At 70.4% G+C, this 57,671-nt stretch carries 46 protein-coding genes, 1 tRNA gene and 2 pseudogenes (2 of these 49 only partly in view); 26 read left to right on the forward strand and 23 right to left on the reverse strand.

Going from position 1 to position 57,671, the window contains the following annotated elements:
* On the reverse strand, positions 1–571 hold the 5' portion of the coding sequence (locus tag O7614_RS22600; RefSeq protein WP_278140482.1) for an SDR family oxidoreductase. The gene continues 194 nt to the left of window position 1, outside the view; 571 of the gene's 765 nt are visible here — the first part of the coding sequence; the start codon lies at positions 569–571; its stop codon lies off the left edge, out of view.
* Positions 572–618: 47 nt separating this feature from the next.
* Positions 619–1,578 (reverse strand): NADP-dependent oxidoreductase, encoded by a 960-nt coding sequence (locus O7614_RS22605; protein WP_278140483.1) that lies wholly within the window; start codon positions 1,576–1,578, stop codon positions 619–621.
* 195 nt (positions 1,579–1,773) lie between these two features.
* Between O7614_RS22605 and O7614_RS22610 the strand changes: the two genes are divergently transcribed.
* Positions 1,774–2,178, forward strand: coding sequence for a helix-turn-helix domain-containing protein (locus O7614_RS22610; protein ID WP_278140484.1), 405 nt, complete (start codon positions 1,774–1,776; stop codon positions 2,176–2,178).
* A gap of 479 nt (positions 2,179–2,657) precedes the next feature.
* On the opposite strand, the gene O7614_RS22615 is transcribed toward O7614_RS22610, so the two are convergent.
* Entirely contained in the window at positions 2,658–4,073 is a 1,416-nt protein-coding gene (locus O7614_RS22615; protein WP_278140485.1) for an FAD-binding oxidoreductase, read from the reverse strand.
* A gap of 463 nt (positions 4,074–4,536) precedes the next feature.
* Here O7614_RS22615 and O7614_RS22620 point away from each other — a divergent pair, with 463 nt between their 5' ends.
* The 4 genes from O7614_RS22620 to O7614_RS22635 all read left to right on the forward strand — a co-directional run bounded on the left by O7614_RS22620 (position 4,537) and on the right by O7614_RS22635 (position 8,079).
* The gene (locus tag O7614_RS22620; protein WP_278140486.1) at positions 4,537–5,547 is read left to right on the forward strand and encodes an aldo/keto reductase; all 1,011 of its coding nucleotides are present in this window, start codon (positions 4,537–4,539) and stop codon (positions 5,545–5,547) included.
* A gap of 98 nt (positions 5,548–5,645) precedes the next feature.
* Positions 5,646–6,560: a helix-turn-helix transcriptional regulator gene (locus O7614_RS22625; protein WP_278140487.1), complete on the forward strand. Its 915-nt coding sequence runs from the start codon at positions 5,646–5,648 to the stop codon at positions 6,558–6,560.
* A gap of 49 nt (positions 6,561–6,609) precedes the next feature.
* Positions 6,610–7,659 carry an ATP-binding protein gene (locus O7614_RS22630; RefSeq protein ID WP_278140488.1) on the forward strand — a complete coding sequence of 350 codons (1,050 nt, stop codon included), beginning with the start codon at positions 6,610–6,612 and terminating at the stop codon, positions 7,657–7,659.
* A gap of 63 nt (positions 7,660–7,722) precedes the next feature.
* Complete coding sequence (locus O7614_RS22635; RefSeq protein WP_278140489.1) at positions 7,723–8,079, forward strand: response regulator; 357 nt, start codon at positions 7,723–7,725, stop codon at positions 8,077–8,079.
* On the opposite strand, the gene O7614_RS22640 is transcribed toward O7614_RS22635, so the two are convergent.
* On the reverse strand, positions 8,069–8,716 hold the full coding sequence (locus tag O7614_RS22640; RefSeq protein ID WP_278142336.1) for a response regulator transcription factor: 648 nt from the start codon (positions 8,714–8,716) through the stop codon (positions 8,069–8,071). The two genes, O7614_RS22635 and O7614_RS22640, sit on opposite strands and share 11 nt — an antisense overlap.
* Positions 8,717–9,076: 360 nt before the next feature.
* Here O7614_RS22640 and O7614_RS22645 point away from each other — a divergent pair, with 360 nt between their 5' ends.
* Positions 9,077–10,048, forward strand: coding sequence for an alpha/beta hydrolase (locus tag O7614_RS22645; protein ID WP_278140490.1), 972 nt, complete (start codon positions 9,077–9,079; stop codon positions 10,046–10,048).
* A 48-nt stretch (positions 10,049–10,096) separates the two neighbouring features.
* Positions 10,097–11,143: a DUF4331 family protein gene (locus O7614_RS22650; RefSeq protein WP_278140491.1), complete on the forward strand. Its 1,047-nt coding sequence runs from the start codon at positions 10,097–10,099 to the stop codon at positions 11,141–11,143.
* A 667-nt stretch (positions 11,144–11,810) separates the two neighbouring features.
* Here O7614_RS22650 and O7614_RS22655 read toward each other — a convergent pair.
* The gene (locus tag O7614_RS22655) at positions 11,811–12,356 is read right to left on the reverse strand and encodes a nuclear transport factor 2 family protein (protein WP_278140492.1); all 546 of its coding nucleotides are present in this window, start codon (positions 12,354–12,356) and stop codon (positions 11,811–11,813) included.
* A gap of 195 nt (positions 12,357–12,551) precedes the next feature.
* Positions 12,552–12,830: a hypothetical protein gene (locus tag O7614_RS22660; RefSeq protein ID WP_278140493.1), complete on the reverse strand. Its 279-nt coding sequence runs from the start codon at positions 12,828–12,830 to the stop codon at positions 12,552–12,554.
* 407 nt (positions 12,831–13,237) lie between these two features.
* On the opposite strand from O7614_RS22660, the gene O7614_RS22665 reads away from it, so the two are divergent.
* Positions 13,238–13,855, forward strand: coding sequence for a TetR/AcrR family transcriptional regulator (locus O7614_RS22665; RefSeq protein WP_278140494.1), 618 nt, complete (start codon positions 13,238–13,240; stop codon positions 13,853–13,855).
* 834 nt (positions 13,856–14,689) lie between these two features.
* Here O7614_RS22665 and O7614_RS22670 read toward each other — a convergent pair.
* From O7614_RS22670 to O7614_RS22680, 3 genes are all read right to left on the reverse strand, one after another.
* On the reverse strand, positions 14,690–15,823 hold the full coding sequence (locus O7614_RS22670; RefSeq protein ID WP_278140495.1) for a cupin domain-containing protein: 1,134 nt from the start codon (positions 15,821–15,823) through the stop codon (positions 14,690–14,692).
* Between the two features lie 672 nt (positions 15,824–16,495).
* Entirely contained in the window at positions 16,496–17,641 is a 1,146-nt protein-coding gene (locus tag O7614_RS22675) for a putative manganese transporter (RefSeq protein ID WP_278140496.1), read from the reverse strand.
* A gap of 67 nt (positions 17,642–17,708) precedes the next feature.
* Positions 17,709–18,575, reverse strand: a complete 867-nt coding sequence (locus O7614_RS22680; protein ID WP_278140497.1) for a manganese catalase family protein — start codon at positions 18,573–18,575, stop codon at positions 17,709–17,711.
* A gap of 180 nt (positions 18,576–18,755) precedes the next feature.
* Here O7614_RS22680 and O7614_RS22685 point away from each other — a divergent pair, with 180 nt between their 5' ends.
* Positions 18,756–19,400, forward strand: coding sequence for a response regulator transcription factor (locus O7614_RS22685; RefSeq protein WP_278140498.1), 645 nt, complete (start codon positions 18,756–18,758; stop codon positions 19,398–19,400).
* 37 nt (positions 19,401–19,437) lie between these two features.
* Here the strand turns inward: O7614_RS22685 and O7614_RS22690 are convergent, their stop codons facing one another.
* Positions 19,438–19,641, reverse strand: coding sequence for a hypothetical protein (locus O7614_RS22690; RefSeq protein WP_278140499.1), 204 nt, complete (start codon positions 19,639–19,641; stop codon positions 19,438–19,440).
* Between the two features lie 1,856 nt (positions 19,642–21,497).
* Between O7614_RS22690 and O7614_RS22695 the strand changes: the two genes are divergently transcribed.
* Together O7614_RS22695 and O7614_RS22700 are read left to right on the forward strand one after the other, a co-directional pair.
* Positions 21,498–22,520 (forward strand): DUF4331 family protein, encoded by a 1,023-nt coding sequence (locus O7614_RS22695; protein WP_278140500.1) that lies wholly within the window; start codon positions 21,498–21,500, stop codon positions 22,518–22,520.
* Between the two features lie 106 nt (positions 22,521–22,626).
* On the forward strand, positions 22,627–23,823 hold the full coding sequence (locus tag O7614_RS22700; RefSeq protein WP_278140501.1) for a low temperature requirement protein A: 1,197 nt from the start codon (positions 22,627–22,629) through the stop codon (positions 23,821–23,823).
* A 292-nt stretch (positions 23,824–24,115) separates the two neighbouring features.
* Here the strand turns inward: O7614_RS22700 and O7614_RS22705 are convergent, their stop codons facing one another.
* The gene (locus O7614_RS22705) at positions 24,116–25,027 is read right to left on the reverse strand and encodes a DMT family transporter (protein WP_278140502.1); all 912 of its coding nucleotides are present in this window, start codon (positions 25,025–25,027) and stop codon (positions 24,116–24,118) included.
* A gap of 424 nt (positions 25,028–25,451) precedes the next feature.
* Here O7614_RS22705 and O7614_RS22710 point away from each other — a divergent pair, with 424 nt between their 5' ends.
* The 4 genes and pseudogenes from O7614_RS22710 to O7614_RS22725 all read left to right on the forward strand — a co-directional run bounded on the left by O7614_RS22710 (position 25,452) and on the right by O7614_RS22725 (position 30,021).
* Entirely contained in the window at positions 25,452–26,840 is a 1,389-nt protein-coding gene (locus tag O7614_RS22710; protein WP_278140503.1) for an MFS transporter, read from the forward strand.
* A 76-nt stretch (positions 26,841–26,916) separates the two neighbouring features.
* Entirely contained in the window at positions 26,917–27,768 is an 852-nt protein-coding gene (locus O7614_RS22715; RefSeq protein WP_278140504.1) for a helix-turn-helix transcriptional regulator, read from the forward strand.
* Positions 27,769–28,203: 435 nt separating this feature from the next.
* The gene (locus O7614_RS22720; RefSeq protein WP_278140505.1) at positions 28,204–29,034 is read left to right on the forward strand and encodes an oxidoreductase; all 831 of its coding nucleotides are present in this window, start codon (positions 28,204–28,206) and stop codon (positions 29,032–29,034) included.
* 10 nt (positions 29,035–29,044) lie between these two features.
* Positions 29,045–30,021: pseudogene (locus O7614_RS22725) on the forward strand (aldo/keto reductase).
* 240 nt (positions 30,022–30,261) lie between these two features.
* On the opposite strand, the gene O7614_RS22730 reads toward O7614_RS22725, so the two are convergent.
* Together O7614_RS22730 and O7614_RS22735 are read right to left on the reverse strand one after the other, a co-directional pair.
* Positions 30,262–30,618 carry a hypothetical protein gene (locus O7614_RS22730; RefSeq protein ID WP_278140506.1) on the reverse strand — a complete coding sequence of 119 codons (357 nt, stop codon included), beginning with the start codon at positions 30,616–30,618 and terminating at the stop codon, positions 30,262–30,264.
* Positions 30,619–30,635: 17 nt separating this feature from the next.
* Positions 30,636–30,719 (reverse strand) — tRNA-Leu (locus O7614_RS22735).
* A 231-nt stretch (positions 30,720–30,950) separates the two neighbouring features.
* On the opposite strand from O7614_RS22735, the pseudogene O7614_RS22740 reads away from it, so the two are divergent.
* Positions 30,951–31,367, forward strand: a pseudogene (locus O7614_RS22740) (hypothetical protein); the annotation flags it as partial.
* Here the strand turns inward: O7614_RS22740 and O7614_RS22745 are convergent.
* Positions 31,361–31,630 carry a hypothetical protein gene (locus tag O7614_RS22745; RefSeq protein ID WP_278142457.1) on the reverse strand — a complete coding sequence of 90 codons (270 nt, stop codon included), beginning with the start codon at positions 31,628–31,630 and terminating at the stop codon, positions 31,361–31,363. The pseudogene O7614_RS22740 and the gene O7614_RS22745 sit on opposite strands and share 7 nt — an antisense overlap.
* A gap of 382 nt (positions 31,631–32,012) precedes the next feature.
* Here O7614_RS22745 and O7614_RS22750 point away from each other — a divergent pair, with 382 nt between their 5' ends.
* The 5 genes from O7614_RS22750 (at position 32,013) to O7614_RS22770 (ending at position 40,773) form a co-directional block, all read left to right on the forward strand.
* Complete coding sequence (locus O7614_RS22750) at positions 32,013–33,395, forward strand: hypothetical protein (protein WP_278142337.1); 1,383 nt, start codon at positions 32,013–32,015, stop codon at positions 33,393–33,395.
* Between the two features lie 171 nt (positions 33,396–33,566).
* Positions 33,567–36,188 carry a fibronectin type III domain-containing protein gene (locus tag O7614_RS22755; RefSeq protein ID WP_278140507.1) on the forward strand — a complete coding sequence of 874 codons (2,622 nt, stop codon included), beginning with the start codon at positions 33,567–33,569 and terminating at the stop codon, positions 36,186–36,188.
* 27 nt (positions 36,189–36,215) lie between these two features.
* Complete coding sequence (locus tag O7614_RS22760) at positions 36,216–37,211, forward strand: MoxR family ATPase (protein WP_278140508.1); 996 nt, start codon at positions 36,216–36,218, stop codon at positions 37,209–37,211.
* 14 nt (positions 37,212–37,225) lie between these two features.
* Positions 37,226–38,386, forward strand: a complete 1,161-nt coding sequence (locus tag O7614_RS22765) for a DUF58 domain-containing protein (protein WP_278140509.1) — start codon at positions 37,226–37,228, stop codon at positions 38,384–38,386.
* Positions 38,380–40,773, forward strand: coding sequence for a transglutaminase domain-containing protein (locus O7614_RS22770; RefSeq protein ID WP_278140510.1), 2,394 nt, complete (start codon positions 38,380–38,382; stop codon positions 40,771–40,773). The genes O7614_RS22765 and O7614_RS22770 overlap by 7 nt, the downstream gene beginning before the upstream one ends.
* A 50-nt stretch (positions 40,774–40,823) precedes the next feature.
* Here O7614_RS22770 and O7614_RS22775 read toward each other — a convergent pair whose 3' ends face one another.
* Both O7614_RS22775 and O7614_RS22780 read right to left on the reverse strand, forming a co-directional pair.
* On the reverse strand, positions 40,824–41,360 hold the full coding sequence (locus tag O7614_RS22775; protein ID WP_278140511.1) for a hypothetical protein: 537 nt from the start codon (positions 41,358–41,360) through the stop codon (positions 40,824–40,826).
* Positions 41,357–42,367, reverse strand: coding sequence for a hypothetical protein (locus tag O7614_RS22780; RefSeq protein WP_278140512.1), 1,011 nt, complete (start codon positions 42,365–42,367; stop codon positions 41,357–41,359). Before O7614_RS22780 ends, O7614_RS22775 begins: the two co-directional genes overlap by 4 nt.
* A 212-nt stretch (positions 42,368–42,579) precedes the next feature.
* Here O7614_RS22780 and O7614_RS22785 point away from each other — a divergent pair, with 212 nt between their 5' ends.
* Positions 42,580–43,383: a class I SAM-dependent methyltransferase gene (locus O7614_RS22785; protein WP_278140513.1), complete on the forward strand. Its 804-nt coding sequence runs from the start codon at positions 42,580–42,582 to the stop codon at positions 43,381–43,383.
* A gap of 6 nt (positions 43,384–43,389) precedes the next feature.
* Here the strand turns inward: O7614_RS22785 and O7614_RS22790 are convergent, their stop codons facing one another.
* Positions 43,390–44,181 (reverse strand): SDR family oxidoreductase, encoded by a 792-nt coding sequence (locus O7614_RS22790; protein WP_278140514.1) that lies wholly within the window; start codon positions 44,179–44,181, stop codon positions 43,390–43,392.
* A complete protein-coding gene (locus tag O7614_RS22795; protein WP_278142338.1) occupies positions 44,178–45,161 on the reverse strand; it encodes an LLM class F420-dependent oxidoreductase in 984 nt (327 codons plus the stop codon). The genes O7614_RS22790 and O7614_RS22795 overlap by 4 nt, the downstream gene beginning before the upstream one ends.
* A gap of 154 nt (positions 45,162–45,315) precedes the next feature.
* Between O7614_RS22795 and O7614_RS22800 the strand changes: the two genes are divergently transcribed.
* Both O7614_RS22800 and O7614_RS22805 read left to right on the forward strand, forming a co-directional pair.
* Positions 45,316–46,536: a low temperature requirement protein A gene (locus O7614_RS22800; protein WP_278140515.1), complete on the forward strand. Its 1,221-nt coding sequence runs from the start codon at positions 45,316–45,318 to the stop codon at positions 46,534–46,536.
* Positions 46,537–46,587: 51 nt separating this feature from the next.
* Positions 46,588–47,451, forward strand: coding sequence for a DUF1028 domain-containing protein (locus O7614_RS22805; protein ID WP_278140516.1), 864 nt, complete (start codon positions 46,588–46,590; stop codon positions 47,449–47,451).
* Between the two features lie 11 nt (positions 47,452–47,462).
* On the opposite strand, the gene O7614_RS22810 is transcribed toward O7614_RS22805, so the two are convergent.
* Positions 47,463–48,131: a maleylpyruvate isomerase N-terminal domain-containing protein gene (locus tag O7614_RS22810; protein ID WP_278140517.1), complete on the reverse strand. Its 669-nt coding sequence runs from the start codon at positions 48,129–48,131 to the stop codon at positions 47,463–47,465.
* Positions 48,132–48,137: 6 nt separating this feature from the next.
* On the reverse strand, positions 48,138–49,025 hold the full coding sequence (locus O7614_RS22815; RefSeq protein WP_278140518.1) for a phosphatase PAP2 family protein: 888 nt from the start codon (positions 49,023–49,025) through the stop codon (positions 48,138–48,140).
* 221 nt (positions 49,026–49,246) lie between these two features.
* Here O7614_RS22815 and O7614_RS22820 point away from each other — a divergent pair, with 221 nt between their 5' ends.
* Complete coding sequence (locus tag O7614_RS22820; protein WP_278142339.1) at positions 49,247–49,879, forward strand: DUF3159 domain-containing protein; 633 nt, start codon at positions 49,247–49,249, stop codon at positions 49,877–49,879.
* Positions 49,880–50,265: 386 nt separating this feature from the next.
* On the opposite strand, the gene O7614_RS22825 is transcribed toward O7614_RS22820, so the two are convergent.
* The gene (locus O7614_RS22825; protein ID WP_278140519.1) at positions 50,266–53,172 is read right to left on the reverse strand and encodes a glycoside hydrolase family 48 protein; all 2,907 of its coding nucleotides are present in this window, start codon (positions 53,170–53,172) and stop codon (positions 50,266–50,268) included.
* A gap of 833 nt (positions 53,173–54,005) precedes the next feature.
* Here O7614_RS22825 and O7614_RS22830 point away from each other — a divergent pair.
* Positions 54,006–55,349, forward strand: a complete 1,344-nt coding sequence (locus tag O7614_RS22830) for a GH1 family beta-glucosidase (protein WP_278140520.1) — start codon at positions 54,006–54,008, stop codon at positions 55,347–55,349.
* Between the two features lie 102 nt (positions 55,350–55,451).
* On the opposite strand, the gene O7614_RS22835 is transcribed toward O7614_RS22830, so the two are convergent.
* On the reverse strand, positions 55,452–55,865 hold the full coding sequence (locus O7614_RS22835) for a roadblock/LC7 domain-containing protein (RefSeq protein WP_221310111.1): 414 nt from the start codon (positions 55,863–55,865) through the stop codon (positions 55,452–55,454).
* A 5-nt stretch (positions 55,866–55,870) separates the two neighbouring features.
* Positions 55,871–57,671: the 3' portion of a nitrate- and nitrite sensing domain-containing protein gene (locus O7614_RS22840; RefSeq protein ID WP_278140521.1), read on the reverse strand. The gene runs 743 nt beyond the window's last position; only the last 1,801 of its 2,544 coding nucleotides appear in the window; its start codon lies off the right edge, out of view; its stop codon occupies positions 55,871–55,873.

Below are 57,671 nucleotides of genomic sequence, written 5' to 3' on the forward strand. Positions count from 1 at the left end.
CGACGCCACCGGTGACCAGCGCGTTGATCCGCACGCCGCTGGCCGCCACGTCCAAGGCCGCGGATCGGGTGAGCCCCACCACGCCGTGCTTAGCCGCACTGTAGGAGGCCATGCCGGCCGCGCCGGTCACACCGAGGTTGGACGCGTTGTTGACGATCGCGCCGCCGCCGGTCGCCTGCAGCGCGGGTAGCTGGTATTTGAGACCGAAAAAGACGCTGCTGAGGTTCAGCGCCAGATCGCCCCGCCAGGCGTCGCCGTCGATATCGGTCAGCGGACCGACCGCGGTAGCCGCCCCGACGTTGTTGAACGCGCCGTCGAGTCGCGCATACCGCTGGACCGTTTGCCGGACGAGTGCCGCCACCTCGGCCTCCACCGTCACGTCGGTGGGCACGAAGTGGGCGTCCCGGCCGGCGGAGCGCAGCTCGGCGGCGAACGCCTCGCCCACGTCCTTCCCGCGTGCGGCCAGCATTACCTTCGCGCCTTCGGCAGAGACCCGTTCGGCGACGGCCCGGCCCATGCCGGACGTGGCACCGGTGATCAGGATGACCTTGTCTGCGAAACGTGTGGACACGACTGCTCCTGTTGGATGGTGTTCAGGGATAAAGGGAGTCGGACGGGTCAGAAGGTGAGGACCAGTCGCCCGCGGACGCCGCCCGCCTCGAAACGCCGGTGGGCCTCGGCCGCCTCGGCGGCGGGCAGGGTCGCGGCCAGGCGCGGGGTGAGCACACCAGCCTCCGCAAAGCGCCGGATCGCGTCGAGCTTGCCGGTCCGTCCCGCGTAGTCGGGAACGAAGGGCGCGACCATCGTGATTCCGCGCAGGTCGTCGATCCGGTAGCCGCCGGGCTCGTCCGCGCTGCGGAACCGGGCGAAGCGTCCGCCGTCGCGTACGGCGGCAAGCAGGTCCGGCCCGAGCAACGCCACGTCGGCGATCGCGTCGACGCCGTGCGGACAGCGGGCCAGAATCGCCTCGGTCACCCCCGGTCCGCGGGCGACGATCTCCGCCGCCCCGAGCGAGCGGACCAGCGGCTCGTCGGCGGGCGCGGCGTCGGCGATCACGACCAGGCCGAGGTGGGTGGCCAACTGCACCAGATAGCCGCCGAGGATCCCGGCAGCCCCGGTCACGGCGAGCACCGAGCCCGGAGCGAGTGCCAGCTGGTCAAGCGCGAGCAACGCGGTGAGCCCGTTCATCGGCAGCGTGGTCGCAGCCGGGTGGTCGACACCCGCCGGCGCGGGCACCACCCAGCCCGCCGGCAGCACCCTGTACTCGGCGTAGCCGCCCGCCGCCGTCCCGATCGGCTGCACCATCGCCATCACCGGTGTACCGATGCCGAGCGGGGTCTCGGTGCCCGGGCCGATCTCGTCGACCACTCCCGCGATCTCCATACCGGGCACGTACGGCGTCGGCACCCCGGCGAGCGCTTGGGCGTGCACGCCGGCTCGGATCAGCGTGTCCGCCGGATTCACCGCGGCAGCGTGCACGCGTACCCGAACCTCACCGGGCCCGGCGTGCGGTTCCGGCAGGTCGATGACGCGCAGCACGCCCGGTCCGCCGAACTCGTAGAAACCAACCGTACGCACGGGCCCAACCCCTTCATGTGTGGTACCTCACATACACCTGGTACCGAATGAGTACCGGTATGCGAGTCTGCTCCCCGCGCCGGGAGTCGACAAGAAGGCACTTTGACCTGCCCAGGTATCACTGGGTGAACCACATCCCGCAGCGCGACCGCAGGGGCTCACCGACAACCTGGTATCGCTCGTATACTGGCCGCCATGGCATCGTCCGGCACCACCATCACCCCGACCAGCGCCCCCGACCACTCCCCTGCCGCCGACTGCGAGCAGCGTCGCGCCCTGATCCGCGACGTGCTCGAACGGATCGGCGACAAGTGGTCCGTGGTCGTCATCTGCCAACTGGGCCACGGCACCCGCCGCTTCAACGAGCTGCGTCGACAGAGCGACCCCATCACCCAGCGGATGCTCAGCGCCACACTGCGTGGACTGGAGCGGGACGGGTTGGTGACCCGGACCGTGCACGACAGCAAACCGCCGCGCGTCGACTACACGCTCACGCCCCGCGGCCTCAGCCTCCTTGACGTCGTCCGAGGCCTGGCGAGTTGGGCAGAGGGCAACGTCACCGACATCCTGGCCTCCCGGGCGTCCTTCGACGCCCAGTAGAGCGGCGCCCCTGCCCAGGCGGCCACGAACGTTCGACGATCGCGGCCGCCGCTGCCCGCGAAGACGATCCGGCAGAGCCGCCGGAGCCTGGGTGTCAGTGGCCCCGCTCTCCGTCGTTCAGGACGGCGACCAGAGTCCGGTCGGCTGCGGCACGGCCTCCTGCCCTGAACGCCTTCGCCATCACCTTCAGCGACCGCTTCCCAGCCGCTGAAACCTACTAACCAAGATTGCCGGAAACACCGTTACCGAGACAGGCCCGCTGCACGTGAGATGTGAGGAGGAGCCAACAAAGTGGCGTCGAGCAGGCCCTCGTCCCGGAGGCGCTCGCACTGCTTGTCGAGGAGACGGACGGCCGGTGCCGTCGCGACGTAGGTCGCGACGGCACCGCGAGTTCGTCACCGACTGCTTCGCTTGGTCGAGTGGCTCCACGCCGCCCACCGCCGGTCTTGCGAGGAATAGGCGAGGTTGGTCGCTTCTGCTCAGGTTGGGTTGATGTTGTGGTTGACCTGGAACGTGTTTGATGGGTCATATTGGCGCTTGATGGCGACGAGCCGTTCGTACCGGTCGCTGCCGTAGATGCTGCGCATCTGCTCTGGTGTGGTTCCCTCGACGGCGGTCAGGAAGTTCGTCATGGCCTCGTGGTGCGCCCACGGGGCGAGTGCCGCCACGACGTGCGCGAGTTGTTCGCTGTTCAGGGCTGCCTGGTCGGGACCGCCGACACCGAAACCGAGGACCGCCCACGGGACGTCACGTCCGGCCACCGCGTTGGGGGCCGCCGGCGGGCGGGCAAGCGCTCCGCCGAAGGACCGAATTTCCACCACGGTCAGCTGGGTACCCGAGTCCGGACCGACCAGTCGCAGCAGCGCGTCGGCGGCCTCTGCGGGGAGGTCGCGCAGCCCGATGGACCTGTCCACCCACGGCACCGGGGTCACCGGGTCCATGTGGACGGCGGCCACGGCGGCGTAGGGGAGCTCGGCGATGGTGTCGAGAACGGTCGGCGCGACGGCCCGCATCGGCGCGAGTAGCTGTTCGGCTTCGTTCGCCGCGCCCAACGAGGAGAAGCGGAGGTGGATGACGAACGTGCCCTGCAATGGCGGGGGAAGCTCCGGCATCGGCGGCAGCCGGAGGAACGACAACGATGTGTTGGCTTCCTCGGGCAGGGTGGGCGCCCAGCGACGCCACTCGTGCAGCACTGACGCTGCCGCCTCATCGGGGAAGAAGAGTCCACCGCCGTAGAAGCGGGCGACGGGGAACAGGCGGAACTCCAGCGCGGTGACCACCCCGAAGTTGCCCTTACCGCCGCGCAGGGCCCAGAACAGCTCGGGGTCGGTGTCCTGAGTGACTCGCCGCGATTGGCCGTCGGCGGTGACCACCTCGGCGGCCAGGACGTGGTCGGCGGCGAACCCGTGGGCGCGGCCGAGAACCGGGCTCTGCCCGCCGCCCAGGTGGTAGCCAATCACACCGACGGTGGACGACGATCCGCTCGCTGGCGCGAGCCCGACCTCTTGCGCTTTGTCGAGGACCTCCTGCCATCGCACGCCGCCCTCCACTCGTGCGGTGGCAGCATCGGCGTCGATCGTCACCCTCGACATTCGGGATAGGGTGATCAGAACAGCGCCGTCGGCGGGACGGGCCACCTGGTGCCCGGTGGTCAGTACCGCGACCGGCAGGCCCCGATTGGCGGCGAACTGCACTGCGGCCTGTACGTCGGCGACGCTGGCCGCCCCCACCACGAGCGCTGGGTGCACGGGTGCCAGCAAATTGAAGGCAGCGCACTCCGCTGCGTAGCCGGGATCGTTCGGCAAGAAGACTGTTCCGGTGACGTGGGCGGCCAACTCGGCGGCGTCCGTCTCCAGGGATGGAGCGGCTGCGGGGGGAATCTCGGCTGAAGTCATCGTCCGCTCTTCTTCGTACGGGCGCTGGACTCCTCCGAGCCTGACCGCCTGGCTGCTGGGAGACCATTGCGCCGACTCCAAGATCGAGCGTGGGGTTAACCCCACCTTTTGATCGAGACCCGCAGTCCAGCCACAAGCCGGTTGGTCGCCCTCCGCGCTGGGCGGACCAGTCGCCGTACGCAGGTCTGCGTGTCTGACGGGCGACGGTCATCGGGTACGCCCCAGAGTCCGCACCGAGGTGGCCGCGCAGCATCGTAGGGCTGGCTCCATTGAGCTGCCCGAGCTTCGGCACAAATATTGACGCCGTCAGCTCATTCGGCCGCGGTGCCAGAGGTGGCCCCTGGTAGGCGTGCGAGTGATTCTCCGGGCGTAGGGCGGGCATACCGTCCTCGCCTCGAGCGCAGGACCCGGACGACCGGGCGGACAGCCGGAATCACCGCAGAGAGTTCATAAGGAGAACGGCATGGCGACCATCAGACGACGCACATTGGGCACTACCGGTCCAGAGGTGTCGGTCCTCGGTCTCGGCGCGATGGGGATGTCCGACCTGTACGGGCCGGCGGACGAGGAAGAAAGCGTTGCCACCCTGCACGCCGCCGTCGACGCCGGGATCAATCTGATCGACACCGGCGACTTCTACGGCTCGGGGCACAACGAGATGCTGATCGGGCGGACCCTGCGCGAACGCCGACGCGACGAGGTGGTGCTCAGCGTCAAGTTCGGCTCCCGCCGGACGCCGGACGGCGGCTTCCAGCCGGTGCCGTACGATGTCTCGCCCGCCGCGGTCAAGGACCGGCTGGCCTACTCGCTGCGCCGACTCGGAACCGACTACATCGACATTTACCGCCCATCGCGGCTCAACCCGGAGATCCCGGTCGAGGACACCGTCGGGGCGCTGCTGGAGATGCAGCAGGCGGGGTTCATCCGCCACATTGGGCTGTCCGAGGTCGGCGCCGAAACGATCCGCCGGGCCGCCGCGGTGGCGCCGATCAGTGACCTGCAGATCGAGTATTCGCTGCTGTCGCGTGGGCCGGAGGCGTCGATCATCCCGACGCTACGTGAGCTGGGTATTGGCCTGACCGCGTATGGCGTGCTGTCCCGTGGCCTGCTCAGCGGGCATTGGAGTCCCGACCGGCAGCTGACCGGCAACGACTTCCGGGCAAACAGCCCCCGCTTTCAGGGCGACAACCTGGAGGCGAACCTGAGCCTCGTCGACGCCCTGCGCCGCGTCGCCGAGCGGCACGGCGCGACCACCAGCCAGGTGGCGATCGCCTGGGTCGCCGCGCAGGGCGAGGACATCGTTGCGCTGGTCGGCGCACGCCGCCGTGACCGCCTCAGCGAATCCCTGGCCGCAGTCGACCTCACCCTCGACCGTGAGACCCTCGACGAGATCGAGCAAGCCATCCCGGCCGGGTCAGCCGCCGGCGCGCGGTACGCGGCTCCGCAACTGGCCTCGCTCGACAGCGAGAAGTAGGGCGGATAGCGGTCGCCGGCGAGGTCTTTCCCCGCCGGCGACCGCCTACGCTTCCCTGCCGGGGAGTCCCGTGGGAGACAGTTCCCACACTTGGGTGGGTGCGGTACGGCCACCTTTTTTCGGCATGGCCGACCTATCGTTGGCGCGTGCAGAAAAGGAGCGAGCTAGGGCAGTTCCTGCGCGCACGCCGCGCCCAGGTGTCGCCGGGCGACGTAGATCTTCCCGCGGACGGATCGCGACGGGTGCCCGGGCTGCGCCGGGCCGAGGTCGCCGCTCTGGCGGGGCTGAGCGTCGACTACTACATCCGGTTGGAGCAGGGGCGCGAACGTAACCCGTCGGTCGGCGTGCTCAAGGCGCTCGGCCGGGCGCTGCGGCTCGAACCGGACGCCCGACGTTATTTGTTCGTCCTGGCCAGCGCGGCACCGAGATGCCGCGATCGGAACGGCCCGGCAGCGGTCAGCCCAAATTTGCTGGCGATGCTCCACGAGTGGACGAACCACCCGGTCCTTCTGATGGACCGGTGCAACACCATCATCGCCGCGAATCACCTCGGCGACGCGCTGGTCGCCGGGCACCGGCACAGCGACAACCTGACCCGACTGACTTTCCTCGACCCCAACGCCCGTGTCTACCTGCGGGACTGGGAACAGGTAGCTGCGGTGTGTGTGGCCGGCCTGCGGGCTGCGGCGAGCGACGATCCATACGACCCGAAGCTCACCGCACTGGTCGGGGAGTTGAGCGTGCAGAGCGACGAATTCCGCAAGCGCTGGGCGAAGGCCGAGGTGCGGGAGAAGACATCAGAGCTCATTCTGCTGCACCACGCGCTGGTCGGTGATCTCGACCTGACGTACGAGATCCTGCGTCCCACCGCCAATCCGGATCTGATGGTGAAGGTCTTCCGAGCCGAGCCAGGCTCAGCGACGGCGGAGCGGCTAGCCGTACTGGGCAGCCTGACGGCACAGGAGCAGGCTGAGCCAGCTCGGGTGAGCACACGCGCGGCCCGGCAGCCATGACGGGCCCGAGCGGTGAACTGATTGTCGCTGCGGCGGCGAGGGCCGCCCGGTGACGACCATCGCCGAGCTGCTGCCGAGTGTCCTCGATGCCGTGCCGCAGCCGGTCTGGGTGGCGGACACGCAGGGCCTCGTCATCTACACGAACCCGGCCGCCGCCGCCGCGCTCGGCTTCCAGGACGCCACAGAGATCGAGGGCCGCTCCAGCCACCTGCTCCTGCACCCGATCCGGCGCGACGGCTCGCCGTTTCCCGCGTCGGAGTGCCTCATGCTCGCCCCGGCGCACACCGGCGTTACCACCCACAGCGACGACGACTGGTTCCTGCGCCGAGACGGGTCATTCTTCCCGGTCTCGTGGTGGTCGGCCCCCATCAACCTGCCCGGCGGGCGAGGCGTGGTCTGCGCCTGGTCTGACGCCACCGAACGACGGGCGTTCGAACACGCCACCCGCGAACGCGACGCGGCGCAGATCCGCGCGTCCGAGTCCCGCGCGGCCCAACGCCGCATCATCGAAAGCATCGCCGCCGTGCATCGGCAGACGGCCCGTGACCTACATGACGGCGCGCAGCAACGGCTGGTGAACCTGCTGATCGGCCTACGCCTGGCCCGGGAGCAGATCGCCACGACCAGCCCGCAGGCGCTTCCACTCATCGACAATTCCGTCGCCGAAGCTCAAGCCGCCATCGACGAGCTGCGGCAGCTCGCGGCGGGCATACACCCGTCGATGCTGACCTCCCGAGGGCTTGCGCCGGCCATCGACGCCCTGGCCGCCCGCAGCCCGATCCCGACCATCGTGTCCGGGAAGCTTGATCGCCGCCTGCCCGCCACAGTCGAGTCGAACGTCTACTTCCTGATCTCCGAGGCGATGACGAACGCCGCGAAACACTCGTGCGCCTCCCGCATCGAGATCACCCTCACCCTGGACGAGGACCTCGTGGTCACGGTCGCCGACGACGGCATCGGGGGCATCGGCGACCAGAGGTCCGGAAGCGGACTGGTCGGCCTGGCCGACCGGGTGGCCGCGTTCGACGGTGAGATCACGATCACCTCGCCGCGCGGAGGCGGCACGGTCATCCGCGCTCGGCTACCGGTGCCAGCCTGAACAGCCGATTTCGTGGGGTTGACCCCATGGACCGGGGCCGCCGAGCCGCGCGATCCTGGAAACATGGCGGTAACGGTGGTCGTCGTCGATGACGACGCGGGCTTTCGGCGGGTGGTGACAATGTTGCTCACCACTCGCGGCCTGAGCGTCGTCGCGCAGGCGGTCGACGGCGCCTCCGGCATCGAAGCGGTACGCCGCCACGCCCCTGACGCGGTCCTGTTGGACCTGAACCTGCCCGACCAGGATGGGCTCACCGTGGCTCGGGCTCTACGGCTGACCGACCGACCGCCGACGGTGGTGCTGACATCGACCGACCCGTCGCCGTGGCCCGCTGAAGAATTGACCGAGGCGGCGATCCGGTCGTTCGTCGCCAAGGACCGGCTGTTCGACGCCGACTTCGACGCCCTCTTCAGCTCCTGAGAAAGGTCAGCACTGCCAGCACTCGGCGGTGCTGGGTCGAGTCGGCCTGCTGCAGGTCGAGCTTTTGAAAGATCCCGGTGACGTGCCGCTCGACGGCAGGGACCGTCACGAACAGTTTCCTGGCGATACCGGCGTTCGAATGACCTTCGGCCATCAGGGCCAGCACCTCTCGTTCCCGAGGCGTCAGGCCAGCGAGCGGATCGCCGGTGCGCTTGCGGCCGACCAGGCTGGCGATGACGTCGGGGTCCAGGGCCGAGCCACCGTCGACGACCCGTCGCACCGCGTCGCTCAACGAGTCCGGGCTGGCGATCTTCTCCTTGAGCAGGTAGCCCACACCGGACGGATCGTCACCCACGAGGTCGAGGGCGTAGCCGGCGTCGAGGAACTGGGACAACACGATCACGCCGACCGGCGGCTGGGCTGCCCGGATCCGCAACGCCGCCCGCAGACCGTCGTCGGCCAGGTTCGGCGGCATCTGGATGTCCGTGATCACCACGTCCGGCCGGTGCTCGGCCGCGATCCGGACCAGATCATCGGCGTTGGCCGCCGACGCCACGACCTCAATGCTCACTTGGGCCAGCATCGACACGATGCCTTCTCGGACCAAGGGCTGATCTTCGCCGACAACGGCGCGAATTGTGCTGTTCATCGACTCTCTATCTCAGCAATTCGGGTGCACCCCGAATGCCGGTTACCGGTCAACCGGTAACTCCGGGATCAGCGCAATTCTAACCAACCGAGGTGGCGCCGGTTCAGGCCGGCTCACCAGGGCGTTCGACCAGCGGACCCAGTCCCCGTGGGGTTAACCCCAACCGCGCCCTGGGGCGGACAGCGAAAAGCCGTCGGGCGGGCAGCGGCGAAAGGTTGGAGACCGCTCGACAGCCTTTCCCCGCCTCTCTCGGAAGACTTCTTACCAGCGGCGGAGATGCCAACGAGCCTCCCGCGAAGACAGGAAATAGCCAGGCCCCGGTGCGGGGCAGACGGCAAGGAGAAGGACATGAACCAGTCGGAGAACCAGCCCGTGGTGCTCGAACGGGCGGCGCAGGCGTTCGTCGAGGCGACCGCGAACCCGCCCTTCCTGTTCGACCTCGGCCCGGTCGAGGGACGCACGGCCGTCGACGAGGTGCAGAGCGGCGACATCGACAAGCCGAAGGTCGACATCGCGGACATCACCGTGCCCGGTGGCCCCAACGGCCCGGTGTCGGTGCGGATCCTGCGGCCGGTCGGCGCCAACGGCCCGCTGCCGGTGATCATCTACATTCACGGCGCCGGCTGGGTGTTCGGCAACGCCCACACCCACGACCGTCTCGTCCGGGAACTCGCCGTCGGCACGGGCGCCGCCGTTGTCTTTCCGAACTACAGCCTCTCTCCCGAGGCCCGCTACCCGGTCGCCATCGAGGAGAACTACGCGGTCGCGACCTGGATCGCCGCGCACGGCGGCGAGCACGGCCTGGACGCCGGCCGCATGGCGGTCGCCGGGGACAGCGTCGGCGGGAACATGGCAGCCGCGCTGACCCTGATGGCCAAGGACCGCGGCGGCGTCGATCTGGCGCAGCAGGTGCTCTTCTACCCCGTCACCGATGCCGCGTTCGACACCGGTTCCTACGAGCGGTTCGCCACCGGCTACTTCCTGCGCCGCGACGGCATGCAGTGGTTCTGGGACCAGTACACGACCGACCCCGCCGAGCGGGCGCAGATCACCGCGTCGCCGCTGCGCGCCACCGTCGAGCAGCTCCAGGGTCTGCCCCCGGCGTTGGTGATCACCGGCGAGGCCGACGTGCTGCGCGACGAGGGCGAGGCGTACGCGAACAAGCTGCGCCAGGCCGGCGTCCCGGTCACCGCGGTGCGCTACCAGGGCATCATCCACGACTTCGTGATGCTCAACGCCCTGCGCGAGACCCACGCCGCGCAGGCCGCGATCACCCAGGCCATCACCGTGCTGCGCACCGCGCTCGGCACCGACGCCTGACCCACCAACACCTTTCTTTCAACGCCTGTCTTTCAAGGAGTCCGAATCATGTCGCACCACCTCGATTCCCCCGCCGCCCGCCAGGACGTCCGACTGGACATCTCCGACCTGTACCTGTTTCGCGGCGAACGCGGCACGGTGTTCGTGATGAACGTGAACCACTCCATCGCCACCGCGGCCACCGGTCACGAGGTCCCCACCGGCTACCACCACGAGGCACAGTACGAATTCAAGATCGACACCAACGGTAACGCGGTCGAGGACCTCAGCTACCGGTTCACCTTCGGCGAACTCGACCAGGCCGGCAACCAGACCGTGCGGCTGGTCCGACTCACCGGGGCCGACGCAGCGAACCCGCACGCCCCGGGCACCCTGCTCGCCGAGGGCAGCACCGGCCGGGCCACCGAGACCACCGACGGCCTGCGGCTCTGGGTCGGCAAGGCCGGCGACCCGTTCTGGATCGAACCGGACGTCCTGCACGCCATCGGCCACGCCCTGACCGACGGCACCCGCGCCGACTTCGGCACGTGGACCCCGGCGCAGGCCACGAACCTGTTCGCCGGACACACCGTGTACACGATCGTCCTGGAGATCCCCGACGAGCAGCTGCTCGCCGCCACCGGCCCGGACAACCGGATCGACGCCTGGGCAGTCACCAACCTGGCCACCGACGCCGGCGGCTGGCGACAGATCAACCGAGCCGGACACCCCATGATTCACCCGCTGCTCACCCAGTACAACGAGCAGCTGGGCGACCAACTCAACGCGACCCTCCCGGCGGACGACACCGCCACCTACGGCAAGGCCGTCGCCGCGGCGGTGGCCCGGGTCGTCGCCGCCTACGGCACGGCGCAGGACCCCGAGGCGTACGGCGAGACTGTCGCCGCCCGGCTCTTCCCCGACGTGCTGCCATACACGATCGGCACCCCAGCGGTGTACGGCTTCACCGGGTTCAACGGCCGGTCGCTGATCGACAATGCTCCGGACGTGATGTTCTCCCTCGCTACCAACAGCGCCTTCACAATCGGCCTCACGAAGGACTCGGTAACCACGAAGCCGGCAAGCCACTTCCCGTACGTGCCCGAAGCCGCCTGACGCGGCACCGTCCCACCTTGTCAGGGACTGCGGCTCTCTTGCGCAGCGGTGACCGGCCCTCGCCCACACGCGCGGCCCGGTCACCGCTTCCCCGGCAAGGCGAGGGACACCGGTGGGCCGTCACCATGAATGCTCGAAGATCCGGTCCCGCAAGGACCGCTACGCACCCAAGCCGGAGGAAGACCATGACGACCACGCTGATCCGCACGCACGGGCGGCCAGCGACCAGAACCACCCGAAGGTCGTTAAGCAGGGCGGAGTGGGGCCGCCTCGGCGGGATGGCCGCTGTAGTGATCGGCCTGCACGCTCGGCTGGGGCACATTGGCATTGCTGGTCGCACCCCAGCACTACATCGTTGGTACCCAGACGCTCGGCCTCGGTGTGGGATTCACCGCCTACACCCTCGGTATGCGACACGCTTTCGACGCCGACCACATCTCTGCCATTGTCAACACGACGCGAAAGCTCATGGACGAGGGGCAGCGGCCACTGACCTCTTTGCGGTGCCGCAAAGATATCCGGGCCGCCGCTTCACCGCCTATGGCACCGGCCCCACGCGGACATCACTTACCAGAGATAAGGGACCCACTGCGCCTCACCCATTTCGAATACCGACCGACACCTACCCGAATCCTGTCGAGACCACTTCACTGGCTCAATACCGTTGTCAGTGTTGGCTCGTAGGCAGGAAGCGCTTGATGTCCTGACGCTGCTTGAGTGGGACGGACAACGCCTTGTTGGACACCGTTCCTCCGAGGTGTCGTTCGGCGATTCGCCACCCGTCGCTGGTGGATCGGAGGCGGTCAAGCACCGGTGAGTACGCCCAGATGCCGGGCAGGTTGTTGCTGCTCTCCACGGCGGCACCGGCGCGGATCTGCTGGGCCTGTTCCGGCCACGCGTGCCGGATTAGAAGGTTCTGATAGCGCACCATGACGCCGTCCACGTCCGGGTCGACGATGTGGTTGCTGGCGTGCCGGTTGACGCCCGGGATCAGGTATGGGTATCCGTCGGTGAGAAACGCGCGGATTTGCGTCGCTCCGCGGATCGCCCCGTGTGTGTGGTGAACCGTCGCGTCAGGGAGAAACGCGTTGATCATGGCTTCGAGGTCGTAGGCCTCGAAAAGCCAATTGAGCCGGTTGACGAAGTCGACGGCGCTGGTCCAGTCGCCAGGATCGACCGTGCCGCTGACACTTACCCGGGGAAACCCTGTCACAGCTTTACACCTTTGCGATCGGAGGTTTTTCGGGGCGGTCGCCCCCTTTTGTAACAGCATCGGCCGGCAACTCAGCAGCAAGTCAGGTGCCGTGTGTCGAGTGAAGTGCGTCGGGATCGTTCAACCCGGCCGCGCCGAGTCGCGGGCGGATACGCGGAACTGGTGCGGCGCCGCCGGCACGCAGTCTCGGTCGGCTCACCCGTCGAGTCGTTCGATGATGGTGGCGTTGGCGGTGCCCCCGGCCTTTACATGGTCTGCAGATTCGGCGCTGATGCCCTGCGGGATCAGCCCACCGGGATAGCGCGCGGCGACCGCGGGCCCACCGACGTCGACGCGGGCGCCGTCGGCCAAGGCCGCGCTGCCGATCGGCACTCTACTCATCGACTCCACTCCGCAGGCGATGACGATGTCGTACTCGCCGGCGACGAGGCCCTGGGCGGCGAAGCTCAGCGCCTGTGGCTGCTGCTGCCGCACTGCCGGTCCACTGTCGTGCCGGACACTGACTCGGGGAGTTCCGGGGCGAGGGCGGCCAGGCGGGTGGTGTCGGTGCTCCATTCACCAACCATCCCCACAACCCTACCGATCGCTCGTCGATCACGTCGTCGATCTCGACCGGGTCGAGACCGGGGAGCCGAGCGACCAAGATGCACAACGCGTGCGCGTGCAGGTCGACCGGGTGCGTCCCCGCCAACGCGCCTTCAGGCTTGCCCTTGGCCACCGGCGTCCGTACGGCCTCGACTATTACCGCGTCGCGCATCCTCACTCCTTGACTCCAATCGGACCGATCGGTCCGATCGTGCAGGACCGAGCCATGCCGGGTCAATGGCCACGGACCGATCGGTCCGTTACGCTCGACACAACGCGGTGATCAAGGAGGGACCATGGCCCGTACGGCGACTCAGGGCAGTCGGGAGCGCATCCTCGCTAGCGCGGGGGCGCTGTTCTATCAGCATGGAGTGCGGGCCGTCGGCATGAGCCAGGTGATCGTGGCGGCAGGGTGCGGGAAAAACCTTCTCTATACCCACTTCGCGAGCAAGAACGACCTGGTGGCAGAGTACCTGCGATCCTGCCGCACCGAGCGAGATCGCTTGTCGGCCGCCGCCATGGCAGCCGTCGCCGGTGGTGACTCCGCAACCCGGCTACTGGAATTCGTCGCGGAGATTGCGACCACGGTGGCCCGTCCGGAGTTCATCGGCTGCGCCTTCCGGCGATATCTCGCCGAGTTCCCGCACGACGTGAGCGAGCCAGCACGGGTGGCACGCAGCTATCTTCGGGACACTCGGGCAGAGCTGGATTGGCTGGTCGCCGCCCTATGCGCTACCGATACGGATCGGCTCGCCGACCGGATCTGGCTGGTCGTGGAGGGCCTGTACGCCAGCGCCGCCAACGGGGGCGAGGCCGCCCTCTCTGGGGCCATCGCCGTGGGGCTTGTCGAGGAGCTGGTGAATGACGCCGTGGCGACTGCCCAAGCGTCCAGCCAGGCAAGGTCGGCGACATGACGCAGGGTCAAGATCACGATTACACGGTGTGCTCGGTCGGTCGCAGGCTAGGCGGCGTGGTCCGGTGACCGGCGCGCCGACCCGGTCTCCGCGCCGAGCATCCATGCGGCGGAATAGCACGCTGGCGTGCTGTTCCGCGCCGACCAGGCCACGACCGCTCCGCCCGACAGCGACCTTTGGCGCAAGGCGGCAGGAGCGCCTCCAGCCGGCGGGCGCGCTTCGGGACGATCCGCAGGGTGAACGCCCCGGCCCGGTCCTGCGGTTCCAGGGGAAGCATTTGGAAGCGAACCTGCGCCTGGTCGACGCGCTCGGCCGGGTTACGCAGCGGCTCGGGGCGACCACGAGCCAGGTGGCGATCGCCTGGGTAGCGGTTACAAGGCGAGCAAATCGTCCCACTGGTCGGCGCGCGGCGGCGCGACCGGCTAGCCGAGTCGCTGGCCGCCGTCGACCTGGTGCTCGGCCACGCCGCGCTGGACGAGATCGAACGGGCAGTGCCAGCCGGGTCCGCCTCCGGCCAACGATACGCGGCGGCGATGATGGCCACCCTCGACGGCGAGAAGTGACCGCAGGAGTGGTGGGCGGAGGGGTTTCCGACCATCCGCCCACCACCCCGATCAGGCGGGGTCGGGTCTACGGCGGGCCGGGCGGGGTGCGACGAGGCAGGGCAGCGGTGCCGGCGTGGCCGAGCAGATGGGGCGTCGGTTTGGGCGGTGCCACCAGCGCCAGCAGCAGGCCTTGGCGGCGTATCAGGGTTTGCGGCAGGCGTACGACGGGGCGCGGTGGCCGGTGATCTCCTCTCGGTGAGGGTGCCGGTCACCGCGCTTCCCATGGGCGTCAGACGACGGTTTGCTTGGTGTTCGGCAGCTCGTTGACCAGTGACTGCGGCACATTGATTGTGTCCGCGATGATCTCGTGCGGGGTATTGGCCATCCATTGCATCACGGAGATGTCCTCGAACCGGGGATGGCGGAACATCTCCAGGTAGACCAGCGGCTCGTCGCCGGTGTTTTCGATGTAGTGACCGTATGCGAATGGTACGTAGCCGACGTCGCCGGCCTGGAAGTCGAACGTGCGGGCCGTGGCTGACGCCGCGAAGACCCCCATGCGTCCGGTGCCGGAGATGTAGTACTGCCACTCGTCGGTGTTCGGATGCCAGTGCAGCTCACGCAACCCGCCGGGCTCGACCTCCACCAGGGCGGCGGCGGTCGTGATCGAGGCGGCGAAGTTGGTCGAGTCGGTGATCCGGACCCTTCCGCCGTGGAAATGCTGCGGGGTCTGGGCGGTCATTCGGTGTTTGAAGCTGCGCGGAATGGTGCCGGTGGGGCTGATTATCCGGTCCTGTTGTAGGGGCGGTGGGACATCGCCCTGGAAGATGTACTTTTCCCGCTCGGGCAGGTTTTCCATCTGCTCCAAAGTCCAGCCGAAGTTCTTCGCCAGGACCTGTCGGGGCACGTGGGCGAAGAAGTCGCTGAGCAGGAAGGTGTTGTTCTCCGAGAAGGCGCCGTCGTCGAAGACCAGCAGGAACTGTGCACCGTCGGCCAGGGCCTGAATGTTGTGTGGCACGCCTTGCGGGAAGAACCACAGGTCGCCAGCCTTGACGTCCTCGATGAAGTTGCGCCCCTCGTGGTCGACCGCGCTTATCCGGCAACTGCCGCTGAGCATGTAGGCCCACTCCGACTGCTGATGCCAGTGGATCTCCCGGTACGCGCCCGGCTCCAGCCCGAACTGGACACCGGCCATCGTGGTGGCGACGGGTAGGTCGCGGACGGTGACCTCCCGTGTCCAGCCGCCCTTTTCCACCCGGGTGTGCGCCTGGGAGAACGAGAACTTGAGATTGGGCACCAGCCGACTGTCCGTTGTCGGTGGCACCACGAGATCCGGATTCTGTCGCTCGACTTCGATGTTGCGCCCGGCGAAGGGCGCGCTGCCCTGGCCGTCGCGCCGCGGCTCGGGATCGTTGTTCGTCATGGCTGCTGACTCCTTACTTCCGGTCGGACCAGACTCATGGTTGGGACGGATTCGTCCCGCATACATGGCCGGGGCGGCAACCCCAGCAGGGTGCGAACGGCGGGCCGTCCGTACTGCAGCGCGACTGCGCCGGGAATCGCGGCCGCGGTCGTGACCAGTGCCAGCCAGGTCCACACCGGAGCGCGGTTGGCTGCTCCGGCCCCGGCGAGCAGGCAGAACACGAGCAGTACGCTGCGTAGCCGGTGCAGACCGGGCAGGTCGGCCCGGCGGGGGCGGGCTCGCGGTAACGCGCCCGGCGTCACGACGACTTCCAGGTCGTTGGTGGACCCTGAACCTGCTGTTCAGAGCAGGCGAGCAGCGTGGGTGCGAACACCAGCGTGGGGGGCCCGCCGATTCGCGTTCCCGGCTCGGCATTCGTGGCGACCGAGCCGCCGGGCCACCAGCCGTCCGGGGCGGTGGCGGTGCCATGCTGAATGCCGTCATCAAGACCTTCAGGACGGCGGCCCGTCCCGGCGCTCCACCGCGGCCCAGCCGCAGGGCCGATGGGGTGGGGATCCGGCACCGTGTCGCGATCTGGTCCGCATACCCGGTGCGGAGCCGCTCGTCGGCTCCGGGCCCACTGGATCGTCGCGCGCATGGCACATCGCCTCCTCGAATCAACGGTTTCGGCGTTCAGCTGAGGAACAACAGCAGAGTTAGGCCGACGAGGATCGCCGGGACCGTGGTGATCAGGGTTGCCAGCGCGGCAGCGCGACGGCGCAGCGCGGCCAGCGGGATGAGAGCGTCTCCGTCCTGGCTGATCGCGTTCGCGACCAGGGTCGTCACGGGCAGGCCGCCGCTGACGTAGATGCCGGTGAAGACGATCTGAACCGCGCAGCCGGGAATGAGGCCGATCAACGCGCCGACGATGACTCCGGCTGCCCCGGCGAGTGCTAGTTGGGAGCCGTCGAATCCGGTGGTCGTGCTGAGAATCTGCCAGCCGAGGTAGGCCACGGCCACCCAGAAGGTGATGAACGAGGCTTCGTGCGCGCTGTGGCGCAAGGCGTCTCGTACGGTCCGGGGTTGAGCGGTCTCGAGCGTGTCATCGGCGAACCGGCCGCGTCCGGCGGCGAAGATCAGCACCGCGACGAACGTCCCGGCACAACCGAGTATGAGGTAGGGGTCGACGCCGCCGAGTGGGGCGCTGAGCAGGGACGGGTCGACAACGTGGAATACCACAGGTACGGAGACCAGGAACGCGGGTGTGGTCAACCCCCAGAAGGCGGTGGACATTCGACGCTGCCGCTCCACGACCGGGGCGGGCCGGGTCAGAAGGGCCAGCGCGGCGCGCTGTCCCGGCGCGGCCGTCACGGTCGGCCCGGCGGCCGGGATGTCAACCGGCCCGGGCTCGCTCTCGCGGCGGACCGCCGGGCGATGCAGGGCTCGGGCGGGGTCGATGCCGAGCAGGTCCACTGTGTATCCGGTGGCGAGCCCGACCGCGAAGAGCAGCGCGTGGATCTTGAGGGCGAAGTCCGGGTCGGCGGCGATCACCACCCAGGAGGAGTCTCCCATTGTAGAGGCGAGGGCGGCCACAACCGTACCGAAGGAGACCTTGCCCCGGGCGTAGAGCGGCATGAGGATGATCGCGCCGCCGCAGCCGGGGCTCACCCCAAGCAGCGCTCCGACCAGCGGTCCTAGCCGGGGGTGTCGGGTGAGCCCGTCGGTGACCCGGCTGCCGTACCGCCAGCGTAGCCAGCCGAAGAGGGCCACCAGCACCGCGACGTAGACGCCGACCTGCATGAACGCGTCCGCTAAGGGACGAACCAACAATTCAACCATGATCGACCCTTCCAGTCGTCGGTCGCGCCGGTCGCCCCGAAGTGACGAGGCAAAGAGAGGCGGCAGGTCAGCGGCGGTTGTCGCCCACGCTGAGGAACTGACCGACGGTCGGCGGCGGAGTGCCGTGCAGGCGCGGGTCCCCGGGCGGCAACACCGGTTCGTCGGCGTGCGCGGTCGGGCTCGCCTGGTAGCTGAACTCGCCCTGGCCATCCGGGCTCGGGCCGGACGCCCACCTGCCTTCGGCCGCGTCTTCGCCGGCCGAGAAGTTGATGTACTGGTAGGCGAACTGGTTCTCCTGCTCCGCGTCGGGGAACGCCTCGGGGACCGGCATCTCCTCGAGACCGTCCTGCTTGAGCTGTTCGATCGCGGCCAACCACATGTTCTGGTGCATGGTGTCCCGGGCTAGGAGGAACCGCAGCATCTGCTTCACGCCGGGGTCGTCGGTCATGTTGAACAGCCGGGCGACCTGTAGCCGGCCCTGCGCCTCGGCGGTCACGTTGAGGTGGAAGTCAGCGAGCAGGTTGCCACTGGCGGTGATGAAGGCCCCGTTCCACGGCACCCCGTTGCTGTCCACCGGCAGCGGGCCGCCGCCGGAGTGAATGAAATGCGCCGGGTTCGATCCGGCGTAGATTGCGGTCAGCATCGGGTTGTCCTCGGCCGCCGCTTCCTGCACGGACAGCGGGGCGCTGTCGAGCAGTCGGGCGATCATCGTGCAGATCATCTCGACGTGGCCCATCTCCTCGGTCCCCACGTCGAGCAGTAGGTCCTTGTACTTGCCCGGCAACCGGCAGCTCCAGCCCTGGAACAGGTACTGGTTGGCGACGGTCATCTCGCCCCATTTGCCGCCGAGCACTTCTTGAAGGCGGCGGGCAAAGGCGGCGTCAGGGCCGTCGGGCTTAGCTTCGAACTGTAGATCCTTGACGTGGCTGAACACGGTGGCCTCCTCGGATCGCGGGCACCGGGCTCATTCCCCATCTGCTGGCCCGCCGGGGCCAACCGGCGGCCCGCCGGGGCCAACTCTCGTCCGCCATGGAACAACCCGTTCGGACAAGCGGCTCACCGCCCGGCCCGTTCAGTCGTGCATGACTGGTCCTCCTTCGGGTATGGGCCCGGGGTGCCCGTCCCGGCCCCCGTCCGCATCGCGGTGATCGACGACCACCGACTATTCGTACGGGGTCTGGAACTGCTGCTCGCCGCCACCAGCGGCGGCCGTGCCTGTGTTGTGGGATCGACCGGTGACGCTGCCGCTGCCGCCTCTCTCGTCCGGCAATGTGTACCGGATCTGGCGCTGGTCGATCTGCACCTGCCGACTCCCGGTGGAGTCCGTGCCATCGCCGCGATCCGTCGAACCACTCCCGGCGTACGGATCGTCGCGATGTCCGGGCTCGGCGAAACCAACCTCGCTGTCGAGGCGCTGCGGGCGGGTGCGACCGGATACCTACCCAAGAGCGGCGAGCCGGAGGAGTTGCTACCGCCGCTGCTCTCAGTCCTTGACGGCTGGGCCGTTCTTCCCGCCGAGCTACTCACGGCGCTACTCGCACCCGCAGCCAACCGACTACCCGCCTCGCCCGTACTCGATGACCACGAACGCCTACTTCTACAACTCATCGCGAAGGGACACGGCACCGTGCAGATCGCCGACAACCTGCATGTTTCGGAGCGAACGGTCAAGCGGCTCACCGCATCACTGCTGCGGAAGCTGCGGGTCGCCAACCGGACCGAAGCCGCCGCACTCGCCGGCAACGCCGGCCTGCTCTAGTCTGCCGAGCCGGCGACCGTGGAAATGGTCCGCCTCGCTACCTCAACGCCGCAAACCTCGGCCAGATGCGCGCGTAGACCGGCTCCCCGTAGTCCGCGCTGAAGGCGATCGTCAGCATGCCGACGGTCATGGCGGCGGCGATCGCGAGTGGAGACGGCCCGCGCACCGCCGATGCCGCCAGCGACAGGACCACCGCGCCGATCGGCAACCGCCACAGCATCGCCCGGAACACCACCAGCATCGCCCGGAACACCGCCGGCGCGTACCCGGCGCGTCCGAGGAGGAAACACCACCGGCCCAGCGACCACGTGGGCCAGCTCCGTGTGGTTGGTCTCGCCGGGCGGGGTTTCCGGTGACTATGGCACCGGCGGCGGCGATCAGCGTGCGGTTCTCCCGCCGCAGTCGGGCCAGCTCCGTCCGCTCATCACTGGTCAACCCGTCCGACCGGTTCCCGACACCGAGTTCGGCCCGCTTAACCCACTGCCGCACCGCCGTCTCGGTCAGATCGAAATCCCTCGCCACCTGCCCAACCGTGCGGTCCCCGCGCTGACACACCTCGACAATCTCGGCCTCGAACTCGGGCAGGAACGCCCGCCGAGGCCTCGATCACTTCTTACCCACGTCCTCCCTAATGCTGGCCATCCTCCCGGAGAACCCAGGTCTCCTGATCTTGGATGTCCCTCAAACCGGGTTAGGTCCAGACCTTGTCGGGCGGGGCGGTGGCGGGCTTCGCACCTACCAGCGGGACCAGCGCTCATCAGCGCCAGGATGAGGTTCGGACGAGGCCTTTGACCCCTTCGAACCAGGGCGGCAGCCAGCTGCCCGGGCTGGCTCCACGGCAGGGATGACATGCTGACGATTCGCCCCAAAAGCGGTGTCGGCGCCCCTCTTCGGATATCGGCGGCGAGGCGTCGCCTGCCGGAATGATGCAAGTGAATCTGCGGGGCAAGCTTCCCACTAACGGTGAGACGAGGTGATTCGTCACGATGATGTGATCGGTTTGGAGGAAAGACGTCCGGTCGCGGCATGGGTCCGGCGTGTCGATCAGCGTGCCTCGGCCGAGCAGTGCGGGTTCGGCGGGTCGGGTGCCGGGTGGCTGTCCTCGGCCGGCCCCGGGTGGCGTCATTGGCTTGCCCGGCACGACGACGAGTCTGACGTTGCGCCGTATGCGGCCGTCGTCCCTGGCGCGGTAGGTCCGCGCGAGGACGGCGCTCTCGACTCGGCGATCATGGCGGTAAGTTCGTCTTCGGTGAGCCAGGCCGCGGCTTCGCGGTGGACCATGTCGTCGCGGTGGGGCCGGCGTGCTCGTGGGGCGAGGTAGCGGACGAAGTCGCCGATCAGTGATATCGGGCCAGGTGAAGAACTGGCGCGATCGGGTGCGCAGCCTTTCGAGCGTTGACCCTGCTGCTTTACACCGGTTGCTGGTGCTGATTTGCGGCTGAATTGCCTCCGTGTGCGGAGAGCCAGACGCTGATGGTTTGGCACCTGTTAGGCGTCCGCGTACCGGTGTCTGATTCAAGCGCGTTGCGCTCCTCGCCGCGCAGACACTCGGCCTGAATGAGGCGTCGCGCCGGGCGGAACCGCCATCGCGGCCCGCACGGACCGTGCGACACCGATGCTCCTCTTGCGCGCCGCGGGCGCCGCTCGCGCCGTAGCGGGTGCCCATTCCTCCGCTTGCTGTCACGCGGGTCCTTCCGTTCCACGCCGTGCTGGCGGGCCCGAACTCCGAGTCCCAGGTGGGTGCCACGACCGGACGGCACGGCGTCGGCTCGGGCCGAACGAATCCTCGTGCAGTTCGGCTCGCGTCGGAGCCAGGGCCGCGCGGATCGCGACGTGCCAGGGCCCTCGACGACGCGGCCCGGGCCGCCGGCCATGGGGGACTGGGATGCCACGCAAGGTGCCTGCCGTCTACCCCGGACCCCAGTTCCGGTCGACCTACCACAAGCTGAACCGTCACACGCGTGGAGGCGGTGTGCGGGCCTGAACCAGGCACAGGCGACCAACGTCCGGCCCGACCTCCCGTTCCTACCCGGTCGGTGCATTGCGGTTGGTATGTTCCTATACGTCCTGAAAGTACGAAAAGCTTGGAGATTATCCATGTCGCACCACCTCGATACCCCCCTGGCTGCCCAGGGCGGCCAGCTCTACATCGACGACCTCTACGTTTTTCAGGGCGAGCACGGCACGGTGTTCGTGATGGATGTCAACAGCTCGGTGACGAAGGCCGACATCAAGCGCGGCTTTCACCACGAGGGGCGCTACGAGTTCAAGATTCACTTCGGCGGTGCGGATATGGAGGAGCTGACCTTCCGGGTGACCTTCGGCGAGCCGGACGGCGACGGCAAGCAGTCACTGATGCTGCACGCACTGACCGGCGCAGACGCACGCGACGACGGTGCCACCGGCACGCTGCTCATCCAGGGACGGACCGGCGAGACGACCGACGGCGCCAACATGCGGATCTGGGCCGGGCGGATCACCGACCCGTTCTATGTCGACTTGGACGAGCTCGCCACTATCAACGGCGCCGTCAAGGACGGCGCGAAGGTGGACCGCTCGGCGTGGAGCGTCGACCAGGCCAAGAACAGCTTCGCGGGCACCACCGTCGAGTCGATCGTCCTTGAGGTCAACCGGGACGAGCCCCTGGTGCCCGACGACACCCGGATCGGCGTGTGGTGTCGCACCATGCTGGCTACTGACGCAGGTGGTTGGCGACAGATCAACCGCGCCGGGCACCCGATGATGTGGCCCATCTTCTGGCCGCACGACACCGACTTCTCCGACCCCGCCAACGTCCGCCACCCCAGCAAGGACCTCACCGAGGATGGCGAGGAGATCGCCACCGCGGTCGCGGGCGTCGTCGCCGCCAACGGCACCGCCCTAGATCCCCAGGCATACGGGTGGAGCGTAGCGCGGCAGCTCTACCCCGACATGCTCACCTATCAGACCGGCACGGCCGCGAACTATGGCTTCGCGATCCGCAACGGCCGCGCCATGGCCGACAACGCACCCGAGGTGATGTTCTCCCTGGTGCTGAACACCGGCACCACCTCCGGCCTCACCAGGGACATCACCAAGGCCGCCCGCGCCGACACATTCCCGTACGTGGTGCCTGCCTGACCAGCCGCGCGCTCATCACTGCAATCACCCAAGACTGGTCTGCACACGGAGGGCCCGCGTCGCCCGCAGAATCGGCTCGTAGCCGCCGCCGCGCAAGGTGGTTCGGATGACGGATGAACAGGCGGCGTACCGCCCGTTGCTGCGCCGACGAGAGGATTCCAAGCAGCCCGCTTTCCTTGAGCTCTTCTTCGACCTGGTCTACGTCCTCACCCTGACGCAGCTCACACACCTCCTCATCGACCACCTCGGTTGGGCTGGTGCGTTCGAGGCGTTTGTGTTGCTGCTGGCGTTGTGGTGGGTCTGGGTCCTGACCGCATGGATGACCGACCAGTTCGACCCGCAGCATCCGGTCGTGCAGGGCTACGTCATCCTGGTCATGATGGCCATCCTGGTGATGGCGATCCTGGTGCCCCGAGGGCTCAGCGGACACAGCACCGCCTTCGCTGGCTTCTACGTCGCCATCAACCTGGGCCGTTGCTTGTTCGTGCTGCTCGGCGCGCGGGGCACCTTGCTGCCCCAGCGCGCCCTGCGGGCCGGATTCTGGCTCGCGGTGTCACTGATCTTCTGGATCGCAAGCGCGTTCACCGAGGGTTGGCGGCGCGGAGTGCTGTGGCTGATGGCCCTGGCCGTGGACTATCTGTCGGCGGCGCTGCGCTGGCCGACGCCGAAGCTCGGCAGGGCCCCCGGATGGGAGCTGGCGATCGCCGAAACCCACCTCGCCGAACGGTACCGACAGGTCATCATCGTCGCCCTCGGCGAGATCGTCCTCATCATGGGCATCACCTTCGCCAACACCGACAACGCGCAGTTCACGTTCGGTCGCACCGTCGTGCTCCTGCTATCCCTCATCAGCACCGCCCTGATGTGGCGGCTCTACATCTACCGTGCCGGCCAGCAACTCGCGCCGGCCATCGCGGTCTCCCCGCACCCGCACCGGCTCAGCCAATGGGCGTCATACCTGCACCTGGTGATGATCGCCGGAATCCTGCTAACCGCTGTGGGCTTCACCCTCATCATCGAACACCCGACCACCGATCCGCCGCCGGCCTGGATCGCCGGGATCGCCGGAGGCCCGGCGCTTTTCCTGGCCGGCCGGGCCGGCTTCGAGTACCTGATCTTCGGGCGGGTGACGCTTCCCCGGCTGGTCGGAATCGTCACTCTAGGGGGCATCGGCTCGCTGGTGGTCCACTTGCGCCCGGAGATCACCTCGGCCGCCGCGACTCTCGTACTGGCCGCCGTCGCCGCCCTGGACGCGGTTCGTGGCCATCGGCGAGGTCGGGAACCGGCAAGACCACCCACCTGAGCGGAACTGGTGGCCCGTACGCAGAGTCAACCCGGCGGGATCCGGCATCCACACGTGCTTCTCGAGGGCGTCGATCACACCGTGGAGTAGGTCGGCGGACGAGGGATCCCCGGCGTCGGCGGTACCGTGCACCATCGGCCCGGTCGAGGCGCGGCGCGGATCCGGTTAGAGATGGTCTCGATGACCAACGGTGTCACCGTTGGTCGTCGGGAATTCGGCCAGTGTCGTCGTGTCCGCCACTGTGCCGGACTGGCCGGTTCGGCACGCCCGCAGCCGCTCGGTCACGTCACCGTCATCGGCCCGCGTGTGACGCGGGTGTGGAGACGATCACAACGGACACAAGCGCAAGCGCCGTGCCAGCGATCATCGTGTAGCGGATCACCGCACCCGGCTGCGGGAGGAACAGATCCAGCGCGAGCGACACCAGGAGCTGTCCTGCTGTCGTACCCACGCCCAGCATCAGCACTCCAGTTCTTCTGACAAGCTGGCTGGTCGCGGCAATGAAGAGCAGCGATGTGAGTCCCCCCGCATACAGCCACCCTTCTGTTGGGAATCGGGGAATTGCGCCTGCGGCAACCAGACGTATCGCGGCAAGCGTGCCGGTGACGATGGCGCCTCCAAGGAAATTTACGAATGTGGAGGTGATGACCGAATTGGCGGCCACACGCACGCGGCCGTTCACCGCTTGCTGCCAGCCGATGCAGAGGCCACCGAGCAGCGGAACAGCCAGTGCGACAACGGGGAATCCGCCGGTGAGATCCGCAGAAACCGACCAGCCGACAGCTACCAGGCCGAGCGCGGCTCCGGCAAGTCGACGGACGGTCAACGAGTGTTTACCGGAAGGGCCGATGCCGAGGCGGTCGACGAAGAGGCCACCGACGGTCTGACCGGCAACAGTCGAGGTGCTGAATACCGCGGTGCCTAGGAGTGCGGCGACGAGTCCTTGGCCGATCACGAAAACGGATCCCACGGCACCACCGAAGAGAATCCAGCGCGGAAGAGCCGCCGCTTTCACATCGGCCCGGACGGCACGCAAACCTGCGCGCCCACTGCCGCTCACAAGCATGGCGATCATGGTCAGAGTCAGACCGATGAGGAAAATGACGGCAGCTGCGAGAAACCCGTCTCCGAGGCGGCTACCCAACTGGCCATTGATCCGAGTCTGAAGGGCGAGGATTCCGCCCAGCATGATGAGCGCCACCATGCTGGCTGCGGTGGAGGCTGCTCCGCCTCGGCTGTCGCTAGCTCTTCGCATGAGGCGACAGTATGAGTTTGTCCGGCTCGACCCCAGGTCGCAGTATTCCTGGGTGCAGCTCACCTAGGCAAGCAGCGCCGCTATCGCGGCCGTGTGTCTACGCAAGAAATTCAGAACCGGTAAACGCATAGGCGGTGGGCGCAACAGCTTCGTTAAGCAGCTAGGGGATTGGTTATGACCTGCCTCCGCAAACGCCCGCAACTATTCGTTGAGGTGCTTGTGTTTCGGCGGTCGGCCTTCGCCCTTAGGCCGCCGGGTGGGAGTGGCGCACCCAGGTTAATCTCGCTCTGCCAGCCGGCCTCGGCGCCGGCGAACCTGGCAGCATGACCTTGCAAGCACCCTCCGCCCCCCGGCCACCCGCCCAGCGGTCGTCATGCCAGGGCTGCTAGCGCTGCTTCTGCTCTGTGCCGTCCAGTTTATGGATGCGCTCGACCTTTCGGTTGTCGGCATCGCGCTTCCCGCCATCCAGCACAACTTCTCCCTGTCCGAAGGCACCCTGCAGTGGGTCGTCTCCGCGTACGTGCTCGGCTACGGCGGTTTCCTGCTGCTCGGCGGGCGGACCGCCGACATTGTCGGTCGCCGCCGGATGCTGATCATCTCGGTCGGGGTCTTCCTGGCAATCACCGTCGCCATCGTCGCCGCGCCCAACGCGGGTACGTTGCTCACCCTGCGGTTCCTCAAGGGAGTCGCTGCGGGCTTCTCCGCCCCGGCCGCACTCGCGCTCATCACCTCGCTCTGGCCCGAGGGCCACGCGCGCTCGCGGGCGTTGGGCATCTTCGGGGCGACCAACGCCATCGGCTACTGCGTCGGCGTCGTCGTGGGTGGCCTGCTGACCGCGATCGACTGGCGACTCGTATTCGTCGTACCGCTACCCGTCGCGATCTTCATCCTTCTGGCGGCTCCGATGGTCCTGCCGCGTGATCGACGCGACAACGGCCCCCGTCGCCAGCTGGACATCCCGGGCGCGGCGGTGTCCACGGTGGGTCTCTCCGCACTCGTGTACGCCGTGACCGTCGGCCCGGAGGCGGGCTGGACCGCTTCACGTACGGTGCTGTTCTTCGCCCTCGCGGCCATTGCGCTCCTCGCCTTCCCGCTGGTGGAACGCCGCCAGACGTCCCCGTTGCTCGACCTCAGCCTGCTCCGCGGACACCTCGTTCGAAGCGGGAACATCACCGGCTTCACGCTGAACGGTGCGTATGTCGCGTTCCAGTTCCTGGTGACGCTGTACCTCCAGGAGTCGCTCGGCTGGAGCCCGTTCGCCACCGCGCTGGCCTTCCTGCCACCGGGGATCATCCTCGCCGTGGTCGCCCCGTTGGCCGGCCGGATGAACCACCGGATCGGGACGCCGCGCCTGCTGGTCTTCGGCCTGGTGACGCTGACCGCGGCGTACGCCCTCTTCACGCGCATCGGGCCGGACAGTCACTACATGACCGCGCTCCTGCCGACGATGGTCCTCATCGGTGTCGCTGCGGGTGTCCTCTTCACCACCGCCAACATCGCCGGCGTGTCCGGAGTGCCGGAGAAGGACCTCGGCGCGGCAGGTGGCTTGTTCGCGACCTCCTTCCAGGTCGGTGGCGCGATCGTGCTGGCGCTGACCACGGCTGTCGTCGCCGCCCACCACGGTGCGGGTCATGACGCGGCCCAACTGGTGAATTCTTACCGGCAGGGCGCCATCTTCATCGCAGTGCTCGTCGCCCTCTGCTGCCTCTACGCGTTTGGCGAAGCGGTGATGATCCGTCGACGGCGCACCTCGATGCGCTGATACCCGGCGAGACAGTGTCCACGGCAGCGGACCTGTCTCGACGGCGTTCGTATCGCACCCGAGGGAGAATGAAGGGATGGAGATGGTGGAGAGCTTCGGCAGCTTCCTCAGGGCACGCCGGGCTGGGCTCACTCCCGAGCAGCTCGGGCTACCGGCCGGCGAGAAGCGCCGGGTGGCCGGCCTACGCCGGGAGGAGGTAGCGCTGCTGGCGGGCGTCAGCGTCGACTACTACACCCGTCTCGAGCAGGGCCGAGAGGACCGACCGTCGGAGTCGGTCGTCAACGCCCTTGCCCGGGTCCTCCTGCTCGACGGCGACGAGGACGCCTTGCACTACTTCCGAATGCTCGCGCTGCGGCCGTCAAGGGTCTCGGTACGGCCCCGGCACGTTCCGGTCAGCCCGGTGATCAACGCGCTGATCAGCAAATGGGACGATGTGCCCGCGTACGTTCTGAACCGACGGTGCGACGTGATCGCGAGCAATCCTCTTGGCCGCGCCCTGTTCGCCGGATACCCGCACAGCACCAGCCTGGCCCGGTTCATCTTCCTCGACGAGGGCGCCCGCGGGTTCTACGGCGACTGGCAGATGATGGCGTTGGCCACCGCGGCCTCGCTGCGCAACAGCATCGGAGCCGACCCGCAGGACCCGGACATGATCCAGCTGATCGGTGAACTGTCAGTCAGCAGCGCCGAGTTCCGGAAGATGTGGTCGAAGGCCCTGGTGCAGCGCCGGACCCGCGGTCCGGTGACCATCCACCACCCTCTGGTCGGGCAGCTCGATCTCCGATGGGAGACGTTGACCCTCAACGGCACCCCAGACTACGAGCTCAAGCTCTATGTGCCGGCGAACGAGAAGACAGCAGAAGCCGTGGCACTGCTCGGGAGCCTGGCCGCTGGCTCATCGGCCGACGTCGGGGAGGCGGCAGTCTAGCGGCCATTGCGGCGGCGTCCGGCGCTCGAAGCGATGATTCGGCCGTACTCCTGCGCCGCCTTGACCACGGGTGGCCAGGGCAGTGGTGACCAGGGAAATGGTTGAGTTTGGGCCCCGGCGGGGCCGGCGAGCGGTAGCTTGACCTTGGCGCTACCGGGCCGTAGCCGTGGCCGGCTGTCTACCGACGTCAGGTCACTCCCACCACTCGCACCGACGCGCCCCGCTCTGCCTGGGTGTGTCGTACCCACGGTCTGCCACGACCTGCCACCGCAGCAGGAACGGACCTAGCCTCGAGGATGGCATTCCGCTCGCAGGGAGCCAGACGAGGGGAGTTGACCCGCTGCCGGGGCGGTCAGGCGCACTTTGCTCGCCGGGCTACGTCCCCGGGGCCGGTTCCGGCTCGCCTCGAACATTCCTCAGAAGGAGTGACAACCCGTGTCAGTTTGGTTCATCACCGGTGCGTCGCGTGGCCTCGGTGCCCAGATCGTCCGGGAGGCGCTGGCCGCGGGGCACCAGGTCGTGGCCGGCGCCCGTAATCCGCAGCACGTCGCGGAGCAGTTCGGGCCCTCCGATGCGCTGCTGCCGGTGGCCCTCGACGTGACCGACCCCGGTCAGGTTGCCGCAGCCGTGAAGCGGGCCCGCGAAGGGTTCGAACGCATCGACGTACTCGTGAACAACGCAGGCTTCAGCGTGCTCGGCGCCGTCGAGGAGATCTCGGACGCAGAGGCGCTGGCGATGTTCGAGGTCAACGTCTTCGGGGTCCATCGGGTGACCCGTGCCGTGCTGCCGACCATGCGCGAGCAGCGATCCGGCCGAATCATCAACATCGGCTCGGTGGGCGGCTTCGCCGCAGTGGCATCGTCCGGCCTCTATGGTGCGACGAAGTTCGCCCTGGAGGCGATCAGTGAGGCACTCGACCTGGAAGCCCGGGACCTCGGCATCTACACCACCGTCATCGAGCCCGGGGCGTTCCGCACCGACTTCCTCACCCCGCAGAGCATGCGGCTCGCCGCGACGGTCATCGACGACTATGCGGCGACCGCCGGGGCGGCGCGCACGGCCTTCTCGACGGCGAACGGACAGCAGCCGGGCGACCCCGCCAAGGCGGCCCGGGCGATTCTCACGCTCACCGATCTCGAAGATCCGCCCATCCGGCTCCAACTCGGCTCCGACAGCATCGCCCGCGTGCAGGGCAAGCTCGCCCGGGTGGCCGACGATCTCGCCCGGTGGCGACACCTGGGTGAGGCGACGAACTTCGAAGCATGAAGAAGGAATCATGAAGCACATCTCCCTCGGTACACTCGACGTCGGCCGCGTCGGCCTGGGCGCCATGAGCATGTCGGCCTACTACACCGGGGCCGGCAGCGACGAAGCCGAGTCGATCCGGGCGATCCACCGAGCGCTCGACCTCGGCGTGACCTTCGTGGACACCGCGGAAATCTACGGACCGTTCGTCAACGAGGAACTCGTCGGCCGTGCCATCGCAGGGCGGCGGGACGAAGTGGTTCTCGCGACCAAGTTCGGCCTCTACTCACACGTCGACGAGCCGCGGTACGCCGTCGACTCCAGCCCAACCAACATCCGCCATGCCGTCGACGGGTCGCTCAAACGGCTCGGCACGGATCACATCGACCTGTATTACCAACACCGGGTCGACCCGAACACCCCGATCGAGGAGGTGATGGCGCACTCGCCGATCTCGTGCAGGCCGGGAAGGTGCGACATGTCGGCCTCTCCGAGGCGAGCGCCGCAACGATCCGCCGCGCGCACGCCGTACACCCGGTCGCCGCGCTGCAGACCGAGTACTCACTCTGGACCCGCGACGCCGAGGCGGAAATCCTGCCGACGCTGCGCGAGCTGGGCATCGGCTTCGTCGCCTACTCCCCGCTAGGGCGAGGCTTCCTCACTGGAGCCATTCGCTCGACCGCGGACTTCGCCGCCGACGACTTCCGGAAGAACAATCCGCGGTTCATGGGCGAGAACTTTCAGCGGAACCTCGCCCTGGTCGACGAGATCGAATCCGTGGCGCGGGATGCCGCCGCGACGCCTGCCCAGATCGCGCTCGCGTGGTTGCTGGCACAAGGGGACGACATCGCGGTCATTCCCGGGACGAAGCGCGCCTCTCGGGTTGAGGAGAACGTCGTGGCGGACACGGTGAGGTTGACGGCGGCGCAGCTCGCAAAGCTCGGCTCGCTCGCCCCAGCCATCGGTGACCGATACACGGTGGACGGCCTCGCCGCGATCGACACCTGATCGGCCGACCTGCTGTCAGGCGCTCAATCTACCAACAGTGACATCGCCGGAGCGTCCGCGGCGGCGGCAGCGCCGCGGACGCTCCGGGTCCCCCTCCGGCCCGCCGACGACACGAACTATTACGAAGGAGGCGGTCGTCGCCGGCGACGGTCGGGAGCGACGCGACCAGGCCAGCTACCGCGTGGGATATCTGGTGGAGCGTTCCGATGAGTAATCCCGGCACAACTAGGCGACCACCCATCACCCGCCATCACCGCCGCCCGCGCGACCATCACCGACTGCGACACGAAACTTCAGCGCTACCGAGCGGCCCTCGACGCCGGCGCCGACCCCTCGATCGTCAGCAACTGGATAGCCCAGACACAAGCTGAACGGACCCGAGCCGAAACCGAGCTGCACACGGGGACCTCCGCCGCACCACGCCGAATGACCCAGGCAGAGATCACCGCGCTGGTTCACGCCCTCGGGAACATCGTCACCGTGCTCCGCGACGCGGATCCCGCCGACAAAGCCGAGGTCTACCGCCAGCTCGGCCTGCGGCTGACATACCACCCCGAAGCGCAAACGGTGCACGCTGAAACCGATCTCAGCGCGCACCGCGGGCCTATGGGTCGTGTCCGAGGGGGGACTTGAACCCCCACGCCCTATACGGGCACTAGCACCTCAAGCTAGCGCGTCTGCCATTCCGCCACCCGGACCTACACGTTCAGCCTACCTCGCCGACCAGATGATCTTTCCATCCGATGGTCGGTACGGCGGGCCGCACGGGGAGTTACTGTACACGCCGCCCGTGGATCATGCACATCGCCTTCCGGTGCCCCGGTCTCGGTGCTCGCGCCGCTGGTCAAACCGCCTCGCGGGGCCTCACCGACACAGCACCGACGCGTGTCCGGGTAGCGTCGGCGGCCCTCTGACGGCAGCATTGCCACGTGTCCCCTCCCTCCCCCCTCGCCGCCGTCCAGCATCGGGCCCTCGCCCTGCGCGCCGCGGGCGATCTCAGCGCCGCCCGGCAGCTGCTCGCGGAGGCTGTCGGGTCCCCTCCCCCGCCGTACAGCGACGACCACCCCGAGATGCTGCACACCGCTCATCTGCTGGCGCGGCTGCACCGGGAGGCGGATGATCCGCTCGGCTCCCGCCGGGTGTTGGAGGAGGCGTTCGCGACGGGCGAGCGGCGGTGGGAGCACTCCAACCCGGTCCTCCTCGCGATCGCCTTCGAACTCGCCGAGGTAGCGGAGGAACTGGGTAACCGGCACGAGGCCCGCCGCAACTACACCCGGGTCGCCACCGCCGGGCCCGCGGTGCTCGGGGAACACCACCCAGCGGTACGCGCCGCCCGCGACTACCTCGGCCCATCCGCGCCGACCCCGAGCGGGCAGCACGGCCCACCGCCCACGCCCACCCCGGAGCCGGTCAGTGCGGCACCCGATTCCAGCGCCCGGTCGGCGCTGTCCGGGCCGACGCTGTCCCTGGCGACGCTCGCCGCGATGCGCCCCTCCGCTGGCGGCCCGGCGGCCACCACCTCACCCTGGGCGCCGCCGCAACCGCCGTCCGCACCACGGTCAACCCCTGCGGGGGTACGCGCACCCACCGCACCCGACAACGCCGCCACGGCCCCGGCTTCAGCACCTCCGGTGCGGCCCGTCCCGCCGGCACCTACCTCGACCTCATCGACGCAGCCGGCGCCTCCTCCTACGGTGAGCCGGCCGCCTGGGCCGGCGGTCCAGAGCCGGCAGCCCAGGTCGAGTCCGGAGATCCCGCCGCCCACGCGGACGCCTGGAAGCCAGCCGCGCACGCCGACGCCGACTCCTGGAAGCCAGCCGCCCACGCCGAGGCCGACTCCTGGAAGCCAGCCGCCCACGCCCACACCGACGCCCGGAAGCCAGCCGACCAGACCGACGGCCGGAAGCCCGCTGCCCAGGCCCAGGTCCGAAAGCCAGCCGTTGCAGTCCTCCGAGCAGCAACCCTCACACCGACCACCAAACGGACCCTCCGTGGCGCCGCGTCAGCGGGTCTCCGACCACCCGACCGCCGACGGCGCACACCGCCCGGCGGCCCCGACCGCCCCGATACCGGCGTCCCGCTGGGACGAACCCACGATCCAGGTACGGCAGATCGAACCGCTGCTCGCCGAGGAGGCCGCCCGGACGCAGGCCAGACCAACCGGGCCGGACGCATCGGTCGACGCGCCCGGTGTCGAGGCGACGTCGCCGGGCGGGTCGGTGCCGACCAGGAGTCGCCCGAGGCCGGTGCGGCCGGTCGGCGGAGCGCCGGACCACCCGGTCAGCGCGCCACCCAGTCCCGCGCCACCCACCTCGGCCCCTCCCGTGCCGCCGTGGGGGTTGACCGCGCCTCCGTGGAGCCGCAGCGGCCCACCGCAGCCACTACCGAACGCCGGTGCCGACGGCACTGAGCCGTCCGCGGACGTGGAGGACACCGGCAGCGAGGGTGAATCCGGGCTGGACATCTTCGACGCCGCGGCGGCGGCGCCGCAGCGGGCCCGTGCCGCGGCGTCCGACGAGACCGAGGTGTTCCCGGCCGTCACGCCGAGCAGTGGCCCAGCCGGCGGTTACGCCGGTCCGAGCCAGAACGTCACGGCTCAGCCGACCGCCCAGCCTGAACCGGCCGCCGCGCCGGCGCGCCCCGCGGCGACGCCGGTCGAGTCGACTCCGGCGGCCTGGTCCCCGGACGGCGGTGGCGCAGTGCCGATACCGCCGTCGAGCGTGCCGCGACCTACCCCCGAGCACCACCAGGAGCATCGTCCGGCCGCGGAGCACCACCCGAGCCCGGAGCACCACCCGGGTCAGGCGTTGTACCCGGGGCAGCAGTACCACCCGGCGCACGACCCGTACCGGCCGGCGTACGCCGACGAGGACGGCTCGGCGGGCCGCAACCGTGCGACGCTCATCGGGGCGGTGGTGGCGGCCGGGGTGGCCGTCGTGGCGGTGGCCGGGCTGGGTGCGGTGGTGCTGACCCGCGACGACCCGCCACCGGGCGGGACCGCGCCGACGGCGGTGGCAGCACCGGGGGTGGCGCCGACGGCGGCCGGGCCGCCGCCGGGGGACCTGAAGCTCCGGGACAACTCGACCACGATCACGCTGACCTGGACGGACCCGTCCGGCGGCGCGGTGCCGTTCATGGTCGCGGCCGGACGGGCCGGGCAGGCGCTTGGGGTGATGGCCACCGTGGACCCGGGCCGCACCAGTTACACGGTCAACGGGTTGAACTCCCGAGTGGATCACTGCTTCACCGTGTTGGCGGTCTACTCCACGGACAGCTTCGCGACCTCGGGTCAGGTCTGCACCGCCCGCGAGCGCAGTGCCTCGCCGAGTGGCGAGCCCTCGGGCCGACCGTCGCCAAGCCGACCCGGAACGTGAGCCGGCCTGAGCTGGGCTGAGCCGGGCGTCCACAACGCACACGCTCGGTATCCACAGGGGTGACCGTGCGGGTTCCCCCGCCACCAGCAGCGCCATATGATGGCACCCGGCTCAGGGGAGGGGTTGCCGCGAGGCGCGCCACCTGCCACGACTCAGGGGAGGCAGCCGGCTGTGGCCAGCATCGACGACGCCGTACGGTCCGACGCCCCCCGCTCCCGGTCCCGGCTTCGCGGTGGGCTGGTGACCGTCGGCACGGTGGCCGCTCTGCTGGCCGCGATGGGGTTGACGGTTCTCGGGTTGGGCGCGGCCGACAACGCGGTGGCCAACTACGACGCGAGTTCCTGGCTGTGGAGCACGGCGCGCAGCGAGCTGGCCCGGGTCAACGGGGTGACCGCCCGGGTGGACACCCGCACCGAGATCCCCGGCGCCAACCGTCACCCGATGCAGGTCACCCAGACCGATCGGCTGCTGATCCTGCGCGACCTGCAGACGGGGCAGGTCAGCTCTCTGGACCTGGCGACCCTGCAACTCACCGCGACCACCAAGACGACCCCCGGCCTGGGCGTGAGTGTCGCCCTGCACGAGGATTCGGCGTTCGTGGTCGACGCCGTGCAGGGCATCGTGCGGCAGCTCGACCCGCGGTCGCTGGCCCCGGTCGGCGAGCCTGTCCGCTTTCCCCCGGGCATCGCCGGCGGCACCTTCGACGGTGCGGGTCGGCTGTGGATCGCGGTGCCCAGCGAGGGCACCGTCTCGGCGATCACCGCCGCCAAGCTGCCGTCCGCACCGGCCTCGGCCGCGCCCGACGGCGGTGGGATCAGCCCGGAGCGTGTCGAGTCGTACGACGTGGCCGAGGCGAGCCACGAGCTGGTGGTCTCCACCCTGGACGACGGTGTGGCGGTGCTCGACCGCACGGCCGGCAAGCTGGTGCGTGTGCAGCGCGGCGAGGTGCACCCGACGCCGTTGACACTGTCCGGCCCTGCGGCACTGCCGGCGCGCACCAGTGGGCCTCGGGTTCCGGTCACCGTGCCGGCCGATCGGCGGGTACTGGTGGTGGGTGACGGTGGGGAGGAGAGCGCGTTCACCGTGCCGGGCGAGGGGGATCGGCTCAGCGCGGCGGTGGCCTGGGCGGACCGGTTCTACTGCGCCGACGAGGCCACCGGCACGATCTACGCCTTCGACGGTGGCGGTCAGCTGGTCGAGACCATCGGCGGACGGGCGAACGGGCCGCTGGAGCTGGAGGTCCGGGAGAACCACCTGTTCATCAACGCCCCCGACTCGGCGACGGCCCGGGTGGTGGACGACAAGCACCAGGTGCGCGAGGTCGACAAGTACGCCAACGACGTGCTCGGCGGCGACCCGCCCCCGGTTGCCCCGCCGCCCCCGCCGAAGAAGCCTCGGGTGGGTAAGCCGAGTGCTCCGCGCAGTGTGACCGCCTCGGCCGGCAACGCGCAGGCCCGGGTGAGCTGGCGGCCGGCGGCCGCCAACGGAGCCGAGATCATCAAGTACGTGGTGGAGGGCGCCGGCCAGCGTGTGGAGGTGGGCGCCAACCAGCGTGCGGTGGAGGTCAAGGGTCTGACCAACGGCGAGACGTACCGGTTCGCGGTGCACGCCGTGAACGCCAAGGGTGACGGTCCGCCGCGTAACAGCAACCCGGTGACTCCGACCGCCGCGGTGCCCGACCCGCCGGCGAGCGTCACCGCCCAGGAGCGGCCGGACGGCACGGTGCTGGTGAAGTGGCCGGCCGCGAACGGGCAGGGCAACACCATCGCGAGGTACGCGGTGACGGCCAGTTCGGCGGGGACGAACGCCCCGGCCGGCGAGTCGACGAAGACGGAGCTGGTGGTGCCGGCCGGTGAGCTGGAGTTCGGCACCCAGTACGCGTTCACGGTGGTGGCGGTCAACAGTAAGGGCGCCGGGTCGGCGGCCTCGCCGGTGAGCAACACGGTGGTGCCCTTCGCGGCGCCCGGTCGGCCACTGAACCTGCGGGCCGGCACGGTCGCCAACCAGCCGGGCGCGGTGACGGTGCAGTGGGCGCCGGCCGAGGCGAACGGCCGGCCGGTGACGAAGTACCTGGTGGACGTCGGTGGGCGGGCCAGCGAGGTGACGGACACCCGGACGACTGTCACCGGGCTCGGCAACGGCCAGAACGTCACGGTGAAGGTGAAGGCGGTCAACGAGGCGGGGCCCGGGCCGGAGGCCACCGCCACCGCACGCACGGTCGCCGAGCCCCGGGTCACGGTGACCGGTTCGTCGGCGACCGCCACCGGGGCGACGGTGACGTTCACAGTGGACGCCGGGGGCGGTCAGGCCACCTGTTCGCTGAGCACGACGGGTGAGCCGGCGAAGGCCGGCGCGTGTTCCAGCATCACGATGACGGGCCTGACGCCGGGCACCAACTACACGTTCACGGTGACGGCCACCAACGCCGCCGGTAAGGGCACGGCGACGAGGGCGCAGAAGACGCAACCGCTGTACGGGATCGCGACCTGCAACAACGGGCCGGACGGCGACCAGCGCACCTATTGCAACAAAGAGGTCGACGGCCGCAACGGCAACGAGGTCTTCAAGGTCACCCGGCAGGACAACGACGAACAGGCCGGGTGGGCGAAGCCCGGCACCCGACTGCAGGCCTACTGCAAGAAGTCCGGTGAGGACGTCGACTCCTGGATCTACAACAACCAGAAGCGCAGCACCTGGTGGGTGCAGGTCGAGTTCAACGGGAAGAACTACATTCCTTGGGCCTGGCTCAACCTGGAGGGCGGCGACAACATCAACGTCCTGCCCACCTGCTGAACCACCAGGCGAGGAGCACCACCGACCGTGAACACCCACGAGCCACTCACCCAGCCGGAGGTGCAGGGCTTCGCGGCCCTGGCAGCCCGGTTGGCCGAGAACGTCAACGCGGTGGTGCTCGGCAAGCCGCAGGTGGTCCGGCTGGCCCTGACCGCGCTCTTCGCGCAGGGTCACGTGCTCCTGGAGGACGTGCCCGGGGTCGGTAAGACGACCCTGGCGCGAGCCATCGCCGCCACGGTGAAGGGTGAGTGGCGGCGCATCCAGTTCACCCCCGACCTGCTCCCGTCGGACGTGTCCGGCGTGACGATCTTCAACCAGGCAACCCGGGACTTCGAGTTCCACCCGGGGCCGGTCTTCGCCAACATCGTCATCGCCGACGAGATCAACCGGGCGTCGCCGAAGACCCAGTCGGCGCTGCTGGAGGTGATGGAGGAACGCACGGTGACGGTGGACGGTGTGCGACACCCGGTGCCGTCGCCGTTCCTGGTCGTGGCAACCCAGAACCCGGTGGAGATGGACGGCACCTACCGGCTGCCCGAGGCACAGTTGGACCGGTTCCTGGTGAAGCTGTCCGTCGGCTACCCGGACGAGGCGGTCGAGGTGGAGGTGCTGCGCGGCGCGACGGTGCGTTCCCCCGAGGCGCTCGCCCCGGTCACCGACACCGCCACCGTCGGGGAGATGGTCCGGATGGCCCGCCGGGTGCACATCGCCGAGCCGCTCTACGCGTACGCGGTCCGGCTGGCCGCCGCGACCCGTACCCACCCGCAGGTGCGGGTCGGGGTCAGTCCCCGGGGTGTGATCGCGTTGACCAGGGCGGCGTGCGCGTATGCGCTGATCGACGGGCGGGGTTGGATCATGCCGGAGGACCTGAAGGCGCTCTCCGAGGCGGTGTTCGCGCACCGGCTGCTGCTCACCCCGGACGCGCAGGTGCGTGGGTTGACCGCCGCGGAGGTGCTGCGCCAGGCCATCGCGTCGGTGCCGGTGCCCCTGCCGTCCGGGCAACCCGCTCCGGTGCAGGGCTGACCGGCAGCAGCGGCGTGGGGATCACCGCCCGTGGGGTCGGGCTGCTCGTCGCCGCCGTCGTGCTGCTGGGGGCGGGTTTCCGGTTCGCGTACCCCGAGATGACGCTGCTCGGCGCGGCGGCCGGCGCGGCCGTGGGCTACGCGGCACTGGTCGCGGCCTGGCGGCCCCGGTTGACGGTGACCCGGCACGCCGACCCGGACCGGGTGGCGCGCGGCGAGTCGGCGAGCATGACGGTGACCGTGCGCAACTCGGGCCGGCTGCGGTCGGCGAACCTGCTGGCCGAGGACCGGTGCGGCGAGCACGCCGTGCCGGTTCCGGTGCTGCGCCTGCGGCCGGGACGCGACACCGAGGTCCGCTACGACGTGCCGACGCACCGGCGTGGGGTGGTTGCGGTCGGGCCGCTGCGGGTCACCCGGCGCGACCCGCTGGGTCTGGTGGCGTTGGCCCGCCAGTACGGTGCGGTGGTGCCGGTCTGGGTGTACCCCCGGATCCACCCGCTGACGGCGGTGCCCACCGGCGCGGGGCGCAGCCTCGACGGCCGGGTGGACGGCGTGCCGCACGGGTCGATCACGTTCGACTCGCTGCGGGAGTACGTGGTCGGCGACGAGTTGCGCCGGGTGCACTGGCGGACCAGCGCCCGGGTGGGTGAGCTGATGGTGCGGGAGAACGTGGACACCAGCCTGCCGCGTCTGGTCGTCCTGCTGGACAACCGTGCCGCCGCGCACCCGCAGCGCATCGGTCCGGTGGCGGAGTCGTTCGAGTCGGCCTGCGAGGCGGCGGCGTCGGTCGTCACCGCCGCGCACCGCGCGGACCTGCCGGTGGTGTTGCTGTTCGTGGCCGCCGAACCCGACCACGAGGCGGAGACGGGCCGCGTACTCGGGCCGCTGGACCGGCTCGCCGCCGCCGAACTGTCCGGCGACGACGACGCGGTACGCGCGGCCACGACCCGACTGCGACAGGACCGGCTCGGCGACACGCTGATCTTCCTGACCGGGCCGGGTGGGCGAGACGATCTGGGGCATGTCGGCGCGCTGCGCGGGGCGTACCCGTCGGTGGTGGTCGGTGTGTTCGGCGCGGCCGAGCCGACACCACCGGGCGCGGCCGGCCTGGTGGTGGTCGACGCGGCGGACGGCGCGCAGTTCGCCGCCGAGTGGGACGGGATACGCCGGTGGTGACGCGCGCGGTGCGGGTGCTGCGGGAGGCCGTCGTCCCGGCGGCGTTGATCGGGCTGACCGTGCTCGCCGGGGTGGCGCTGGGCCGGGTGTACGCGGGCGACCTGCTGACCTGGCTGGTGACCGGCGCGGCGGCCGGATCGGTGCTGGTCAGTGTCGCCGCCCGTCGGCTGCCGTCCTGGCTGGTGGCACCGGTGTCGGTGGCCGCGATGGCCGGCTGGACACTGTGGTCGCTGCGGCTGGCCGCCAACCACGCGGAGCTTCCGGGCAGTCTTCTGGAGGTCACCGCGGACGCCGCGCGCAACGGCATACCCCGGCTGCTCACCGCGATGATCCCGGTGGAGCCCGCACCGGACACGGTCCTGGTGCCCGTCGTCGCCGCCTGGCTGGCCGGGCTGGCGGGTGCGGAGGTGGCGCTACGCGCCGGCCGGGTGTTGTTGGGTTACCTGCCGGCGGCAGGGCTCTACGCCGCCGCCCTGTACACGGTCGGCCCCAACGCCGAGCCGGCCGTGGGAACGACCGTGGCGTTCGTCGCGGTCGCGGCGGTCGGCCTGGCGGCGCCCGGCAACGCGGCGCCGGCCGGCGGCGATCCGGCCGCCGACCTGGCACCCCCGGTCCGCGCGGCGGTGCGGCTCCGGCTGGCCGCCAGCGCGGCCCTCGGGGTGGCCCTGGTGGTCGGGCTGGTCGCGCTGCTCGGCCCTCTCGTCGCGGGTCAGGTCGACGGTAGGCCGGTGGACCCACGCCGGTACGTGGAGCCGCCGCAGGTGCAGTCGCTGGACGAGAACCCGTTGATCCGGATCTCCGGTTGGGCGCTGCACCCGGAGCAGAAACTCCTCGACGTGAGTACGGAACGCGACGGTGCCCCGCCCGCACCGCCCGACGCCGCCTCGCCAGCCGCCGCGCCGGAAGGTGAGCCGGGAGCCGGGCCGGCGACGGGCACCGGCGGCGGTGTGCGGATCCGGTTGGCGGTGCTCAGCGACTACGACGGGGTGACCTGGCGGGTCGGGGCGACGTACCGCAACGCGGGCCGGATCCTGCCGGCCTCCACGCCGCCCGCGCACAGCACGGTCGGGACGGTCCGCCAGCAGATCACGGTGGCGGAGTTGAGCGGTCGACTCCTCCCCGCCGTGGCGACGCCCCGGGAGGTCAGTGGCGCACGGGTGGCGTACGACCCGGCGAGCGGGACGCTGATCCGGCCGGAGGGGTTGACGCCGGGGCTGCGGTACGAGGTGACCTCCGCCGAGGAGCACCCGGACTCGAACCTGTTGGGCACCGCCAACGTGCCCGCCGGTGACGAGGTGGCCCGGGTGTTGCGGGTCGCCGACGGGGTGCCTGACCCGATGCGCCGGTTGGCCGCACAGCTCGCCGAGGAGAACGGCGCTCCGTACGCGCGGGCGTTGGCGATCGAGCAGTTCCTTGCCGAGCACTACCGGGTGGCGGCGGACGCGCCGAGCGGGCACGCGTACCCGAATCTGGGTTTCTTCCTCTTCGGACCTCGCGACGGCGGCGGCCAGGAGGGCACCTCCGAGCAGTTCGCGGCGGCGTTCGCGGTGCTCGGCCGGCTGTCCGGCCTGCCGACCCGGGTGGTGGTGGGTTTCCGGGCCGGCGGGCAGGGGCCGGTGCTGGCCGGCGACGCGTACGCCTGGCCGGAGGTGCTCTTCGACGGGTTGGGTTGGGTGCCGTTCGACCCGCTGCCGCGCCCGAACAACGAGCCGAGGCCGGTGGAGGAGGATTTTCGGCCGACGCCGGAGGATCCGCCGCCGTCGGAGGCACCGGCGCCCACCGTGGAGCCGTCCGCGTCGCCGGAGCCGGTGGCCGCCCCGGACGGGCCGCCCGGACGTGGTGGGTTGTCCGCGCCGGTGCTCATCGCCGGGGGCAGCGGCGGCCTGATGCTGCTGGTGGGGGCGCTGCTGCTCACCCTGTTGGCGATGCGCCGCTCGTTGACCCGGAGTCGACTCGTCCAGGGTGATCCCGGCCGGCGTATCGCCGGTGCCTGGCGGGAGGTCACCGACGCGCTGCGCCTGGCCGGCCGGCCGGTCGGCGACGACCTGGCCGCGACCGAGGTGGCCGGGCACGCCCGCCAGGCCCTCGCCGACGCCCGAGCCAGCGTCACCGGCGGCGGCCCGACCAGCGGCGGTCCGACCAGCAGCGGTCCGACCAGCAGCGGTCCGACCGACACCGCGCCGGCCGTCGACGAACTGGCGGCCCTGCTGAACCAGGTGGGCTTCGCCCCCGCTGCCGCGACCCCGGACCAGGCGGCCCGGGCCGCCGAGGTGGCCACCGCCTACGTGACGACGCTGCGTGCCGCCCGCCCGTGGTGGCGCCGTCTGCTCTGGTCCGTCCACCCGTCCCCCCTGACCCGCGCCCGCGCCCGCCGCTCCCCACGGTGATCAAGAGGTTTGCGTCAAGCGAACGCCCGCTGGTGACGCAAACCTCTTGATCAACCCAGACGGTGGCTTGCCGGTGGGCGGCGGGGGCGGGCGGCGCGGCGGGCGTAGTCGGCGGCCACGGCGATGACGAGCGGCCCCCAGGCGACCATCGGCGCGTAGTAGCGCAGCACCTCCCAGGTCGGAGCCGGACGCGCGGGTTCGTCGCGGCCTACCCCGACCCAGCCGCGCTCCACGAAATGGAGCTTGCTGTTGAGGAGGAGATAGACGCAGATGGCGACGAGCACCGAACCGCCGAGCAGCGCGACGAACACGACCGGGCGCGCCGGCACGGGACGGCCGCCGAGCAGTGGCACCCAGTGCGGAAGGCGTTGACCCCACCGGTGCACCAGGCCGAGTGTCGACAGCGCGAGCCCCATCGAGAGGACGGACAGGAAGATCATGTACCACGAGGTGACGGCATCGTCGGTGACCAGCAGGGTCAGTCGCCAGACCGCGGACGGCAGGACGCACAGCGGGACGGCGTAGGCGGCCCAGACGGCCCAACGTGGTGGGTCGGCGGCCCAGGTGCGGTTGGACTCGGTGGTCATGAGCGCTCCAATCGTGGACGGACCGAGCCGGGCAGGGAAGTCGCCGGCTCCGAAGGCCGACGCGGCCGGGTGGCGAGGGCGTAACCGGTGGCCGTGACGCCGAGGGACACTCCCCAGCCGAGGAACACCAGCAGGGTGGCGCTGGTCGCCCACCCCTCCCACACCTCCGACCACGGCAGGTCTCCGGTGCGCAGTTGACCGACGAACACCGCGACGCTCAGCACGCCGTAGGTGACCAACGCGAGCGCCACCACCCCGGCCGGAATCACTGCCAGCAGCCGGGGAACCCGCCGACCGCCCAACCCCGGCACCCAACGCGGGAACTGCTGACCCCACCGCTGCACCAACCCGAGGACGAGCAGGCCGGCGAGCGGCGGGACGAGAGTGATCGCGACGCCGGTCTCCGTGGAGAGATCCAGCTGGATCTCGTCCAGCTTCCGCTCGGAGATGCCGAACGGAACGCCGAGGACCCAGAGCCCGTGCGGCACGGCCCAGCCGAGCACAGGCAGGGCGACCGCGGCGTACGCCCAGCGGCGCGTCCACCTCGGCACCGGCTGGTAGCCGGCAGGCGCGGGGCCGCGCCGAGGACCGGAGGCGTTCGCGAGCCCGGCGAACAGGACGCCACCGGCTACCAGCGCGAGCCGGGCACCGAGGTCACGCCAGTCCGAGGGGCGTCCGGTCAACGCCGCCGGGACCTCGAAGATCAGGTGCAGCGGGAACGCGACGACCAGGAGCAGCGCGCTCGCCGCCCAGCTCGCGGCAGCGACGGTGCGGCCGGGGAATCGGACCGCACACCCGACGATGATCGCGAGAGCGACGCCGACTCCTACCGCTCCCCAGCCCGCCCAGAACGGCAGCGTGTGCACACGATCCGCGCCACATCCGCCCGTCGGGTCGACCAAGGCGGTGCGATCGCAGGCGGTGTAACCCCAGCGACCGCCAGCGAGCCAGTACAGACGCAGCGCCACCTCGCCGAGCACGAAGGCGGCGCACGCCACCGGAACCACCGCGGATCGATGAGCGCGGACGGAACGCTCCGATCTGCCGCGCCGCTGGTTCAGACCCTGAAACCACACACCAGGACTCATCAGCCAATGGTCTGCGGCAATGCCGGGCTGATCGACCCCTGCGGAGGGGAACGTGCTCCCCCTACCGGGGGACGGCCTTCCGAGCGGTAACCCGCTTGCCCTCCCGTCGTACCCCCGATGACGATCAGTGAATGGATCAGCAGGCGAGCGACATCATCGACTACTACACGCAGCGCTACCGGGAGGACCAACGTCTCGCCGGACGACCCCAGGCACGGCTGGAGTGGATCCGGACGATGGAGTGCCTCCGTGATGTGCTGCCCGGTCCGGGTGCCCGCGTCCTGGACATCGGCGGTGGCCCCGGCGAGTACGCGCGGGCGCTGGCCGACGCTGGCTACCAGGTGCGTCTGGTGGACCTGGTACCGGCTCACGTCGCGCAGGCCCGTGCCGGGCAGCCTCCCATCGAGGCGCAGGTCGCCGACGCGCGTTCGTTGCCGGACGCCACCGACACCCACGACGCCGCGCTGCTGCTGGGTCCCCTCTACCACCTGGTGCGGCGCGCCGACCGGGTCAAGGCCCTGCGGGAGGCCGTCCGGGTCACCCGACCCGGTGGTCACGTCGTCGCCGCCGCCATCTCGCGCTTCGCCGGGCCGCTGGACTTCGCCGCCACCGGGCGGCTTGACGAGACGACGCTCGCGGAGGCGAGGATGTTGCTGACCGACGGGACCAACGATCCGACGACGGGTTTCACCCACGCCTACTTCCATCGGGCGGAGGAGATCGCCGACGAGTGTTCGGCCGCCGGGCTGACCGATGTCGTCGTACACGGCGTGGAAGGTCGGGCCTGGACGGCGGCGGAAGCGGCGGCGGGTGGGCCCGCCCAGGACGTCGTCTTCGCCGGCGCGTTGCACCTCGCCCGGCTGTACAGCAGCGAACCGGCGCTGGTCGGATCGAGCGCCCACCTCCTGGCCGCCGGACGCGTTCCGGCGCGGTGACGGCGGTCAGGCGGTCAGGCGGCGGACGAGTTTGCGCATGCCGGCCTGCCAGCCGTCCGGGTCCTCGGCGCGGCGGCGGGCGTAGTCGGCGACCTCCGGGTGCGGCAGGATCAGGAACCGCTCCTCGGCCAACCCGGCGACGGCCGCGTCGGCGACCTGGTCCGGGGTGAGCACCGCGCCGGAGACGGCGATCACCCGGGCACCGAGGTGACCCTCGGCGATCCCGTCGGCGAGCATCGGGGTGTCCACCCCCTGCGGGCAGAGCGCGCTGACCCGGATGCCCCGGTCCCGGTAGGTGATGGCCAACCACTCCGCGAACCCCACCGAGGCGTGCTTCGTCGCGGTGTACGCGGCGTCGCCCACCGCGGTCAACACACCCGCCGCCGAGCAGGTGTGCAGCAGGTGCCCGCCACCCCGGGCGAGCATCCCGGGCAGCACCGCGCGGGCCGAGTAGACGTGGGCGAGCACGTTGACCCGCCAGGCCCGGTCCCAACCGGCGTCGTCGACCTCCACTCCCCCGCCGGTGGCCACCCCCGCGTTGGCGCAGAACAGGTCGATCCGGCCGTAGCGCTCCTCCGTGTCGGCGACCAGCTCGCGTACCTGCTCCTCGTCGGTGACGTCGAGGGCGATGGGATGGGCGACCGGGCCGATGCCCTCGGCCACCGCGTCCGCGGCGTCGGCGTCCAGGTCGGCGACCACCACGGCGGCGGCCCCCTCCGCGGCGAAGCGGCGCGACAGCGCGGCCCCGATGCCGCCGGCGCCGCCGGTGACCACCACGATCCGGTCGGTGAGGTTCACCCGGACGCTCCGATCGGGTCGGTGCCCAACTGGGCGATGAGGGTGGTCAGCGCGGTCGCGCCGCCGGCGGTCACCTCGGGCGTCGGCAGCAGCGCGAAGACCGGCACGTCGACACCGGCGTCGGCGTAGCGGCGCACCTGGGCGCGACACCGCTCGGGTGAGCCATGCAGCACCAGGGCGTCGACCACGTCGTCCGGAACCGCCGCGCTGGCCCCGCGTCGATCACCGGCGGCCCAGGCCTCCCACATCGGGGCGAGCGTCTCGTCCCGGCCGAGCCAGCGATGGAACTCGGCGTACGCCGGGACGGTCAGGTAGCTGGTGATCAGCCGCCGGCCCAACGTCCGGGCGTACGCGGCGTCCTCGGTGGGGCACACGAAGATCCGGGCGGCGACCTCGAAGCCGGGGCGTCGTTCACCCAGCTCGGCGAGGGCACGCGGCACGTCGTCGGCGCTGAGCCAGTTGAGGATGACCCCGTCCGCCTCCGCCCCGGCCAGCCGGAGCATTCCCGGGCGCAGCGCGGCGAGCAGGATCGGTGGCGGCACGGCTGGTGGTCGTTCCAGCGTGAACCGGCGCACGGTGAAGGTGTCGTACACCTCGTCGACGGTCTCACCGCGCAACGCGGCGCGCAGGAAGCGCAGGACGTCACGGGTCCGCCGGAACGGCTCCTCGAACCGGACCGCGTTCCAGTCGCGGACCAGCACCGGCGAGGACGCCCCGATGCCGAGCGAGAACCGACCCGGCGCGGCCTCGGCCAGCGCCGCAGTGCTCATCGCCAGCAGCCCGGGGCCCCGGGTGAAGACCGGCGTGATCGCGGTGCCGAGCCGCAGTCGGGGCTGCCAGGCGGCGGCGAGCGCCAGCGGGGTGAACGCGTCGGTCCCGGCGACCTCGGACGACCAGACGTCGGTGAACCCGGCCCGGTCGAGCGTCGCGTAGACCGCCTCGTGGTCGGCCAGCGGGATGCCGCCCAGCGGCACCGTCATGCCCCATCGATTCGTCACCGATCGATCGTGCCCGTTGACGGGCACCCGAGCAAGATCCCCGTACTGGGCAGAATCGCCGGTTTCCGGCGGTGGGTGCCATCAGGGGGTGCTACGACTGCCAGGTGGACCAGATCGACGGCGTAGGCCGCTGACCATGGGTTCCAGGGCAGCGGGACGCCTGGAGCCGGTCCCTGCGGCGACCACTCCCGGCCGGGCCACCTTCCTCGAACTCTTCTTCGACCTGGTGTACGTCTTCGCGCTCACCCGGATCTCGGCGCGCGCGTTCGACGACCTGACCCAGGATCCGGGCCGGGAGCATGCCTGGGGCACGGTCACCGGCGGCGGCAAGACCCTGCTGTTGCTGCTCGCGCTCTGGGCCGTCTGGCAGGGCACCGCGTGGACGGCCAGCCGGTACGACCCGTACCGGCTGCCGCTGCAGACCGTGGTGATCACCGCGTTGGTGTGCAGCATGGTGATGGGGGTGGCGATTCCCCGGGCGTTCAGCGACACCGCGCTGATGTTCGCGGTGGCGTACGTGGTGGCGCAGGTGACCCGACCGGTCATCCTCTCGATCGCGCTGGGGCCGCACCCGTACCGCCGGTTGAAGGTGCGTATGGCGGTGGTGTTCGCCGTCAGCGGAGTGTTCTGGATCAGCGGCGCGATGTTGAAGACCAACATGCAGGTGGTGTTCTGGACGACCGCGCTGGTGATCGAGTACCTGGCCGCCCGCTGTGGCTGGCCGGTCCCGGGGCTGGGCCGTTCGACGATCTCCAAGTGGGAGATCGCCGGGGAGCACCTGGCCGAGCGGTACCAGCAGTTCTTCCTCGTCGCCCTGGGCGAGACGATCCTGGTGGCCGGTTTCGCGTACAGCAGGGGACCGTACGAGACGGGACACGCCTTGGCGTTCGCGCTCGCGCTGGCCACGTCGATCATGCTGTGGCGGATCTACGTCCAGCGGGCCGGGCGGATCCTGGGCGACGCGGTGACGCAGGCCCGGCACCCCGCCACCATCGGCCGGTCGGCGGCCGACACCCACCTGGTGATGGTGGTCGGGCTCGCCGCCACCGCGATCGGATACGAACTGATCATCGAACATCCACTGGAACGAATCCCGGGGGCGTGGTTGGCCCTGGTGCTCGGCGGTCCGGCGCTGTTCCTGGCCGGTCGGTCCCGCCTCGAGTACGAGGTGTTCGCGCGGGTCTCGCCGTCGCGCTGGATCGCCCTGCTGGCGCTGGCGGTGTCGGCCGTGCCGCTGCTGTTCCTGCCGGGTGTGGTCGCGACCGTGGTCGGGGTGCTGGTGCTGGGCGCGGTCGCGATCGCCGACGCCCGCCGGGCGCGCGGCGCCCCACCGGAGCCGGCCGCACCACCGTTCTGAGACGACGACGTACGGCGATGTCCTGCCGGCGCGACCGGATAATCTCGGCCGGTGACCTTCTCGCTCGTCGGCCGCTCCGCCGACGGCCGCCTGCACGGCGTGGCCGTCGCCAGCAAGTTCCTCGCCGCCGGTGCGCTGGTGCCGGCCGCCGCCGCCGAGGTCGGCGCGCTGGCCACCCAGGCGCACGTCAACCTCGCCTACCGCCCGCAGGGGCTCACCCTGCTGCGCACCGGAGTGGCCGCCGCCGATGTCGTGGCCGGGCTGGTCGCCGCCGATCCCGAGCGGGAGCACCGCCAGCTCGGGGTGGTCGGTGCCAGCGGTCCGGGTGCCAGCTGGACCGGGCCGGCCTGCCTTCCGTGGGCCGGCGGGCGGACCGGCGACGGTTGGGCAGCACAGGGCAACGTGCTCACCGGTCCGGAGGTCGTCGACGCCCTCGGCGAGGCGTGGCTGGCGGGGACGGCGCTGCCGTTCGCCGAGCGGCTGGTTGCCGCGCTGCGGGCCGGCGAGGAGGCCGGTGGCGACCGGCGTGGTCGGCAGAGCGCCGGGCTGCTGGTGGTCGAGCGCGGCGGCGGGTACGGCGGCACCAGCGACGTGCTGGTCGACCTTCGCGTGGACGATCACCCGGACCCGGTCGCCGAGCTGAGCCGGCTGCTCGCCGTGCACACCATGCTGTTCGGTCGCCCGGACCCGGCCACCCTGCTCGACCTGAGCGGCGCGGTCGCCGAGGAGGTGGCCGCGTTGCTCAGGGCACTGGGCCATCCGGTGGCCGGCGACGGGCCGGAGGCAGCGTTGGTCTCCTGGGCGGGGCTGGAGAACCTGGAAGAGCGGTTGGTGCCCGGCCGGATCGACCCGGTCGTCCTGACGCACCTGCGCGGCGTCGCCCCGCACGTCCCCGCACCCCGCTCCGCGAGCTGACCCGCCCGGGGTCAGCGACCGAACGCGAGCCAGCGGAAGCCCGCCGCGTCGATCGCGGCCCGTTCCGGGGCGGTCAGCGCCGCCCGGCCGGTGGTCTTGCGGATCAGGGTCAGCCGGTCCCAGCCCAGACCGGACGGTGCCGCGCGCCCCCCGGTGAGCAGGTCGGCGATCACCTCGGCCGCCGGGGCGGTGAGCCACGGCGGCCGGCCCAGCGCGGCAGCCAGGTCCAGACCGTGTACGCCCACCTCGACGACCCGGGTCCGCAGGAACTCGGTGAGGCGCATCGCGTCGCCGTGTCGGGTCCGCACCACCCGATCGGGCGGGGCGGCGGCCACCGCCGCGTCGGTGGCCCGCCACGCTCGCTCCAGCTCGGTCGCCAGCGCCGGCTGGCCCACCTGGAGGGCGTCGCGCCGCCCGCCGTCGATCCGGTCGGCGTCCACCTGCTCGGTGAACTTCGCCCGGCCGAAGTAACCGGCGGCGTCCACCTCGGCGCGTGGCGGGGCTGGCGCGGCCAGCATGTCGGTCAGCCGGCCGACGCCGGTGCGCACGTGTGCGATCAGTTCCCGGACGGTCCACGGCGGGCAGTCGGTGGGTCCGTCGAGGTCGGCGTCGACCAGACCGGCCAGGACCTCGGTGAGCTGTGCGCACTCGGCCGAGAACGCCGCGCGGGCGGGATCCACGCCGGCTCAGCCCTTGACCCGGGGCACGAGCCGGTGCACGACGGTGAGCACCAGCGCCATGACCACCGCCATCGTGCCGGCGATCCCGGCGGCGCTGCCCGCGTACCCGACGAACAGTGGCCTGCGGGTCAGCTCCTGCGGCCCGGTGCCGCGCAACTCGACCAGCCACGCCAGGGCCAACCCGCAGGCGACCAGGGCGAGCAGACCGCCCAGCCCGAGCACCAGCGCGGCGATCCGGTGCGCGTCGCCGGGGGCCACCTCGGCCTGCTCCCGCTGGGTGATCAGCAGGAGCAGCCCCGCCAACGCCGCCCACACACCCACCACCAGGTACGCGGCGACCGCGTCGCTGGGCCGGTGCCAGCCGGCGGAGAGGGTGGCGACTCCGGCGGCGGCGGCATAGCCGGCACCGATGAAGGCGCCGACCGCCCGCACCTTGCGCGGCAGGACGAGCATCAGCGCGATCGCCACCGACGCGGCCACGGTGGTGTGCCCGCTGGGCAGGCTGTTGCCCACCTCGGCGCGCTCCGGATCGAGGCCGAAGTCGGGGCGGTTCAACCCGTACTTCAGCAGCTGGGTCGAGACGTTCGCTCCGGCGATCAGCAGGGTCGCGGTGACGGCCAGGGCGATCCGTCCCCGGATCAACGCGATGAAGCCGATCATCGCGGTGGCGGCCAGCAGGGAGACCACCGACATCGCGTTGAGGATCCGGTCGACGGGTCCGTCGATGGTGTCCTGGCCGATCCGGTTGCCGGTCAGTGCGACGGTGTCCACCCACTGACCGATCTCGGTGTGCACGGCCACCCGCCACACGGCGAGGAAGGCAGCCGCCTGGACAAGGGCCAGTACGACCAACCAGACCGCGGTCCAACCCCGTGCCGTCGCGCGCATCCGCACACCGTAGCGGCCAGTGCCGGCCAGCCGATCGGTGGCCCACCGCGCGTCGACGGTTAGGTTGTGCCGGAGGCGAGGAGGCGGTGGTGAGCGGAGCACCGGGGCGCGACAGCGACGAGGCCGAGCCCGGGCCGGAGCAGCGGAAGGGCACCGATCCGGGGTCGGCCGGGGCAGGCGCCGACAGCGGCCCGGGAGGGCCGGCGCACGCCGAGTCGCTGACGGATCTGCTGGGTGGGCGACGCGGCGCCGTGGACGCCACCCTGCCACCCCTGGCGTTCGCGGCGGGCTGGTTGCTGGGCGGCGAGTCGCTGTGGGGCGGGGTGGGCGCGGCGCTGGCCGTGGGCGCGGTGGTGGCCGGCGTACGACTGCGTCGGGGTGACCGGCCGCGGTCGGTGCTGATCGGGCTGCTGGCGGTCTGCGTCGCGGCGTTGATCGCGGTGCGCACCGGCCGAGCCGAGAACTTCTTTCTGATCCAGGTGCTGTCCAACGCCGCGAGCGCTCTGGCGTGGATGGTCAGCATCGTGGTGCGCTGGCCACTGCTCGGCGTCCTGGTCGGCGCGGTGCTGGGGCAGCGCGCCCGGTGGCGGCGCGACCCGGCGCTCCTGCGGGGGTACGGCCGGGCCAGTTGGGTGTGGACGGCGACCTACCTGCTGCGGCTGGCCGTGTTCGTGCCGCTCTATCTGGGTGGGCAGGTGCTCGCGCTGGTAGTGGCCCGGGTGGCGTTGACCTGGCCGCTGGTCGCCGCGGCGCTGGCACTGAGTTGGGTGGTGCTGCGGCGCTCGCTGCCGGCCGGGCACCCGGGCCTGCGTCACCCGCTCACCGAAGGCACTGACGAGCCGGCCGGGCGGGCGTCGTGACTCGGCCCGTGGTCGTGGGCAGTCGAGCGATTCGGCACGGCTGGCAACGCTTGCCGGCGACCGTCGTGACGATCACGAGCGGGGCCGGTCAGGGGGGCCAAGAAAGTGGAGAGGCCGCCACGGGGGGAGCGGCCTCTCCGGTGACGTACGTTACTCCGTCGTGGACTTCAGCGTGATCCCGTGAAGGCCCGAATTTCTGGGCTTTTTCGCGACTGGCTCCAGTCCGGGCGGTGGGGTGGGCCAGCCGATCCGCTGCGTCGGCCAGATGGCCGGCCCACCCCGGCCTGACCGTGGGTGTCAGGCCGTCCTCCGGTCAGGGTCCGTCGTTCCCCGGACCCTTACCGAATCCCGGGGTGGGCGGTCCACGCCACCCACCCCGGGTCGTCTCAGCCGTTCGGGAACATGCTGCCGTAGTCGGCGTACGCCATGGCGACGTCAGCCTGTGCCCAGAACCTGTGGTAGTTGAAGGTGGGCTCCGGGCCGCCGTTCAGGTACGCCTGCACCTTGGGCCAGTCCGGGTCGTTCTTGTAGAAGGACCGGATGTCGAGGAAGCTCTTGCCCGCGGCGATGGCGTCGCCGTTCGGCATCGTCCCGGTCCAACCCGACGGGACGTAGAGGCCCTGCCCGGTCGACGCGTTGTAGACGTCGTCGAAGCGCCGGTAGTCGCCCCGCGTCTCGGTGGTGGAGACACCCTTGGCATCGCTGGCGGCCGACAGCGCGTCGAGCAGCCCCTTGGCGGTGTCCTTCGCCGCCACGTTGCCCGACTTGGCCGCGTACGCGATCAGGATCCGGGCGTAGGCGGCGGTGACACCGACGTCCTGGCCCTTGCTGATGACCTCGACGTGCAGGCCGGTGTTGGGCTGCGGGTTGGACGGGTTCCAGGTGGTCGGTTGGCCGGTCCACGCCATGTCCGACGGGATCGACCAGTTGGCACCGAGGGTGGTGTTGGCGATCGCCCAGGGCACCCACTTGTCCAGCAGGGCCTTGGCCTTCGCGTTGCCGGTCTGCTGGTACAGCTCGGCGATGCGCTGCATCGACCAGGCCTGCATGCCGAACCACTGGTTCGACGGCGGGTCGTTGTAGACCGGGTCGACGTCGTAGAACATGCCGTAGAAGGTGCTGGTGCCGGCCGGCGGCTGGGCGTAACTGCCGTCCCAGCTGTTGGTGGCGCCACCGGCGATGCCGCCCTCAGCGGACTGCAACCAGGTGTAGAACTCCAGCTGCCGCTCGAAGCTCTTGGTCCAGTCGGCGACAGCGGTCGCCGACTGCGGCTTGAGCTCCGGGGTGTTGGTCAGCGCCCAGGCCGCGAACGGGTTCTGGTAACCGAAGTGGTTGTGGCTGGAGCCGATCCGCCAGGACCAGTTCTGGCTGGCGTCGTACGCGCCGCCCCAGGCGTAGTACCAGGACAGCAGGTAGTGCGCCGAGTCCTTGCCGCTGCCGGCGGGGCAGGTGCTGGCCCCGACGCAGTTGCCGATCTTCTTGAAGTACTTGTCGAACATCGCGTACCGCAGGTAGTCGCCCATCTTGGCGGCCTTGGTGATGGTGGCCGCGACGTCGGCCTGCTTGTTCTGCGCCTTGGACCAGGTCAGCGCCCAGTACGCGGCCTGCACGGCGCGGGCGTCGGCGTCCGGGGCGTTGGTGTACTTCCACTGCTTGGCGGGAGCGCCGGTGTCCTTGACGAACAGGTCGAGGTAGCCGTACTGACCGCCGTGCTCGAAGGTGTCGCAGGACGGCTGCGGGACGGTCTCCCACACCGACTCCTGGGTGCCCCGCTGGAAGGTGTTGATGTAGGCCGGCTTGGTGGTGCCGTCACCGCAGCGACCGAAGCCGTAGGTGTTGTCGACGTCCAGCAGCCAGTGCATGCCGTAGATGTCGCCGGTGCCGTAGGTGGACTGCAACTCCGAGCGGAGCGGGTCCTGGCCGACCGGGACGTTCGGGTTCAGCGCCGACGGGTACTGGCTGGGCAGGTTGTATTCCGCTGCGTACTGCGGGGTGCCCGCGGAGCCGGAGGTCGGCTGGTCGGCGTGCGTGGGGATGATGTACTTCTCCATCACCGTCCAGGCGTTGTTGAACGGCGCCCAGTTCTGGGTGACCTTGCCGTAGTAGGCCTCCAGCCAGAGCCAGAAGCTGAACGCCTCCGAGGTGGTCTCGTGGCCGTGGTCGGGCGCCTCGACGATCAGCGTCTCCACCGAGTGGTACGGCACGCCCTCGGGGCTGAAGTAGCCCGAATTTTTGATCTTGCCGTACTGCTCGAGGAACTTCGCCGTGTAGGCGTTGTCGCCGCCGGGGGTGTCGTTGTCGATCTCGGTGGCGGTGACCGCCAGCGAGGCGAGGCCGGTGGCGGAGGCGGTGATGGTGGCGGCACCGCCGACGGTGTCGGCGTCCTCCGCCGCGGCGACCGTGACGGTGACCCCGGTGTTCCAGTTGCTCGAGGTCAGCGTGGCGGTGGCCGGCGAGACCGTGATGTCGGAGTCGCCAGTGCGAGTGAGGGTGACCGGCACACTGACCGTCGGCGCGGCACTGAGCTTCAGGTTGAAGGTGGCGGTGCCGCCCTCGGTGACGCTCACCGCGGACGGCGTGGCGACCAGCGTCGGGCCGGTGGCGGCGCCGACGGTGAAGGCCTTCTCGTCGACCCCGATGCCGTTGGCGTTGTCGTACGCCTTGGCCTGCACGGTGTAACTGCCGGCCGGCAGGTCCTCCTGCGTGTAGGCGTACGGGGCGGAGGTGTCGGTGTTGATCAGCAGGCCGTTGCGGTAGAACTCGACCTTGCTGATCGTCCCGTCCGGGTCGCTGGCGGTGGCGGTCAGCGGCACGTCCGCCGGCGCGGTGAACGGCCCGGCCGGCAGGCCGAGCGAGACCGTCGGCGGCTGGTTGGCCGGGGTGCCGTTGCAGGGGGTGCCGTTCAGGGTGAACGACGTGGGCTTCGGGTTGGTCCCCGAATGGGCACCGTTGAAGCCGATGGTGGTGGACGCCCCGGTGCCGAGGTTGCCGTTGTACGACTCGTTGGTCGCGGTGACCTCACTGCCGGACTGGCTGTACCTCGCCGACCAGCCCTGGGTGACCCGCTGACCGCTGTTCGGGAAGGTCCACTTGAGCGTCCAGTTACTGATCGGATCGCCCAGGTTCTTGATGGTGACGTTGGCGGTGAAGCCGGTGTTCCAGTCGTTGGTCGCGTAGACCACGTCGCAGGCGGGGGCGGCCTGTGCGGCACCGGCGGGCAGGGTCACCCCGCCGACGGCGAGCAACGCGGCGGCGGCGATCGCCACACGGCGACGTATTGCCAGTTGTCTCATGTGCGCGGTGTCTCCTCGGGCGAGGCCGGGATGGTCCCGGCGGCGGCGCCGGCCCGCGAGGGTGGTGGTCCGCGGGGAATTAGAGGCGCCGGGAAGGTGGTCTCCCCGGGCCCGGCCGGGGTGGGTCGGTGCGGCCTGCACGGGAGGGGATCCCGCAGGCTGCGATGGGGTGACCGTGACCGGAAGTGGTGCTGCCGGCTGCCCTCGGTGGACCCGCACTCACGCGATGTGGCTCCTGCCGCGTTGAATCGACAGTGTGCCATGGAAGCGCTCCCACAACAAGCCGGATCAGCTCCTTGTTTCGATCTTGTTTTGGGTCTTTCACAAAGGCGTGACGGGCGTTACAGTCGCAACATCGGTCGATGGGAGCGCTTCCATCGACAAGGTTCCAACTAGAAGATCGCCGGCGCCGCCTCTGGGCGGGGCCGGGGAAACCGACCGATGGCCGACGACGGGCCAGCCCGGACGCCGTCGTCAGCCATCGTCCCGCCACATGGAGGGAGGTGGAACCAGAGCCACTCGCGTGGCCCGGCTCCCGCGCGACACGCATGGCAGGACCCAAAATTCCGCTTGCGTGTGTGCAGTTACGGTGGGGACGGGGGTTGCCCTCCCCCGTCCCCACACTAAACCCCCGTACACGATAGGAAAAGAGGCCGACGGGACAGGCGCGGTGCGCCGCCCGGACGGCCTCGTTCGCTGCTCGGGGCCATACCCGCCGCCACCCCGCCAGCCCCGGCCGTCATGACGGGCGGATGACCGGCAGGCCGCGTCTGCCCTATCATGGGAGCGCTCCCGAATCTTCGGCGGTGGCCCCGTATCCATGAGGAGAATCCATGTCGATACCTAATGGGCCCGCCGGCCCGCTGCGCTTTCCGGACGACTTCGGCTGGGGCGCGGCCACCTCCGCGTACCAGATCGAGGGCGCCGCCAAGGAAGACGGGCGCGGCGAGTCGGTCTGGGACACCTTCAGCCGCGTCCCGGGGCGCACCCGCAACGGCGACACCGGCGACGTGGCCATCGACCACTACCACCGATACGCCGAGGACCTCGACCTCATGCGCGACCTCGGGCTGCGCAGCTACCGCTTCTCCATCTCCTGGCCCCGGATCCAGCCCGACGGCACCGGGGCGCCCAACCAACGCGGGCTCGACTTCTACCGCCGCCTCCTCGACGGCCTCCACGAACGCGGCATCGCCCCGATGGCCACCCTGTTCCACTGGGACCTTCCCCAGGCGCTTCAGGACGCCGGCGGCTGGGAGTCCCGCGACACCGCCCACCGCTTCGCCGACTACGCGGACCTGGTCTTCCACGCCCTCGGCGACCGGGTGCCGGCCTGGCTCACCGTCAACGAGCCCAAGACCGTGGTGCAGAACGGCTACCTCACCGGCCACCATGCCCCCGGCCGGCAGGACCCGGACGCCGCCTACCTGGTCGCCCACCACCTGCAGCTCGCGCACGGGCTCGCCGTCGCCGCGCTGCGGGCCAGCGGCAGCGACAGCCGGATCGGTCCCGCGCTCAACCTGCACCCCTGCTACCCCGCCGACGACTCCCCGCAGGCTGCCGCCGCCGCCCACCTCTACGACGGCTACGAGAACCGTCTCTACCTCGACTCCCTGCTCAAGGGCAGTTACCCGGAGGACGTGCTGGCCGACCTGGGCCCGCAGAGCCGGATGGTCCGGGGCATCCGCGACGGCGACCTGGCGATCATCTCCGCGCCCATCGACCTGCTCGCCGTGCAGTACTACACGCCGATCTACGTCACCGCCGACGGCGGCACCGAACACCGCTGGGTGACCTCGGAGGCCGCGTGGCAGCAGATCTACCCCGAGGGGTTGTACGACCTGCTGACCCGGATCACCCGCGACTACGGCCCGATCCCGCTCACCATCACCGAGAACGGGCTGCCCACACCGGACACGCTGGCCGCGGACGACACCGTCCAGGACGCCGGTCGGATCAGCTTCCTGCGCGACCACCTCACCGCCGCGCACCGGGCCATCGCCGACGGCGTGCCGCTGGAGAGCTTCCACGTCTGGTCACTGCTGGACAACTTCGAATGGGACGCCGGGTACGACCAGCGCTGGGGCCTGGTCTACGTGGACTACGCGACCCAGCGGCGGGTGCTCAAGAGCAGCGCCACCTGGTACCGCTCGGTCATCGCCGACGGCGGCTTCTGAAGGCGCCGCCCACCCGGACGGCCGGGCCCGGACGGCTCGGCGCGGCTCGGATGAGCTGGCGACCGTCCGGGCCTCGGCCAACGCACGCCTCGGCCAACGCACTCAGCGGGGCAACGCCTGCTGCAACTCCGCCCGCAGGGCCGGCGTGAGCATCTCCCCCGCCTGCTTGGCCAGCCGGGCCATCTCGTAGCCCACCACACCGATGTCCGCGTCACCGGCGGCCAACGTGGCCAGGATCGAACCGTCGCGTACCTGCATCACCAGGAAGTAGCCGCGGCCCATCTCGACCACCGTCTGCTTGACGACGTCGCCGTCGAACATCTGGGCCGCGCCCGCGGTGATGCTCATCAGCCCGGAGGTGACCGCCGCGAGTTTGTCGGCGTTGTCGCGCGGCAGATGGTCGGAGATCGCCACCAACAGCCCGTCGGACGAGACCACCACCGCGTGCGCCACGCCCGGCACCCGCTCCGCGAACGCGCTCACCAGCCAGCTCAGGTCACGCGCCTCCTGGCTCAACGTCGTCACTGTCGTCGTCCCCCTTCGTCGTGCCCCCCGGACGGTGGCACGGGTATCTCGGTGGTGTCCTCGGCCTCGGCGCGCCGCACTCCGCTGTAGAGCCGGGAGAGCATGCCGCCGACCGCCTCCGGGTCCGGGTCGGTGCGGGTCGGTGCCGCCGACGGTTGCGCCGAGCGGGTGACCGCGCTCAACTGTGCCATCGGCACCCGCACCGGCAGCCCTCGCTCGTTCGTACCGGCGGTGACCGGGACCGCCGGTGGCATGCCCGACGCGGGCACGATGGGCGCGGACGCGCCCGGGCCCTGCCGCGACCACCAGCCCCCGCCGTCGTCGCGGGTGCCGGCCGGGGTCAACACGTCCTCGGCACGCACCGGCACCGGACGGGCCTGGCGCGGCACGGCGGCACCCGGTGGCCGACCGGCGACCGGCAGGTCCCGCGCCGCGATGCCCGCCCCGGGGGCGCTGCCCTGGGCGACGGCCCCGGGCTGCCGGACCACGCCCCGAGCGGCGCTCGTCGCCAGCATCCGGGCCGGCGCGGGCAGATCCGTCTGCACCGTTCCCGCCGGCGCGAGCAGCACCGCGGGCAACGCGAGCCGGGCGACCAGACCGCCCTGGTGGTCGTCCAACCGGACCCGTACGCCCAGCCGGGCGGCCAGGTGGCTGACCACGAAGAGGCCCATCCGCTCCACCGTCGCGACGTCCGCAGCCGGAGGGCTGGCCAGCACCGCGTTCGCCTCGGTCAGCGCGGTCGGGCTCATCCCCAGGCCACGGTCGGCGATCTCGACCAGGGCGGTCGCGGCGTCGACCCGCGCGGTCACCACCACCGTCGTGTCCGGACGCGAGAAGGCGGTGGCGTTCTCCAGCAGCTCCGCCAGCATGTGCACCAGCTCGCCGACGGCGTGCCCGACCACGTACACGTCGGCCACCGCCTCGATCCGGACCCGCTGGTACTGCTCGATCTCCGCGGCGGCGGCCAGCAGGACCGCGCCGAGACCGACCGGCCGGTTCCACCGGCGGGTGGAGTCCGTGCCGGCGAGCACCAGCAGGCTCTCGTCGTTACGGCGCATCCGGGCGGCCAGGTGATCGAGCTTGAACAGGTTCTCCAACTGGTCCGGGTCGCTCTCCTCACGCTCCAGATCGTCCAGCAGCTCCAGCTGCCGTTCCACCAGCACCTGGCTGCGGCGGGCCAGGTTGACGAACATGGCGTTGACGTTGCGCCGCATGAGCGCCTGCTCGACGGCGACCGTGACGGCACTGCGGTGCACCGCCACGAACGCCTCGGCCAGCTCACCGATCTCGTCGAGCGAGCGGACCACCGCCGGCGCGACCTCGATGCCCGGCACCCCGCCGGTGACGGTCTTCAGGCGGTCCAGTGCGTCCGGCAGCTCCACCTGCGCGATCCGGAGCGCCTGGCTACGCAGCAACCGCATCGACCGGGCCACCGACCGTCCGACGAGCAACGAGATCAGCAGGGCGACCAGCAGGACCGCGACGACCCCGCCGACCACCAGCAGGGTGGCCCGCAGCTGCTCGCTGCTGGCTTCGTCGGCCTGCCGCACGGCGTCGTCCAGCACACCTGCCTCGAGCTGGCGCAGCAGCTCCTGACGCTGCTGGCTGGCCGACCACCACTGCTCCGAGGGCAGCACCTCCGGCGACGCGTTGCCGGCTGGCAGGCTGCGCTCCTCCAGCTGGGTGGCGACCAGGAACATCGGGCTGACGGAGGTCTCGTCGTAGCGGCGGATCTGGTCGGACGTGGCAGCCACCCGGAACGCGCTGAGCGCGGTCAGCTGCTGGCCGCGCAGATCG

The sequence above is a fragment of the Micromonospora sp. WMMD961 genome (assembly GCF_029626145.1).
GTDB lineage: Bacteria > Actinomycetota > Actinomycetes > Mycobacteriales > Micromonosporaceae > Micromonospora.

Excerpts from the sequence above, each read along its gene's own strand:
- O7614_RS22610 (WP_278140484.1), top strand. The coding sequence starts at position 1,774 with ATGGCATCGTCCGGCACCACCATCACCCCGACCAGCGCCCCCGACCAC.
- O7614_RS22615 (WP_278140485.1), bottom strand. The coding sequence starts at position 4,073 with ATGACTTCAGCCGAGATTCCCCCCGCAGCCGCTCCATCCCTGGAGACG.
- O7614_RS22620 (WP_278140486.1), top strand. The coding sequence starts at position 4,537 with ATGGCGACCATCAGACGACGCACATTGGGCACTACCGGTCCAGAGGTG.
- O7614_RS22635 (WP_278140489.1), top strand. The coding sequence starts at position 7,723 with ATGGCGGTAACGGTGGTCGTCGTCGATGACGACGCGGGCTTTCGGCGG.
- O7614_RS22645 (WP_278140490.1), top strand. The coding sequence starts at position 9,077 with ATGAACCAGTCGGAGAACCAGCCCGTGGTGCTCGAACGGGCGGCGCAG.
- O7614_RS22650 (WP_278140491.1), top strand. The coding sequence starts at position 10,097 with ATGTCGCACCACCTCGATTCCCCCGCCGCCCGCCAGGACGTCCGACTG.
- O7614_RS22665 (WP_278140494.1), top strand. The coding sequence starts at position 13,238 with ATGGCCCGTACGGCGACTCAGGGCAGTCGGGAGCGCATCCTCGCTAGC.
- O7614_RS22670 (WP_278140495.1), bottom strand. The coding sequence starts at position 15,823 with ATGACGAACAACGATCCCGAGCCGCGGCGCGACGGCCAGGGCAGCGCG.
- O7614_RS22675 (WP_278140496.1), bottom strand. The coding sequence starts at position 17,641 with ATGGTTGAATTGTTGGTTCGTCCCTTAGCGGACGCGTTCATGCAGGTC.
- O7614_RS22690 (WP_278140499.1), bottom strand. The coding sequence starts at position 19,641 with ATGCTGGTGGTGTTCCGGGCGATGCTGTGGCGGTTGCCGATCGGCGCG.
- O7614_RS22695 (WP_278140500.1), top strand. The coding sequence starts at position 21,498 with ATGTCGCACCACCTCGATACCCCCCTGGCTGCCCAGGGCGGCCAGCTC.
- O7614_RS22700 (WP_278140501.1), top strand. The coding sequence starts at position 22,627 with ATGACGGATGAACAGGCGGCGTACCGCCCGTTGCTGCGCCGACGAGAG.
- O7614_RS22705 (WP_278140502.1), bottom strand. The coding sequence starts at position 25,027 with ATGGTGGCGCTCATCATGCTGGGCGGAATCCTCGCCCTTCAGACTCGG.
- O7614_RS22710 (WP_278140503.1), top strand. The coding sequence starts at position 25,452 with ATGCCAGGGCTGCTAGCGCTGCTTCTGCTCTGTGCCGTCCAGTTTATG.
- O7614_RS22715 (WP_278140504.1), top strand. The coding sequence starts at position 26,917 with ATGGAGATGGTGGAGAGCTTCGGCAGCTTCCTCAGGGCACGCCGGGCT.
- O7614_RS22775 (WP_278140511.1), bottom strand. The coding sequence starts at position 41,360 with ATGACCACCGAGTCCAACCGCACCTGGGCCGCCGACCCACCACGTTGG.
- O7614_RS22785 (WP_278140513.1), top strand. The coding sequence starts at position 42,580 with ATGGATCAGCAGGCGAGCGACATCATCGACTACTACACGCAGCGCTAC.
- O7614_RS22795 (WP_278142338.1), bottom strand. The coding sequence starts at position 45,161 with ATGACGGTGCCGCTGGGCGGCATCCCGCTGGCCGACCACGAGGCGGTC.
- O7614_RS22800 (WP_278140515.1), top strand. The coding sequence starts at position 45,316 with ATGGGTTCCAGGGCAGCGGGACGCCTGGAGCCGGTCCCTGCGGCGACC.
- O7614_RS22825 (WP_278140519.1), bottom strand. The coding sequence starts at position 53,172 with ATGAGACAACTGGCAATACGTCGCCGTGTGGCGATCGCCGCCGCCGCG.
- O7614_RS22830 (WP_278140520.1), top strand. The coding sequence starts at position 54,006 with ATGTCGATACCTAATGGGCCCGCCGGCCCGCTGCGCTTTCCGGACGAC.